We start from the raw sequence: 53,610 nt of genomic DNA on the forward strand, positions 1-53,610 counted from the left end.
CATGCCGGCCGGGGCTGCATACGCAAACAGCGGCCATCACGGACAGTCCGACATCGCGTTTTCACACGACCTCGGTCAAAGACCGTCTTCCAGCCGGCAATAGAATGGTCCGCTCGCCGGGCGAGTGCGGACCTTCGGTCTATGCCGCGCCATCAAGAGACATTCCAGTTCGCAGGTAGTATTTCGCGGAAGGCTGTTCACGAAACATAACCCAAGCGAGTTAGTAGCGAGCAGCGCGAGATCACCAGCCCACGGCAACAGGAACAAAGCGCCGTCGTTTGCAGTTCCCATCGGGACTCCTGATAGCCCCTCTGCCGAGAGCAACCGCATGTCCAGTTCTGCGCCCCGCATGGTGGTCCTCGTTGTCGAAGACGAACCCCTCGTGCGCATGTTTCTGACCGACTTCCTTGACGAGGCCGGGTTCAAGGTCTTCGAGGCTGTCAGTGCCGATGAGGCCTTAGCCCTCCTTCAAGCCCGACCCGACATCCAGGCAGTGGTCACAGATATTGAGATGCCCGGCTCGATGAACGGCTTGGAATTGGCGAAACTGATCCAAGAGCGCTGGCCTGGCGCAGGAGTGGTCCTCTCCTCCGGACGGGAGCGGCCCGGTTCGGATGATCTCTCAGAGAGAGTGGCGTTTGTGTCCAAGCCCTACCTCCCTGAGACGGTGATCCGGGTGGTTCAGCAGATGGCTACTCCTCAAGTGGTCGTGGCCTCCCCGGGTGCGGAATGAGCCAGCGCAGGTGCGAGCGGGAACGTAAGCGTAGCAATGGAGCGATTGGCCAGCTCACAATCGAGAAACAGATCTCACGGCTGCCCCATCAGCAAGACGTCCGCAATCGACGCGGCACAAGATGCCCGTGTAAGGGCCCATGTTCGGGGCATGCTCCTAGAGCCGTTTCCACTTGCGTGGAATCGGCTCTCTTCCTTGTTCTGCCGCATTTTCTGACGGCGAACCGGATCCACTTCGCCGGAAAATGCTCCTAAGGCTGAAACATTGTACTCACCTCCACGAGCAAAAGGCTGTGTAATTCGCAGAAGCCTATTCATTGAAGAGATCGTGGTATGGTGAACCACATCCCATCTCCACATCTGCCAAGATGGTAATCTTCCAAACATGTGGCTCCCACAGGAATTTGGTCCGCTTTCAAATGTGCCAAAAGACAACGTCTGCCAAAACAGCAGGGTTGCGCGACAGCATTATTCGTATCGTTGACCAATTGCCTTCACGTCCATTTCCTCGCGCCATTGCAGGAGGCTTCCCGATTGCGTTTAGGCGCACCACTGGTTACGGAGTCGGATAGAGAAGCTCACACAGGGGGCCAATCCGCCACTGATGGCGTCATTACGCTTCAATGTCTCGGTGTTTGAGGTGCAACAAGCGACGTATTGCCGGCCACGGGAATGGGTCCTGTTCCCGGCGCGGAACACAAGTTGGTCATCTGCACGAGACCGTACCCGAACGTGGAGTCACGCCCAGGAGCACCGAGATCCTGAGTGTTTTCCTGCAATCGTTTCTGCAGGTGCTCAACGTCCGTTTCAGGGTTCGTGGCTCGCAGCATCGCCATGGCGGCGGACACGAAGGGAACGGCATAGGACGTTCCGCTCTTTGCTGCGCTTTTGCCCTTCGGATGGGCCGTGCGGATCTCAACCCCCGGAGCCGCAAAGGCAACGTACGGGCCGCGGGTCGCGCGCTGGTAAGCGTTTCGCTGACGATCCACCGCCGTCACAGCAATGACGCCGGGATAAGCAGCCGGATAAGCCGGCTCGGCTCCTGCTCCATTGTTCCCGACTGCTGCAATCAGGACGATCCCCTGCCTGCGCGCGGCTTCTACCGCTATCCTGAGAACCTCGTTTGGCGGCCCTGACAGGCTGAGGTTGACCACCTTCACGCCACGATCTGCGAGAGCTTCCAGGGCACTGACAAGGGACACGACGTCTGCCCTGTCTGCCGTTCCGGGGCCCTTGGAGAAGGCATCAACAGCAATCAGTCTCGCCTGTGGGATTAGCCCGGGTGCCATACTCCCCGCCCGTCCGACGAGCAGCGCTGCGATAGCCGTGCCATGGTCGAGAGAGGAACTGCTGCCAGTGTCTTTGGAGACGTTCACCAACTCGATTGCCTGACCTTTGAGAGCCTCGTGATCAAGATCAATGCCAGTGTCGACAAGACCGATCAGCGGAGGCTCCCCACATGCCTCAACCACAGGCGGCGTCCAGCCGACGATAACGGAAGCCTCACAGCCAGGATCAGAACATGCAGGCACCTCTCCATCCGTATAATAGTACGAGTCCGTATCAGCCGACGCCTTGAGGTTGATTCTCCGTACGGTCCGCTGAGCCTCCCCGATGGACATGCCCTGGGGAACACTTATCCGAACGACTCGGGGAACGATTACTCCGCGCGTTTGGGATGTGATTTGGAGTCCGAACACCGCCAGTTGTGCCAAGTCCTGTTCAGAGAGGCCGGACGCTACGATCGAGTTTTGCGCTTGCCGGGGCTTGGACGGCGAACCGACCATCTCTACGCGATCTTTCGCAGTCGTGGCATTGGTGGGCTCTCCTGCGGATGACCGAGTTGCCGAGCCAGAGGCAATCTTTCCGTCACCACGGCTTACTCCAGCCTGCCTGGTTCGTCCGCTTCCGGCCATTGTGGGCGCTTTGCTCTTCTTGCCAGCTGCCGTGCTCCGTCCAGAAGCCGGAGGCTTAGCGCCTTTATTAGTACCAACGCGGGTCTTTCTCGCCTTATAGCCGCTCGAGGGCTTCCGCTCAGGCGCTAATCCGGCCTCTTTGCCCAGCCTGGTTGAAGCTCCCAATGCCTGCTCTTGTCTGCTCGAAACGCCCCCTGTGGAACTTCCACCAGTTCCACTATTGGAACCCGCGGAACCCGCACTGGCCTTTCCGGAATTCCCATTTCCGGCATTGCCACGGTTCCCGTTTTCGCTTCCAGCATTTCCCTGGGCGCCACCACCGCTGTTTCCGCCCTTACCACCCCCGTTCCCATTGCCGGAGGTGCCGTTGCCACCAGCGTTCCCATTGCCTCCCTTAGCGAAGGCGAGCGATGGCATAAGGTGAAGATCTGCAGATGAGCCATGGCCGAAGTGTAGTTGAACGGGTGCTGCAACAGCTACACCTCCGACGAGGATTAGAAGATATCGCCACCAACGTGTCATTATCCTTCCTCATGGCTCTTTCCGGCGTGCAGAGCCTTGATGAACTCGCATAAACCGGATGAGTTGAGATACATTGTTTCCCCACCATTCAATCGGATATCAGATGTCTCGCTCGCCGGGCATCCAAAAGGGCACCTCTCACGCGCGGTTACGCCAGTGCAGACCACTAAACCATAACGATACAATCCGATTTTATATCCGGTGTAGCGCCTCAATCAAAGTTGCCTTTCTACAATTGATGTAGATGTCGTCGGGAATAAAACGCTTCGAGATCCGTTCTTATGACCGAGAGGCGACGCGGAGCAGCAATGCCGACAGCCATTGGACAGCAACTTGTGGCACTTCTGCCACGGCTGAGGCGCTTTGCCTTGGTGCTCTGCCGTTCGCCGTCCTTGGCGGATGATCTCGTGCAGAGCGCTTGTGAACGCGCACTCGCCAACGCAGACAGCTGGACACCTGGGACGCGCTTCGATGCATGGGTTTTCCGTATCCTGCGCAACAATTGGATTGATCACCTGAGGCGATCGAGGACCGAGAGCATGAGTGAGGATGTAACGACCCAGACGGAAATCGTCGGCGATGCAGGTGAACAGCCGATCCTTAGCAAGCTGCTGCTGGCCGAGGTTCAGCAGATCATCAGCGCGATGCCGCCGGATCAGAGGGAGGTGCTGCTGCTCGTCTGCGTCGAGGATCTCGCCTACCGGGAAGCGGCCGAGGTTTTGGGTGTTCCGATTGGAACGGTGATGAGCCGCCTTGCGAGAGCGCGCAAGCGGCTTGTCGAAATGACGGCGGCGGCCTGACATTAACGGGAGCGATTGCGGATTAATGCCGATGGCACAACTTCACTTTAGCGATGAGATCCTTATGGCCTTCGCAGACGGAGAGCTTGACGAGCGGGTCTCTGCCACCGTCGAGCAGGCCATGGCGAGCGACCCGGCTATCGCCAAGCGGGTCGCCGAGTTTCTGCGCAGCCGACGGCTCATCAGGTCGGCATTTCCCGAGGAAACAGCCTTCGACGTTCCTCCTGAATTGAAGGCCGCCGTACAGGCTCAGATCGATCGCTTTGAAGAGCATGTCCACCCACAACCTCACCCTGAGTTCCGGGCCTTGCCGAATGCGCCTTTCTCGACAAGATGGCGGCGGCTCGGGATGGCGCTGGCGGCGAGCATCGCCTCGCTTGCACTCGCAACAGCCGGCTATCTGGCTGGGCGACAAAGTCTCCAGCCCCCCTCTCCCGGTCCAATCGCGCACCTTTCTACCCCTGAGATCAGCCATCTCCTCAGTGAGATCCAATCGGGGCAGGAGCAGGAATTATCCTTCGGACGGATACGCGTGATCTCGACATTCCGTATGGCCAATGGCTCCCTGTGCCGGGAGTTCAAGCTCAATGCTCCCTCTGGAACTTCGGATGCAGTCGCGTGTCACGCCAATGGCTGGATGATCACCTTTGCAGTCGCCTCGGCAGCAACGAGCGGTGCCTATCTTCCAAGCGGCGGAGCAGATCTCATGGCAAGCTACCTTCAGAATGCCGGCGCTGGCGAACCGCTTCTTGATGCGGCCGAGATTCAGGCGTTAAGCGAGACTCGGCCCCAGAGATGAGGCACGGCGATCATCCGCAATCGTGAAAATTACCAGAGCTATTGGAATAAGTCGGGCCGCCATCCGTTCTTCATACAGACAGCGAAGGAGGTCCACGATGCGGATACTACTCATCCTGATCATTGTCGCGTTTTCGCTGGGTGCAATGGCGACGTTTGAAGGGGCCAGCACGACTTCGCAAGCCTCCAGCGTCAAGGTGGCCTATGCACAGCCCGGGACTCTTACTGGAGCTGTCGCTGTGGTTCGAAAGATCAAGGCTCACCTGCCCGCCGACCGGAAAGCACAGGCATGGTCGGATCCTCCAGCGAACGGTCAGGGCATCCCACGTCTTGAAGTCGGTAACGTGCTTCCTGAAGGAGCCGAGCTGCACGTGGTCCCAAGGCACGAGTCCTACAGATACGCGATCGTCCAAGGACACCGGGTTATCGTTGACGCAGCTTCGCGCCAGATTGTCTATATCGTCAGATGATGAACCGCGCCGCATTACGCATACAATTGCTCTCTGAGAACTGCGCTATGGCCAGATTACTTGATCACGCCTATCAGGGACATGAGCTTGTTATGTCCACTGCAGAATCATGCATCACCAGAGTTCACATTTACGCCTCCTCCCTTCTTCGTACGGGAGTGGAGCAGATCCTCGATGGCACTCGCTTCATTGTGGTAGATCCTGCACTTCAGAGCCTTTCTCAGCCGTCGGCCTTACACAAACCGGCAGCGGAACTTTTCATCCTGGATGGGACAGATCGACCCAATGAAATCCTGGACCTGATCCCAGAGCTGAAGGCTCAGAATGCGGCGGCGCGGGTGATCGTTCTAGCTGATCACTTTGATATTCACGCCGTGGCGTTGGCTCGACACGCCGGAGCAAACGGCTTCTGTCTGACGACCAGCAGTCGTGACGTTCTGGTCCGTTCGATCGAGCTGGTCATGCTCGGAGAGATAGTTGTTCCGTCAGAGCTGGTCCTGGCGATGATCGAAGACAGCATACGCAGCATTAACTGCCCGCCCTGGCCAAGTCCTGAGAAGCTCATCAACGCTGCTCCGCGCAGCCCCCTTTCCAGTCGGGAACTTGAGGTGCTGGGCTGGCTGAGAGAAGGTGCACCAAACAAAGTTATCGCTCGCAGGCTTGATATGGCCGAAGCGACCGTGAAGGTCCACGTTAAGGCGATCCTCAGGAAGATAGGGGCCCACAATCGGGCCCAAGCGGCTATCTGGGCGGCTTATCACCTGCCGCTCGAGGCGGCCATCGAGTGAGTCGCGACGAGAACCTGACGACCAACTGCTTCAGAGCACTGCGCTGTATCGAGTGACTAAGACAAAAATCAACAAATCAACAGCACAACAGACTTAAGGGGCCCCATGCTTACTTACAACCTGTTCAAACATAAGGATGAAGCGGATTTGTATTGTGCCGTTCCAGAGGACAGGCCGGTACCAACGTTCCTGACAGCGGACAAGTGGGAATATGCAAGCTCGCTGGACATCAAGGCATTGTCTAACTTCGACCCCACCGCCAGCAGATCCGCAAGGGACAGTGACTTCTTCCTTTTCCAGTTAAGGACAGAAGCCGCCGCTTAATGACCGATACCGAGAATCCCTTCACCAGCATGCCGGCATAATACCGGCTCCCTACATGAAAGGGGCGGCCGCACGACCGCCCCCTCTATTCTGCAAAAGGTCGCTTAGCGAATAACCTGCACGATCTTGCGGGTGCCCGGCTCAACCAGAACCGGAGTGTTGTTCACCACGGTGTAGCGATAGCCCTTCACTTTGTACTCGGCAGGCACATCATAGAACGTCACGCCGGTTTCCGGCAGAACTGCACCTACGCGCACCTCTTCCCGATAGGTGTAGGACGGTACTTTTTGCGTCGTCACGTATTGACGAAACTCTGACTGCTGCTGGTCTGCAATACCGCCGGCGATCGCACCTGTGACACCACCCACCGCAGCGCCAACCGGGCCACCGACGATCGCGCCAGCAGCCGCACCTGTTGCGCCACCAGCTGCAGCTCCACCCGACTGTGCGAAAGCGGCTGCGGGAATGAGCGCTGCAAGGACAACACCAGCAAGAACGATCTTCTTAGACATGGATGACTCCAATATTGCATATCCGGGCTTGCTGCCCACCGTTGAATTAACCCCGGCTTATAGAAGTAGTTTCACGAGTCACTTGTATTTCACGGGTAATCTTTCGCATAAATTTCAACGTGAACGCAGTGTTAATACGATATTCATTGCGCGTTCAAATTCTGCAACATCGATTTTATTTCAACCAAGTGGCATTACACTACTAAACATAATCTCCAAGCATCCAAGAAAAACAGTCGGCGAAGCGCCTTTTGAACGCTCCGTCGATTCCTGACGTCGAAGCGGTAGAACTCTGACCCCGGTCGGGAGCAGTCTCGGACCTATCGGGCGCATCGGACGAGGCAACTGGTCGGTTCCGGCCAGGAGCGCTCTCGGACTTTCCTGGCGTCTCGGAAGAGGTTGCGGGCGGCTTGATCTAGCCCGGAGCAGCACCCAAAGAGCCGGGGACGCTGGCAGAGAAAACACTATTCATCCGTACAAATTATAAGGTCCCAAAAGTGCTCGACTTCCAAGCCATTATCGCCGCCCCCAACAGAACATTGTTCATTGCACCGACCTGCTCAACCGGTCGGGATTATCGCACGTTAGCGATTGACGTAGGGTAATCGATCAGTAACGATCAGGCTTCCCTTGGGGCAGGAGACCAATGAAGCAGGTTAAGACCCGATTTCCGCACGAGCGACAGCAGCAGATCTACGATCTCCTCGCTGAGCGGAAGATGTTGGGAACTGCCGAGTTGGCCAAGCTGCTCAACATTTCACTGCCAACAGTCCGGCGTGATCTGGCAACAATGGTACAAGCGGGTCTTCTTGCGCGCACCCATGGTGGCGCCGTTGCCGTTGGGTCGAGTGGATCGATGTCCGAGCCGCTTTTTCTCGAGAAATTGCGGCTCCGCCAAAACCTGAAGCAGCGCGTCGGAGCTGCCGCCGCCGAACTTGTAGAGCTTAACAAGGTTATTGTTATCGACTCCGGCACAACAGGGCTGGCTTTGGCCAGAGCCCTCGCCGGGCGTCCCGTCACCATTGTTGCGCTGGATCTGAAGGTTGCGGAGGCCGCCGCCACTGGTCAGACCGAAGTGTTGATCCCAGGAGGGCGGGTGCGCAACGGCTACTACAGCCTGGTGGGCAGTTGGAGCAGCTCGCTCTTGAAGGACATCAGAGCCGACATCTTCTTCATGGCGGCCGATGCGATCGACGAGACCGGCGTGACCAACTCCACGTTGGACGAGGCCGATGTGAAGCGCGCTGCCATGGCACAGGCAAAACGCACGGTCCTGATCGCCGACCATAGCAAGATCGGCACCCGGAGCTTCGTTCACGTTTGTCCGCTGGACAGGATCGACATGCTCGTCACAGACCGAGGCGCAAAAGCCGCGCTCCAACCCTATCATTCGCTATTTCGTGAAATCCGCCTTGTCTGAAGGCAGCATATACTTTGAGGAGAGACGATCTTGAGTAATTTCAAAAAATTGTTCGGCGACACTAAGCCGGTAATCGCCATGGTTCACCTGAATGCGCTGCCCGGCTCCCCGCTTTATGACCAAGAGGGCGGCGTCGAGGCGATCGTCGAGGCGGCCCGCAAGGATCTGAAAGCCCTTCAGGACGCCGATGTCGACGCCGTCATGTTCGGCAATGAGAACGATCGCCCCTATGAGCTCAAGGTTGATACGGCCTCCACCGCCACAATGGCCTACGTCATCGGATGCCTGCGTTCAGAGATCGAAAAACCCTTCGGCGTTAACGTTCTATGGGATCCCATGAGTTCGGTTGCATTGGCAGCCGCCGTCGGAGCCTCATTCCTGCGTGAGATCCTGACGGGCACCTACGCGTCCGACATGGGACCTTGGACGCCAAATGCCGGCGAAGCGATGCGCTATCGCAACCGGCTGGGACGGCCGGACATCGCCATGCTCAATAACGTCAGTGCGGAATTCGCCTATTCGCTTGATCGGCGCGAGCTGTCGGAGCGAGCCCGCTCGGCTGTGTTCTCAAGCATCCCGGACGCGGTTCTCGTATCGGGCGCCATCACGGGAGAAGCCGCGAACATATCAGATCTTGAGGCGGTAAAACGCGTTCTGCCGACCACACCCGTCCTAGCCAATACCGGAGTCAAGCATGAGACGGTCGCTGACGTCCTCAAGGTCGCTGACGGCTGCATCGTCGGCTCATCGTTCAAGGTCGATGGACATACCTGGAATCCTGTAGACCCGGCGCGCGCAGCCGAATTCATGCAGATCGCCAAGCGCGTACGGAAAGCCTAGTCCATCCGAAGTCCGAAGGGAGAACACGATGACACCGCGCGAGGACACGACACGATCCTATCTTATCGGATTGGGTAGCCTGACAGTCGCGGTGTTCGTGATGCTCAGCATTGCTACACCGAATTTCCTCACATTCGGCAATTTGAACTCTATGGGTTTTCAGTTTCCGGAGTTCGGGCTGCTGGCCCTTGCGGTGCTGCCTACCATGATCTCGGGAGGCATTGACCTCTCGGTCGTCGCCATTGCCAATCTGGCAGCGATCATTGCTGCTGTTGTCATGAAATCAGGTGGCGACTGGGGATGGCTCGCTGTTCCGGCTGCATTGGTCGTCGGAGTCGCGTGTGGGGCACTTAACGGCTTCCTGGTTGCCGTGCTGCGGCTGCCGCCGATCCTGGCAACTCTCGGAACCCTTCAGCTGTTCTCCGGGATTGGCATCGTCATCACGCGCGGCCCCGCAATTACAGGGTTGCCATCATGGTATCCGGAGCTCGGCATTGTATCGGTCTTCGGCATCATTCCCCTCCCCCTCATCGTATTCGCCTTGGTGGCGCTCCTCCTCGGAACTTGGCTCAGGGCAACACCCACGGGCGTTCGCCTCAGGCTTTACGGCAGCAACCCGGTTGCAGCTCGCTTCGCCGGCATCCGCGAGTCCTCGCTGATCTTCAGTATCTATTCCGCGTCCGGAATCATTGCGGCGCTTGCGGGCCTCGTGGTGCTGGCGCGGGTGAATTCCGCCAATGCTGATTACGGTGCGTCGTATCTCCTGCTCGTCATTCTGATTAACATCCTGGCCGGCGTCAGCCCATTCGGGGGATTTGGAACGGTCACGGGCGTGGTCCTGGCCGTCGTCCTCCTTCAGCTTGTTTCCAGTGGCCTCAACTTTCTCGCATTCAGTGCCTTCGCGCGCGATCTCTTCTTCGGTGGAGTGCTCGTTATCGTGATGTCCGTGCGAGTGCTCGCGGAGAGAGGCCGGTTCTCACTGCTTTTCAGAAAGGCCAAGACAATATGAAAGATCGCCTTCGATCCATTCTCGAGGAGCTGATGCTGATCCCTGGCCTGTCCGGTCACGAGGACCGAGTGCGCCGGGTGTTGTCAAAGCGTCTCGGCGAAATCGGGATCTCATCCCGTTCGGACAGGCTCGGCAACCTCATAGCCACCCTGGAGGGCGATCGCGGCGCACCCTCGGTGATGCTGTTCGCCCATACGGATCAGCTCGGCTTCGTGGTACGAAAGATCGAAAGCAACGGACTGGTCCGGATCGAGCGCCTCGGTGGGATCCCGGAAAAAGCTCTGCCGTCCCTGCCGGTCTTGTTCTGTGTTGGTGAGGGTCGAGACGTGAGGGGCATCTTCGCCAACAAGAGCCACCACGCGACTCCGGCCGAGGAGAAGTACAAGGTCGTCCCCTACGCCGATCTCTACATCGATGTCGGCTGCGACACCGCTGAGGAGGTCCGGGCGCTCGGAATCGATATTGGTACCCCTGTCGTCTATGAGCCTCGCGTCCTGCACCTCAACGAGAACCGAATGGCCGGAACCTCGGTGGACGATCGGGCGGGTTGCGCAGCCGTGTTCGAAACCGCCAGGGCTCTCAAGGGCATCGGATCTCGTCCGACCATTCACTTCGTTTTTGCAGTGCTCGAGGAATTTAACCTTCGCGGCGCTATGGTGGCTGCCCAAGCGCTGCGCCCGGATATAGCAATCCAACTCGACCTCGCGCTGACGAGCGACACGCCTGACATGGCTCACCGCGGAGAGGTGCGGCTCGGCGGCGGCCCGGCGATAAGCCTCTACAGTTTTCACGGACGCGGCACGCTGAACGGCACCATTCCGCATCCGGCACTGACTGAGCTCTTCGAAAAGACTGCTGCCGCAGAGAGAATTCCGCTTCAACGCACGGCCCACACTGGCGCTCTGACGGACTCGTCCTATGTCCAGCTTGTTGGTGAAGGCGTTGCATGCATCGATTTGTGTTTCCCGAGCCGTTACACGCACACCTCCCTCGAAGTTTGTGATCTCAGAGATCTTGAAAGTCTCGTCCACCTGCTCGTCGCGGCCATTCGAACGATCGGCCCCGATTACAGCCTTGATAGGGACAAATACACCTGATGCGGTACTATCTTGGCATCGATATTGGGACCTACGAGTCCAAAGGCGCCCTCGTTGACAGCGATGGGCAGATCGTAGCGACAGCGAGTCAATCACATCGCATGCAAGTGCCCCGGCCGGGCTGGGCGGAACATGATGCCGATAGGGACTGGTGGGGAGATTTCGTGACGATCTCCCGCTCGCTCCTCAGCCAGAGCCGTGTCGACCCCGCGCATATTCGCGCTATTGGCCCGAGCGGCATCGGCCCTTGCATGCTCCCGGTCGATGAAGCCGGAACACCGCTGATGAACGCGGTTCTCTACGGTGTCGATACCCGCGCCGTACAGGAAATCGAAGAACTCACCAAGACAATCGGGATCGAGCGTCTTCTGTCGGAGTGCGGGAACTCGCTGACGTCGCAGTCGGTCGGCCCGAAGATCCTGTGGCTGAAGCGGAACAGGCCTGAACTGTTCGCACGCACACACAAGATTCTGAACTCGTCATCGTTCCTTGTTCATAAGCTCACCGGCCGTTTCACGACCGATCACTATACCGCCTGCGGATCGACCCCTCTCTACTCGGCCGAGCGGTTGACGTGGGATGATTCCTACGCCGACCTGATTACCGGCCCGGAACGGTTGCCTGATCTTCTATGGACGACGGACGTTGCGGGAACTGTTACTCCCGCCGCAGCAGAGGCCACCGGCCTCGCGGCAGGCACGCCGGTCATCACCGGCACTGTGGATGCGGCGGCCGAAGCCGTCAGCGTCGGCGTTCTCGGCCCCGGCGAGATGATGATTATGTATGGCTCGACCATCTTCATCATCATGCTCACGGCCGAGCGGGTACGAGATCCTCGTCTTTGGTATTCGCCGTGGCTGTTCGAAGGTCAGCATGCCTGCATGTCGGGCCTCGCGACCAGCGGGACATTGACCCATTGGTTCCGTGAACGCTTTGCTGGTGAGCTCGATCCTGCCTCCGCGGTGGAGACCCTGGCCCGGGAGGCCGCACAATCACCGGCCGGATCTCATGGACTGATCGTTCTGCCGTATTTTTCGGGCGAGCGCACACCAATTCACGACCCACACGCCAAGGGGGTGATCTTCGGTCTCGATCTCACTCACAGTCGGGCGGATATCTATCGTGCCTTCCTTGAGGGCATTGCCTACGGCGTCAATCATATCGTCGAGACTTATGCCGAGGCAGGACAAAAGCCCACTGCGATTGAGGCCGTCGGTGGCGGCACCAAGAACCAGGTCTGGTCGCAAGCCGTGTCGGACATCACGGGCGATGAACAAACAATTCGCTCGCGCACCATCGGTGCCTCCTACGGCAATGCCTTTCTGGCCGCGGTCGCCATCGGCGACGTCCAGCGCGAGGACATTCGTCGATGGAACCCGGTCGAAAGGACGATCGAGCCGGATCGATCACTTGCGTCCGTCTATTCCCGTCAGTTCAACATCTACAAACGCCTTTACGCTCAGACGAAAGATCTCATGGCCGAGATTTCCGGCTGAGCGTGGTCCGGCATCCGTCAGTCCGCAAACCAGTCGGGCGGGAGCCATCATAATGAGGGAGAAGGGAAGATGAGTTCGGTTGTCAAGAAGACTGCCTTGAGTGTCGCGCTTGGCGCGGCAATCATCGGCGGCACCATCATTGGCACGAATGCACAAGGCGCTAAGCACACCATCGTTACAGTGGTGAAGCTCTCAGGCATCGCATGGTTCAATCGGATGGAAGAGGGCGTAAAGCAGTTCGCCCAGGAAACCGGCCACAACGCGACGCAGGTTGGACCAGCGACGGCCGATGCCGCCCTGCAGGTGCAGATGATCGAGGATCTCATCGCCCGCGGCGTGAATGCCGTCACGGTCGTACCGAACTCACCCGAGGCCCTGGAACCGGTTCTGCAGAAGGCCCTGTCGCGAAACATTGTGGTCGTCGGCCACGAGGCATCGAGCCTGAAAAATGTCACCTATGATGTCGAAGCGTTCAACAACGCGGCGTATGGCGAGCATCTCATGGAAGCCCTGGCCAAGGGCATGGGTGGCAAGGGCGAATATGCCGTGTTCGTTGGTCACCTGACAGCCAAGACCCACAATGAATGGGTCGATGCAGCCGTCGCGCTCCAAAAGTCCAAATACCCGGACATGAAGCTCGTCACCACGAAGATCGAGAGCAACGAGAACCAGCAAACCGCATACCAGAAGACGAAGGAACTGCTGCGCACCTATCCCAACCTCAAGGGCATTCAGGGCAGCGCCGGCGAGGATGTCGTCGGTGCGGCCCTCGCGGTTGAGGAAGCAGGCCTGACCGGCAAGGTCACGATCGTGGGCACCAGCCTCGTATCGGTCTCCGGCCCGTATCTGGAGAGCGGAGAAATCAGCATGATCTCGTTCTGGGATCCGGCCAAGGCCGGCATCGTGATGAACAAGGTCGCGGCCATGGCTCTTGAAGGCAAGAAAGTCGAGGATGGCATGGACCTCGGTGTAGAAGGCTACAACAAGGTCAAGCTGGACGGTAAGGTGATCTACGGCCAGGCCTGGGTGGACGTCACCAAGGATAACATGAAGGACTACAAATTCTAAAAGGCGGATTTCTGCCCGCCGGGCACGGGTGCAATCCCGCGCCCGGCCCTTGATACGATGAGATTCGGAAAAGTTCTCGATGCCCGGTTTGACTCTCGAGATGCGCAATATCCGCAAGGCATATGGTCCCGTGCGGGTGCTGGAGGATGTCGGTCTGAGTCTGGTTCCAGGTGAGGTTCGATGCCTGGCAGGCGAGAACGGTTCCGGCAAGTCGACGCTGATCAAGATCCTGTCCGGCGTCGTGGAGGCCGATGCCGGCGAGGTTCGCATAGGGGGTAAACCGCTAGCGTCTCACCCCGATGCCGCCATCGCAGCGGGACTCTCTGTCATCTACCAGGATTTCTCTCTTTTCCCGAACCTGACCGTAAGCGAGAACATCACCTTTCTCCGATCGGTTGCGTCGGGCGAAAGGCTCTTTCATCCTCTCGCCCGACGAAGGCTCGCGGGCGAGATCATCCGGCGCATGGGAGTCGATCTCGATCCGGATCAACCGGTGGAGTTCCTACCGGTCGCATCCAAGCAGCTTGTCGCCATTGCGCGCGCGCTCGCGAACGATGCCCGCGTGATTGTCATGGATGAGCCGACGACGGCCCTCACCCGCTCCGAGGTCGCAAGCCTCGTGCGCATTATCCGCGCACTGAAGCAAAGCGGCGTCGCCTTCATCTTTGTCAGTCACAAGATGGAGGAAGTTTTCGAAATCTGCGACAGTGTCACCGTCCTGCGGGACGGCCGTGTGGTGGCCGAAGGGCCTGCCTCCGAATTCGACCACGACAGGCTGGTGGAGGCAATGACGGGTCGTAACATTGAGAACCAGCGTCTGCACCGCAAGCCGGCACCTCCAGCTCCTGCGTTCCTATCCGTTCGAAACCTCGGGCGGCGAGGTGAGTATGCAGCCATCAATCTCGATCTGTTTCCAGGCGAGATCGTCTCCATCGTCGGTCTGCTTGGCTCAGGCCGCACGGAGCTCGCGCTGACCCTGGCCGGCGGCCTCACGCCGGATTCGGGAGAGATCGCAATTGAAGGCAAGCCGGTCCACTTCACAGCGATCCAAGATGCAATGAAGGCTGGCATTGCGTATCTTCCAGAGGACCGTTTGACCGAAGGATTGTTTCTCAGCCAGCCGATCCGCGAGAACATCGTGGTGGCAAGTCTGAACAAGGACGCGAAAGCCGGATGGTTGAGCCGGATCGGCATGACCAAACGCGCGCGCCATGCCGTCCAGAACCTGCGCATCAAGGCTCCCCGGGTCGAAGCCCCGGTGGCAACGCTCTCGGGTGGCAACCAGCAGCGCGTGGCGCTCGCTCGCTGGATGGAGAGAAATCCTCGCCTGCTGATCCTGAACGGCCCCACCGTTGGCGTGGATGTGGGATCGAAGCGCGAGATCCATGAGTTGCTTGTAGGGCTCAGTCGAGCCGGCATGGCCGTCCTTGTAGTCACCGATGACATCGGCGAGGCTATCACGCTTTCCGACCGGATCGCCGTCATGGTGCGCGGTTCGATCACCGCCACCTTCGAGGGCGAGAGCGTCGATGAAGAAACCCTTTCTGCTGAAGTGATCCGCGAGGACGTCCGATGACCTCTGGCCCAATGCGCGTGTTCTCATCCCCACAAGGGGTGGTGACCATCACGGCGCTCGCCTTCGCCCTCATCCTTTCGCTCTCGAATCCAGCGTTCTTCTCCACGGCAACACTTGTGGATCTGGCTCGCAACAGCCTCGTGACCGGGATCTTCGCTATCGGCGTGGTGATGGTTCTCGCGTCCGGCGGCATCGATGTGTCGTTTACGGCCATTGGCGCATTCGCCATGTACGCGACGATCAAGCTCCTTACGGCCTATGGCATCAACATTCCGATCGTCGGCATTTTCGCCATCGGCGCGCTGATCGGCGCTGCTCTCGGCCTCATCAACGGCCTCCTTATAGGGGGTCTCGGCCTGCCGACACTGATTGTGACACTCGGAACCCTCAGCCTGTTTCGCGGCGCGCTGCTGACTTTTCTCGGTACAGTCTATATCACCACCGTACCACGGGAGATTATCTCGTTTTCGCGAACCGTCCTGGTGCGGGTGGAGAATGCCGCAGGCCAAATGGTGTCCCTGCCCTTCTCGTTTCTGGTTCTCGTCGGCGTGGCCGTCCTGGCGGCTGTCGTCATGAACGGCACCATGTTCGGTCGCAAGATCTACGCAATTGGTGGGTCCGAGGAGGCGGCCACCCGCATCGGCATCAACGTGCCGCACGTGAAGGTGATGATTTATGTGATCAGCGGCGCGATCGCAGGTCTTGCAGGGATCACTCAGGTCACTCTCGCCCGCATGGCCAATCCCTTCGACCTTGTCGGCATGGAGCTCAACGTCATTGCCGCCGTCGTGCTGGGCGGCGCGCGGATCACGGGTGGGCACGGCACCATCACCGGAACGCTCATGGGCGTGTTCGTTATTACGATGATCAACACATCGCTGCTGATGGCTGGTGTGCCATCCTATTGGCAGAAGGTCGTGATTGGCATTCTGATCGTCCTGGGCACCGGACTGCCCATCGCAATTGACCGCTACGTGCGTCATCGTGAGCGCCTCGCGCGCCCACTGTCGGCGTAAGTGCAACCATTTCCAGGGGAGAAGACCGATGAAGAAGATTCTGAACAATCCCGCCGATTACGTCGACGAGATGCTGGATGGCTTATGCGCCGCCCACCCTGAATTCTATGCGCAACCGGAACGGCGGGTCATCGTACGTGCCGGGGAAAAGAAGGCGGGCAAGGTCGGCATCGTCACCGGCGGCGGCTCCGGTCATCTTCCGATCTTCACAGGCTATGTCGGACCAGGTTTTCTTGACGGCGCCGCGATCGGCGATGTGTTTGCGAGCCCCTCGGCCGAGCAGATGGCCGCCTCCATGCGCCATGCCGATGCGGGTGCCGGCGTCCTTCGCCTCTACGGCAACTATGGCGGCGACATCATGAACTTCGACATGGCCGGCGAGATGCTGGAGTTGGAGGACGTCCGCTCCACCACTGTGCTGCTCACAGATGACGTCGCCTCCGCTCCGCCGAACGAAGCTGCGAAGCGTCGGGGCGTGGCTGGCATGGTCTATGCCTTCAAGATCGCCGGCTCCGCCGCCGAGACAATGGCGGATCTCGACGAGGTAACGCGGATTGCTCAGAAGGCTGCAGATTCATGCCGATCCATCGGCATGGCACTCTCGCCCTGCACCGTTCCCCAGGCGGGCAAGCCCACATTCCAGATCGGTGAGGACGAGATGGAAATGGGCATGGGCATCCACGGCGAGCCCGGCATCTGGCGCGACAAGCTCAAGCCTGCAGACGCCATCACCGACGAAATGTTGGACCGGCTCATTGCTGACCGTCCCCTACAGCGCGGCGAGCGGGTTTCAATCCTCGTCAATTCGTTGGGTGCAACCCCACTTGAGGAGCTCTACATCATGTATCGGCGCGCCCGTGCCCGTTTGAACGACATCGGTGTCGAGATCGTCATGCCGCTCGTCGGCCGCTATGCGACCTCCATGGAAATGACGGGCGCAACGATCACTCTCATAGCACTTGATGACGAGCTCGAGCGGCACCTCAAAGCCCCGGCTGCCTGTGCCTATTGGCGGGTTTGAGGAGGCCACGATGTCAATCGACAGCGCCGTGCTCGCCAGAGCAGTTTCCAGTATCGCCGCATCCGTGCAGAACAACGCCGAAGAGTTGAACGCAGCCGACGGCACACTTGGAGACGGAGACCTCGGCATCACTGTCTCACGTGGGTTCCAGGAGGCTGCCGCGGCAGCGACCCCCGCAGATATAGGGCTCGCCATGCTCGAATACGCGAAGGCGTTTCAGCGTGTCTCCTCCTCGTCCTATGGCACCCTTGTGGCAACCGCCTTCATGGCAGCTGCAAAAGCACTGAAAGGACGAGAGGAGTTCGACGCAGAGGAAATCCCCGACCTCCTCGAAGCAGCACTCACAGCGATGATCAACCGAGGGAAAGCGGCCCTTGGCGACAAGACCGTCCTGGACAGCTTGGCAGCCATCGTAGAAGCAACCCGCAATGCGTCGGCCGATACCATGGTCGCTGCGGCAAAAGCCGCAGCAGCAGACACGGTCGAAACCTTCCGGGGAAAACCTAACAAGATCGGACGCGCGCGCATGTTCGGCGACCAGAGCATCGGCTTGCCGGATCCTGGCCAGCTAGCGCTGCAGCGTATCGTGGAAGGTCTGCCAAGTTGAAGTGCTCCCACATGGTGGAGCAGCCATAATATACGCAGGAGATGAGAATGGCCGATCTTGCATTCCTCGGACTCGGGATCATGGGCAGAGGCATGGTTCGCAACCTCCTCAAGGCTGGACACAGGGTCTCCGTGTGGAACAGAACGCAACGGGATCTACCGGCTGATCTCGCCGAAGCAAAGACTGCGGCATCGATCCCAGACGTTGTGAGTGGCAAGCGCCTTGTCATGGCCTGTCTCACGGGTCCGGACGCTCAGCGGGAGACTCTCCTTGCACGAGGCGGAGTAATCGACAGCGCGAAGGCCGGAACCGTGATCGTAGATGCGACGACCACTGACCCGCGAGTAACGCTCGAAGTGGCGGAGGCGGCGGAAAAGCGCGGACTCCAGTATCTCGACACGCCGGTTTTCGGTTCGAAGAACGAAGCTTGGGAAGGACGGCTCGATTTCGTATGCGGCGGGGACCGTGCCGCGTTCGATGCAATCCGCCCCATTCTCGATACTATGGCGGCGACCGTGCACTATCTCGGACCATCGTCGAAGGGAGCCGCCGCGAAGCTCGTCGGCAACCTTCTCGTTGCGGCCCAGATGGTATCACTCGGCGAGGCCCTCTCCCTAGCTCGCAAAAGTGGTCTCGATCCCGAAGCGCTAATGGGCTACTTGGACGTGACCGATTTCTCGTCAGGTCTGATCAGAGGTGTGGGCCGGGCCACGCTTTCGGGCGATTTCACACCCCATTTCTATCTCAAGCACATGCTCAAGGATGCTCGTCTCATCGGCGATTACGCACGATCCGTCGGTGCGAGCCTGCCGAGCACTGCGGTCACAACCGAACTCTACCAAGCTGCGGCCAACAAAGGACTCGGCGATCTGAACGCATCTGCCCTTCACAAATTGCTGTTCGAAATGTCCAGTCTCGATTGAAGCGTTCGCTCGATGAATGGGGGCTGATGCGCTCAGCCCCTCTACCTTATGAAGGTTGGTGAACGTCTTCCCGGGTCAGAAGTGGAAGTCCCCTGTCCTTCACAGAGTCCGCTTACCGCTCGCAAGCTGATCACGGCGCCTGGTCCGAGAGTGCCCGAAGCGGCCATTTGACTTGCGTCATAGCTGGTTTCCAGGGGGTGAAAGGCGGATTGCGGGAGCACGACTCCCGATTGCGATCGCGAGAGCGAAGACGAGCAAGACTGTAGCGACTGCGAACGTGATTTCCATGCCGGTGGCAACGGCCTGAAGATGCGCAGCCGTGACATCGAAAGTCGCCGAGGCAAACGCAAATACCGCCCCCATGACGGACGCGCCCGTGATGAGGCCGAGATTGCGCGCAAGGTTCAGCATGCCCGAAGTAACACCCCGCTGGTCAGGTCGAATATCCTTCATCACGGCGGTGTTGTTGGCGGTCTGGAACAGCGCATAGCCGGCAGTGACGACAACGATGGGAGCGATGTAACCGGCGATGCCGGACGTCGCCGGCATTATGGCTAGCATGAGCGAGCCGGCCGTCATCCCGGCAAGCCCGGCGATGGTCATGGGTTCGGCACCGAACCTGTCGACGATGCGGCCAGCCGGTACGCCAGTGAATGCTGCGACAAGCGGACCAGCCGACATGATCAGTCCGATGAAAGCCGTATCGAGCCCGAGTGAGTCAGAGAGATAGAACGGCCCGACCACCAGCGTCGTCATCATCACCGTCGAGACGAGGGCACTCGTCGCAAGACCCGCGCTCAATGTCGGATTCCGGAATATCGCCAGACGGATCAGGGGTGACGCGGCCCTCGCCTCGGCGCGCACAAAGAGGCCAGCTCCGAAGACGGCGGCTCCCAGCAGAGCCACGTTCAGCAGGCCGAAATGCCCGCGCCCGATCGTCATAGCGAGCGCATAAGTCGCGAGCGTCAAAGCCAGCAGCACCGTGCCCGTTATGTCGAAGCCGGGGCGATCCGCCTTCGGGCGTCGGCCATCGACCGGCAGGGTGCGATGCGCGAGAAGGAATGTGAGAGCCCCAAGCGGCACGGTGACGAGGAAGATCGCCCGCCAGCCGAGGCCGGCGATCAGAACGCCGCCGAGCGAAGGACCAAGTGCGGTGCCAATGGCGGACATGGTTCCGAGCAGCCCCATGGCGCTGCCGGTCTTTGCTTTCGGAACTATTTCGCCGACAAAGGCCATCGTGAGGGCCATCATGATGGCTGCTCCTAATCCCTGCACGACCCTTGCGGCGATCAGCAGCCACAGAGTGGGGGCGGCGCCGCACAGGACCAAGCCGGCCGTGAAGAGGATGATACCGATGAGCAGCAGCCTTCGGCGGCCAGTGATGTCGCCGAGCCGTCCAACGTCCACACTCAGGGTGGTGATGGTGAGGAGGTAGGCGAGAACGACCCACTGGACCTGCTGAAAGGAGCCCGTGAACGCCTGTGCCACGGCCGGCAAGCCGACATTGGAGATGCTGGTGCCGAGCGATGGCAGCAGCATGGAGAGCGACAGGCCGACGAGCGCCACCCCAATCGAAGGTGGCCGTTCCGCATGTCCGAGCCTTGCCCGGTCCTGTTCGGCAACCATCAGCGTCATGATGAACTCCGTTTTCTGGCGGCTCCCGGAACGGAGCCGTCCGAACCGTAGTCCTCTGCCAGACATGGCGGAACGCGCATCGTTTGCACTTCACTCCTGCGCCTGACGCCACATCACGATCAGGCTGTGCTATGGTCGACGCATGCCAATCCCTGACCTCAACCTGCTCGTCACCCTTGATGTATTGCTCGCGGAAGGCAGCGTTGCGCGCGCAGCCGAACGGCTGCGGCTGAGTCCCTCGGCGATGAGCCGGGCGTTGGCGCGATTGCGCGAGACGACTGGCGATCCACTGCTGGTCAGGGCCGGGCGCGGTCTCGTTCCCACACCCCGAGCGCTCGAACTCCGCGAGCGGGTCGGCCAGCTCGTGCAGGACGCAGAAGCGGTTCTACGCCCCGCTGAGAGCCTCAATCTCAAGCAACTCGTCCGAACGTTCACGCTGCGGACCAGCGAAGGCTTCGCAGAGAACTTTGGGCCGGACCTCCTTGCGCGTGTCAGCGAGGAAGCTCCCGGCGTGCGGCTGCGCTTCATGCTGAAGTCAAACAAGGACAGCGCGTCGCTTCGCGACGGGACGGTCGACCTGGAAACGGGCGTCGTGGGGAAGGCGACTGGTCCGGAGGTGCGTGCGCAGGCATTGTTCCGAGACCGTTTCATTGGCGTCGTGCGAATGGGGCACCCACTGAGCCAGGGCGAGATCACTCCCTCCCGTTATGCAGCCGGCAGGCACATCTGCGTCTCGCGGCGGGGGCTCGACAGAGGACCGATTGATAAAGCCTTAGAACCGCTCGGGCTGGAACGGGACATCGTCACGATCGTCGGTGGTTTTTCGACTGCGCTGGCTCTCGCTCGGACCTCCGACCTGATCGCCACTGTTCCCGAACGACACACCGGAAGCTTGCGCGTCGGAATGGATAGTTTTCTCCTTCCTATTCCTATTCCGGAGGTCACGGTTTCGCTGCTCTGGCACCCACGGTTGGATGCTGATCCAGCGCATCGCTGGCTGCGCGCGTGCGTTCGGGACGTTTGCAGCACGCAACAGTTCAGTCCCTAAGGGTTAAATGACCACGCGGGCGATACTCTGATCGCCTACCGCAGGCGGTCCCAGACAAGTGCCGCCAGGGGCATGACGTGGTTGCGCCTCAGAGTAATGATCAGAACGCCGCAGAGCGCGATCCCGGTGCCGAGAGCCATTCGAGTGTCAAAACGATCCCCAGTCACCAAGATCCCCAACGCCACGGTCATCAAGGGATTCATAATCGTTAGAGGCGCGATCAGGTTGGCAGGATACTTGCCAATCAGGCCATAGTAGATGGTGTGGGCGAGCAGGGACACGATCAGGGCCGAAAACAGCAAGGCCGCTAGGAAGCCCCAACCCGCCTCCAGTGACCTCGGGATCTGATCGGTCTCAAAGCCTGCCGTCAGGAAAGCAAGCGGCACCACGGATGCAAGGCCGATCCAAGCCTGGAACCGCAGCGGCTGAACGCCTTCCATCTGCTTCATCATCACGGCTGCCAGAGACCCTGCGGCTGCAGACCCAAGGATCAGGACGAGCCCACTGGAGATTGGAAGCCCGTTATCGGGATTCCACATCACCAGCACGCCGCCCACAAAGGTCATGGCGATCCCGAGCCCTCTTCGCCAGTAGATTTTCTCCCCGAGCATGACGACAGACAGGAGAGTCGTGATCGGGAGTCCGAGTTGGGTTACGACGGCTGCGCTTGAGGGGCTCGCGGTCTTGATACCAAGGAAGAAGAGCGCAAAGCCACCGCCGCCCATGAGGAACCCGACCAGAAGGATGCGCCAGGTCGGCCGTGGAATAGGCAGGAGCCATGGCATGACCAACAGCGCGACGATGCCATATCGGGTCGCCGCATAGAACAAGGGCGGGATCTCCATTCCGGTCACGACGAGCTTGCTCACCACTGTGTGCATCGCCCACAAGAGGCACACCAGAAGCATCAGGGAAAAATCACGGAGATCCATGACCTTTGATAAACCGGCCCTGGAGAGCACCACAACTGCCAAGAGCGTTGAGCTGGCATGCGGAAACGCGGGGCCTGGAGCATCGCATCATTATGCGCGGAAAACCGGGGTCACTTTCAACAATGCGCGCATGAAAGGGAGTGACCATCGGCTAGATCCCAAAATTGAGATCATCCGGTGATCTAGCCGAAGCAAATGAGCGCCGCCCGTCCTGCTGACCCGAGATGCCATCACTGAAACGAGGTGGCGGATTAGACACGCACGCTATGGACGAGGGATGGACCGGAGGTAAGCGATCAGGTCCGCGCGTTCGGCTGGATCGTCGATCCCGTGGAACTGCATGCTGGTCCTCGGCGCCACGGTCTCAGGCTCCGCGGTGAACCTGTCGAGCAGCGCTTCCGACCAGACCCTTTCGCGAGCCGCGAGATCTCGCATCGCCAGTGAATAGTCGAAATCGTCCTGTGCGGCGATAGGCTGGCCGATAATGCCCGCGAGGTTGGGACCTTGCAGGTTCGTCTCGCCCGGCATGACCGAATGGCACGCGTAGCAGTACTGGAAAATCCGTTCGCCCCGTGCCGGATCGCCCGCGTTGGCAGGCGATCCTGCGCCCGGAAAGGCAGCACACGCAACGAGGACCGCGATCCGTGGCCTCACTGCGTGGTTCCGTTGCGGATCACCACGAGCCTGTCCGCACCCGACTCGGGCAGCCAGACCTCCCCTGGGCGGCCGAGGATCTGGCGGACATTCGCCCCCTCCTCTGATTTCGGGATCGTCGTGAAAGCCTCCGTCTTCGGATCGAAGGCATGGATTGCGTTGCCGCCGAAGTCGGACACCCAGACAATGTTGCGCTCATCGACATAGACTGCATAGGCCCGCGGCTGCCCGCCTGGCAGCTTCCAGGCCCTCCATTCACCGCTCCTGGGATCATGCATGGAAAGCTGGCCCGAGTTCCACTCGGAGATCCACAGACGACCCTGGCTGTCTGACCAGACCCGCCGCGCCCCCTGGTTCGGCGTCGGCGGCTCGATCACTTTCGCGTCTCCCGTCTCCAGATCGATCTTCGCCAGGTGACTTCCTGCCAAGGAGACGTAGTAGATCTCCCCGTCCGGGGTCGAGGCGATGCCGTAAGGTCCCCGTCCCTTCGGATCCTTAAACACCTTCATGTCGCCCGTCTTGGGATCGAGGCGGCCGTAGATGCCGTTCTGGCCCGTGAACCAGTGCACGCCGTTCCTGTCGAAGGCGCCGGTATTCAGATTGGTGTAGCCGGTGTCCTCGGGCAGCCGCCAGACCTTCACCCCCTCGGTCTTCGGATCGAAACGCACGATGGCGTTCTGCCCGCCGTCCGTGATCCAGGCAGCCCCGTCCGGTCCCTGGATCACACCGTGAGGCGCCGACCTCGGGCCGAGCGTCACCTCACGGACATTCCCTGTTTGAGGATCGAGAATGCCGAGAGCGCCCTTGCGCTGGGCGGTGTACCAGACCTTCCCGTCTGGAGCCGGTGCGACATCGTGCGGACGGGCACCTTGCGGGAGATGATAGACCTGCCGGTCGAGAGCAGATGCAGATGACACGGCAATGAACGCGGTGGTCGCCGCAAGGGCAAGGCGACGGAAAAGCGCGAGCATAGGGCTCTCCTGTTGTCAGAGCAGAGCATGGAGCCAGATTGTGTCAATCCTCCAAGGCGGCAAGATGGGAGACGTTCACACTGCCGCGAGAGCCCTAAGGGCACACGATCGCCATCAGCGCCCTTTCGATGGCATCTGGAAGGATAACACCGCGGCAGTGTTCGCCACCTAAGCAAGGGCAGGAATGCGCTCACCTGAAGTGGAGACGATGGCGTGCAGGAGGCGACCATTCCACCTGATTGTGGGGTCCGCGACGGGCCAGGAGGCTCAGGGACGAGCGATTTCGATCTGCTCCACCTGATTGAGACAGCCTAAGCAGGGCCCTAAGTGCTGTTCGGCACTGCATTCAGACCAAGGGGTTACCGTGCTGTCGCGCAGAAGATTCGTGCAACTGGTCGGACTTCTTCCCTTCCTTAGTACTGCGTCGCACGCTCGTGCCGCCCAGGGCAGCTTCTACTACAAAGGTCCGCGGAGCGACCACTTTGATGGGCAGCGCTTCTTCAACCCCGGCGGAGAACGCTCCCGCAGCTTTGTCGAGTTCCTCCATTGGCGGCTCACCAAGCGGGCAGTGCCCTGGCCTGAGGTTTACCCGAGCCCGTTCCAGGACACGCCTCCAGCACGCGTTGGGAGGCATGATCTGCGCATCAGCTTCGTCGGGCATGCGACCTTCCTGATCCAGATCGCGGGTCACAACATCCTCACGGATCCGATCTGGTCCGAGCGAGCCAGTCCTGTGCCGTTTGCCGGACCGCGGCGATACAACCGGCCGGGCATTCCGTTCGACCGCTTGCCCCGGATCGATACGGTGCTCATCTCGCACAACCACTACGATCACCTGGACTTGCCCACCCTCGTGCGTCTCTGGGAGCGGGATCGACCGAGGATCGTGGCCCCGCTCGGCAACGACACCATCATCCGGACTCACGATCCGAACCTCGCTGTGACGGCTCTGGATTGGGGGGATCGCATTGCACTCGCGCCTGATCTTCAGGTGTTCGGCGAGCCGGCCCATCACTGGTCCGCTCGGGCCACCAATGACCGCAACCATGCGCTCTGGGCGTCCTTCGTGGTGCGCGGCGGCGGTCATGCAATCTACTTTGCAGGCGATACCGGGTTTGGTGGTGGCCGGCACTTTCGCGCTATTGCGGCCCGACACCCTCGCCTTGATGTCGCTCTTCTGCCCATCGGCGCTTACGAACCCCGCTGGTTCATGGCGCCTCATCACATGAACCCCGAGGAGGCGGTTCACGCTTTCCGCATTCTTAAGGCCAAGTCCGCCTTGGGTTGTCACTGGGGAACCTTCAGGCTCACAGACGAAGGCGTTGACCAACCGCCTCAAGATCTTGCCACCGCTCTTCGGGCAGGAAGGATCTCTGCTCATCGCTTTATCGCGATGCGACCAGGGCAGGTCTGGACAACCTGATGCGGGCGTAATGTCTGCGTCGGGCCAAACTAGGAGGCAGAGCAGAGTTAAACCAACGTCTGCTCACGCCACCAATGCGGAAATCCGGATAAGGTCTGCACGTGTCACAGGCATTCGAAAACAGCTTTCGGAAGAACATTACTTATTCAGGCCGTCTGCCAGGCAGCCCTCCAGATCAACCACCCTTCACCGCACCAGCCGTCAAACCGGCAACGATCTGACGCTGAGCGATCACGGTGAGTACGAGCACCGGCAAGGTTACGATCAGAGCCGCCGCGGCCAAGGGCCCCCAACTCAGCTGCTCGAAGGACAGCATGTTGTAGACGGCCACTGGCAAGGTGCGGGTCTCTCGCCCAGCCAGCACCACCCCGAACACGAAGTTGTTCCAGGAGAAGATCACCGCGAGAATGAAAGCAACCGTGATGCCCGGTTTCGCGATTGGGAGCGCAACGTAGCGGAACACCTCCCAACGGCTGGCGCCATCAATGACAGCCGCTTCCTCAAGTTCGAGCGGGGTCGTCTCGAAATAGCCGATCATGATCCAGATGACGATCGGAACTGTAATGACCAGGTGGGCGATGATCTGCGGCACGAGCGTCCCCATAAGCCCCAGCCATTGAAACAGCAGAAAAAGCGGGATGAGATACGACAGGCCCGGAGTCATGCGGGCGATGAGCACGACGATGGCAGCCTTGGTGGCCCGCATGCGCGCGATGCCGTAACCAGCCGGAACGCCGATCAGGAGAGCAAGCCCGGTCGCGGCGCCGGTCACGATCAAGCTGTTGAGGAAGAACAGCCCGAAACGGTTCGCCTCGAACACACCAGTATAGTTTTTCCAGGCGAAGCGCTCAGGGATCAGGATGGGCGGATAGGCGGCGTTATCAACTTCATACTTGAGAGAGAGTGAGAGCATCCAAAGAAAGAACAGGATGGCTGGCGACACCAGCACTACGCCAGCGAACAACATGCCAAGCGAGTTCAGAAGCCTTCTTGACGTCATGCTCCCCCCTGCACGTCGGTCCACTTCGTCCTCTGACGGAGATGGAGCATCAGAAGCGACAGGGCGATAACGATCACGAAGAATACGACTGCAATGGCAGATCCGTAGCCCACGTCGTAGTAGGCGAATGCGACGCTGTACAGGTAGAGGTTGATCGTTTCCGACGCTGTTCCGGGCCCGCCCTGAGTGATGGCGTAGATGATGTCGAAGCTCTTCAGGGCATCGATGGTCCGGATGATCACGGCAACCATGAGAAACGGCGCGATCATCGGCAAGGTGATATAGCGGAATTTCTGAACCGCGCTGGCTCCGTCGATGGCAGCGCTCTCATACGGTTCCGATGGAATGGCCGCAAGGCCGCCAAGCACGATCAGCATCACGAGCGGTGTCCACTGCCATGTCTCGACGAGAACCAGGGACGGGATCACCGTCAAAGGATTGAAGACCCAAGCCTGAGGCCCGATCCCGACCAGCGACAGGAGATAGTTGAGCACCCCTAGTTGGGGATGGAACATCATCGTCCATACAAGTGCAATGGCCACGGGTGTCGCCATCATCGGCATGATGAACAACCCGCGCAGAATGCCTCTGAACGGCAAACGTGAATTGAAGACCAAGGCGGCCAAGGTTCCAAGGATCAACGGCAGGACGACGGCAAGAAACGTGTAGATGAACGTGTGGACAACCGATGTCAGGAAACGCTCATCCGATACCAGCCGCAGATAGTTGGTCAGGCCGGCAAAGCGGCGAGCCCCGCCAACCGTCCATTCGTGCAGGCTCATCCAGACTGTGAAGACCCAGGGAAAGACGATAACCGAGCCCACCACGGCAACCGCAGGCACGACGAATGGCCAGTACGAGCTTCGCGGGCGAGCGCCCCCAACGGGCGCTGCCTCCTTTATCTCTCCAGGCTGTCGCTCAACGATGGTCGCCATCAACGCGCTCCACCATGGCAGCCCTCCTCATGCAAGCGGTCATCAGGCCTTTTCGCTGCGCTCGAGAATCGGCTTGAATTGCTCCGTTGCTTTCTTCATCTCTGTGGCTGGATCAGCTCCCGCCAAGAGATTGGTGAGGCCAATGCCGATGATGTCGCGGAACTCGGTGACCGGCTGAACGACGGGGAGACCGAGCTTGCTGATCTTGCCGGATTCCACCACCGCGTCGATCCAGGCCGGTGGCATCTTCACGCCCTTGCGGACTTCCGGATCGTTGAGAATCGAGTTGCGGAACGGAACGCCGCCGCCGGCTTGCAGAAGACGAGCGCCCATCAGTTTCGAAACGGCCCATTGGCAGTAGAGATAGGCCGCCTCCTTGTTCTTGCTGGCGGCGGTAACGGCGATGCCATCCCCGAACGTTGCCGAGGCCTGCGCCTTCGGCCCGCGCGGCATGACCCCATAGCCAACCTTTCCGACGACCCGTGACTTGTCCGGGTCCTCAAGGGGCGGCGCAAAGCCGACGCCATCGAGCCACATGCCGATCTTTCCTTGTAGGAAGGCTGACTGACATTCCGACCAGTTAAAGCCGGAAACTCCCTGGGGGGCCGATTTCGAGAGGAGGCGCTGGTAAAGCCGCGCAGCTTCAATGGCCTCCGGCGTATCGGTCATCAGATTACCATTCGCATCGACAGGATCGACGCCATAGCCGAGCAGGAAGCTCGTCCAGACGGGAACGTTGGCGTTCTTCAAGCCACGGGCCACGAACCCGTAGGTCCCCTCCTTCGGGTCGGTCAGAGCTTCCGCCACTTTCACCATCTCGTCGAAGGTCTGAGGATAGGCGAGCCCTTTCTTCGCGAAGAGATCCTTGTTCCAATAAACCATCCAGTAGTCGACGGAGAACGGCAGTGACAGCATCTGGCCCTGCGGGTTCTTCGCATAGAGCAGCCCGGCCTGAGAGAAGTCGCTTTCGGTCAGGCTGGGATCCGTCAGTTCCGGGTTCTTCAGGAAAGCGCTGATGTCGGCCAGCCAGTTGGCTTTTTCGAACTGACGCTTCTGGACATGATAGCTGATGTGGATAACGTCGAAGCTCGGGCTGCCGGAGTTCAGCTCGATCACGGCCTTCTGCCGCTGCTGCTGTTCCGGCGTCTGCTCGGACGAAACCTGAATCCCCGTGAGATCGGTGAACTCCTTCTCATATTTCTGCAGGACCTCGCCGCGCGGACTCTTGACGAGATTCACGCCGATCTTGGTACCGGCATATTTCTTCCAGTTCACATCAGCAAAGGCAGGCCCCGTGCCGCCGAGGCCGTATGCGGTTGCGACCGCGCTGCTTGCCAGGAATGTGCGACGCGTGAGCGAGCCAAAGGTCTTGGCCATTGTCAGTTCCCTCCCTGTTTCACCGTAACGGCCCTTTGGGCTCTTTTCTGTGCTTGCAACAGATTAAGCACCGAGTAACATGTTAGTGTCAACACAACATTTGATCAGGCCTCATTTCAGGCCTCTGGAGGCTCTCTTGTCCCTCAGCTTCGGCATCAGTCCCGCTCTCGTCACCCCTTTTGCGGAGGGTAAAGTAGATGTTCAACGTCTCGCCCATCACGCGAAGGACTGCCTCGCCCGGGGCTGCCGAACAGCGACGATCTTCGGGACGACCGGCGAAGGCCCTTCCGTAGGTGCTGCTGAGCGGGAGCGTGTCGCCAACGACCTCATCAGCCTCGGCGTTCTGCCGGAACAACTGGTCGAGGGCGTCATCGCCTGCTCGCTGGAGGAGGCCGCTTACAGCACAAGCCAAGCCCTGCGCCGTGGCGCTCATGCCGTCCTTCTGGCGCCACCCTTCTATTTCAGGCCAGCTGCCGACGAGGCCGTCTTCGCTTGGTATGCGGCGGTTTTCGAAGCGGTCGGCAGCGATCTTCGGGATGTGATTCTTTATCACATCCCCGGCATGACCGGCGTGCCATTGTCGCACAATGTCATCGCTCGCCTCGTGGAGCGCTATCCTCACGCGATCAGGGGCGTGAAGGACAGCGCATGCGATCCCGAGGCGACATTCGCCTTGATCAAGGCATTTCCTCACCTCGATATTCTCGTTGGCGACGAAACATACTTGGGGCGTGCCTGTGCGGCTGGGGCCGCGGGCTCCATCTGCGGCGTTGCCAATATTCTTCCCGAGGCCGTGATCGCCTTGGCAGAGAATGGACGTGATGACCCTCGCATTGTCAGCCTTGTTCAGGAGATCACACGCCATTCCGTGGTTCCGATGGTGAAGGCGCTCGTGGCATATGCAAGAGGAGACGTCGTCTGGGCGGCAGTCAGACCGCCTCTCTCTACTCTGGACCAGCAGAGTATTGCCCAAGCCGTCGAGCTGCTCGAGCCTTTTGGGCTCTCAGCGAGTGCAATTGAATGACCATGGCCCGCCAAGCGCCTCGCACCGAACTCAAACTACGGGAGCGCGCCTATGACGCATTTACGGAACATCTGCTGCGCAGCGAGATCAAGCCCGGTCAGTTCGTCACCCAACGTGAGCTCGTGGTCCTTACAGGACAGCCGCTAGGAGCAATCCGGGAACTGATCCCGCGCCTTGAGGCCGAAGGGTTGATCATCACGGTCCCACAGCGTGGACTGCAGATCCTGCCTCTCGATATAGGCTTGATCCGCAATGCATTTCAGTTTCGAATGATTCTGGAACGGGAAGCCGTTGCATCCTTCACACAGAGCGCGAGCGACGCAGCAATCGAGCAGATCGAAGCCGCGCATCGCTCGATTGTTGCATCGGCGCAAAAAGGCATGACGGATGCGCTTGTGGCCGAGGCTCAGCGGGTTGACCGCGAATTTCACGAGAAAATCGTGGACGAACTCAACAATGATATCATCTCGAAAGCCTACCGCGTGAACTGGATCAAGGTGCGGCTCATCCGTCAGAGTGAAACGAGTCTCGACGAAGACCTTGTGATACCGGTGATGCATGAACACCTCGCCATCATCGCCGCAATGAAGCGGCGAGATCCTGCTGCTGCCGTGGAGGCTGCCGTCGCGCATATCATGAATGCCCGTTCGCGAGCCCTTAAGCTGGAGTGACGGTCTTCGTGCACTCCCTCACACTGTCGATGCAGTCGCCCTGCCCGACGACAGCTGTTGAAACGACCCGGACGGTATCGATGAACGAAAAGCCTGTAATCTGTCTCGGTTGCGCCTTCTGGGACACCATCTTCAAGGTCGATCATATCCCCGATCATGGCACCAAGATATTACCCGAGAAAGCCGTTCAGGCTGCATCCGGAATGGCGACGGCAGCCGCCATTACAATCGCTCGCCTTGGCGGACATGTCGAACTCTGGGCCCGCATCGGCGACGATCCAGTCGGCGACAGCTTCCTGCTCGACCTGTCACAAGAGGCTGTCCGGACCGATCATATTCGCCGGATCAAGGATGCCCGTACAGCATTCTCCACTATTCTCGTCGACAGTGCCGGCGAAAGGCTGGTCGTACCCTACACCGATTCATCACTGGAGAATGATCCGGGTTGGCTGCCTCTTGGTGAGATCGCGGAAGCGAGCGCCGTTCTTGTCGACATGCGGTGGCTGGAAGGAGCGAGAGCCGTTTTGCTGGAGGCACGCCGTCACGGCATCCCAACCATTCTTGATGCTGATATCGCGCCTCCGGAAGCGCTCCGGGAGATGATCTCGCTTGCAGATCACGTTCTGTTTTCGGAGCCCGCATTGCTTTCCCTCACAAGCAGAGGAACGCCCAGAGAGGCCTTGCTGGAGGTTGCAGGGAATCTTCGGGCGGAAGTCGTGGGTGTAACACTGGGCGCAGCTGGTGCATTGATATGGCAGCGCGAACAATCGGAGGGCACTTTATATGAGCTCCCATCCTTACCAATTCGCGCCATGGATACCTTGAATGCCGGCGACGTCTGGCACGGTGCATACGTCTATGGTCTGGTCAATAATTGGGGGGTCTTGCGGTCTGCGCAGATCGCCAACGTCGCGGCTGCCATCAAATGCGAGTCTTTCGGAGGCCGTCTCGGCTCTCCCCGGCTCCCTGAACTGCTCGAGCGAAGTCAGGCTCTCCAACCACCATTCGCAAATATCCAGGGTTTGCATCCTCAGTTCTAGAGCATCGTGCGGAACCGAAGGTCCGCTCTCAACGATGCTCTCATTGAAGGAGAAAGCATCGGATGGGTCCCAAAAGTGCAAATCCACTTTTCACGTCCGATGCTGTAGAACAGAGTGATACAGCGTCTCCAAACCTGTGAAGCAGCTTCCATAGAGGTCAGGATATCCCCAAACTCGCTGCGCTTTTACCCCACGGCCGCGTGTTAGGAACGATGCGAAGGCGTGACAGATGGGAAATTAGCAATGTCGCTGCTGTTGCGCTGTAAAGACAGCGACCACGTAAGATCGCTACAGCGGAAGCACACCATGAAATCGCAGGCGGTGTTACGCCGGTGTTATCCTGGATGAACAAGCCAAACTCGCGGGAACAAGCTAGCTTTATAAGATCCTGATTTTGCAAGGAGATAAATGGCGCGCCCGAAAGGATTCGAACCTCTGACCCCCAGATTCGTAGTCTGGTGCTCTATCCAGCTGAGCTACGGGCGCTTGGTCGGCCGGTCGTTGCGAGAAGCAACATCAGCCGAGGCGGGTGACTTAAAGGGTTCTGACGCGCTTGGCAAGCCTCCTTTGAAGAGATTTTGCACAAAGCTCATTTTGTCTCCTGGACGGAGGCTCGATCCGGGATCGTGATCCGGAAACAGGTGTGGCCCTCGCCCTCGTCGAGACTGATCGTGCCGCCATGAAGCTGGATCAGCTCCGCCGCAATCGTCAGGCCTAAGCCTGTGCCACCCTTGTGGGCGGAACTCTGGAAGGGTTTGAAGAGATCGGCCTTCACCCGCTCCGGGATTCCAGGGCCGTTATCCTCAACGAGAATGGTAACTGTATTCCTCTCTCGGCTGGCTTTGATGTCGATGCAGGGCTGGCCCTGGCTGGGTCCGGTCTGGCTCAGGGCATGCACCGCGTTGCGCACGAGATTGACGAGCACTCGTGAGAGCTGGTCCTTGTCCGCATCGACCATCAAACCCTCCGGCACATGGGCTTTGAAGGCGATGCCGACTTCCGGTGCAAGATCCGTCAGATTCGAGAGGTCCTCAATCAACGGCGCGAGGGGAATCAGGCGGCGCTGCGGCAGGGGCTCGGTGGCGCGGCCATAGGCAAGCGTCGTTTCGCAAAAGGCAATGGCGCGGTCGAGGGTGGCCACGAGCCGGGGCGCGACCCGCTGCGCGGTCTCGTCGTTCACCCGCTCGAGACGATCCGTCAGAAGCTGCGCCGTGGTCAGCATGTTACGCAGCTCGTGATTGATCTTGCTGACGGCAAGGCCCAGCTGCGCGAGACGCCGCTTCTGGCGAAGCTCATCGGCCAAGGCCGTTTCCATGCGCGCCAGGGCCTGCTCGGCAAGGCCGATCTCATCCGCCCGGTCCGTCGGCTGGATGACGCGGGAGGCGTCCTCGGGATTGCCGGAAAATTCCGCGATGTTGCCGGTCAATCTCCGCACAGGCCGCACGATGACCCACTGCAGCGTGAGATAGACGAGACTCGCCGTGATGAGGGAAATGAAGAGCGACAGAACCAGGATGTTGCGGGAAAAATCGAGCATGGCGGCGCGCAAGGGGCGCTGATCGAGAATGATCTCGACGAAATCGACCCCCATGCCGTGGCCGATCACCCGGATCGGCTTGTCTGCCGGATTGAACAGGACATCGAAAGCATCACTCACGAGATCGATCCATTTCGCATCCCGCAAATCGATGCTCTTGCTCACCTCGGGCGGCACATCGCTGATGGCCAGAAGGCTCCTGCGCCCTCCGCCGCGAAGGGCGATGGCCTGGGCCCCGACGCCTTGCAGGAGGCGCAGTTCGAGATCTTCCGGCAGGCTCTCTTCGGGCGCCGCATCGAGGACCATGGCGGCGATCTGCGCCGCCGCGATGCGGTCGTTCAGCCAGGTCTGGCGGAAATTGGCGATCGAAGGCACATAGATCAGCACCTCCGCGATCATCACGAAAAGGATGGTCAACAGCAGCAGGCGCGCGGAAAGCCCGAACTGGCTCAGGATCCGCCATGCCAACGATTGCGGCCGCTCGACGCTCATGTCCCCTATCCCAAGCGGCGAAGCAATCCGATCGCCCGCCGCACCCAAGGATTCTGAGCCGAAGGCTTCAGAAACTCCACCGCCGTGCTCTTCGTCACCTCGGAGAAGGTGGGGTACGGATAGACCAAGCCGGCAAGATCGGAAACCTTCAATCCTTCCGTCAAGGCGAGGACCCACGGCATGATCAGTTCGCCGGCATGAGCCCCGGCGATAGTGCATCCCAGGATTTTCCCGCGCGGCGTCACAACGGCCTTCACATGGCCCACTGTTGTCCCCTCGGTCCGAGCCCTGTCGTTCTCCGAAAAGCTCCAGCGCAGGGTCCGGATGGTCCCATGCCTCTCCCGGGCCTCGGTGGCCGCCACCGACAGGCCGGCCGATCCGGCCCCGATCATGCAGAGGCCGGGCCTTAACGTCTCATAGGGCTTCTCTTTCCTTGTCTTCATGGTTGCCCCCTGTCCGTCGATATCTGACCACAATGGGAGCCAATGCCAAAATTCCTAGGACCGCCAGGGCGATAATCAGCTCGAGCGTCAGCAGGCTCTTGGCGTCGAAGTCGATCGTGCAATCTGCCCCGCTGGCAGCGAGGCATTGCTGGCGGGCCCTTTCATGCTTGGCAATGACCTCGTCGAGCCCGGATCCGGCAAAGGCAAAGGCGAAGGAGACCGGAAGCATCCCGACATAGGTCGCCAAGATATAGCTTTTCAGCCGCATGCCGAAGAAAGCGGCTGCCAGGTTGGTCAGCCAGAAGGGCATGACCGGCATCAGTCTTAAGAACAGAAGATAGGAAAAGGCCCGCCTGTGGAAGCCTTCCGCCAGGCTCTGGATCCTGGAGCCCGCCCGCTTCAGGAGAGGCCTCCCGAGGGAGGTCCGAGCAATCAGGAAGATGCTCGTCGCCCCCAGGGTTGCCGCCATGGAAGCGACCGTGCCGCCCAGGAGCCAGCCGAAAAGATAGCCTCCGATGGTCGTGAGAAAGGCAGAAGCCGGCAGGGACAGGGTCACGGCGGACACATAGACGAGCACATAAAGCCCCAGCATCGGCAGGCGATGCTCTGCCACCATCTGCCGGAGCTGAACCTGGTAATGGACGAAGGTTTCGAAGCTCAGCGATCGGTGGAGGCCCGTGGCGAAGACCGTCCCGACGGCGATCAGGAGGATCGCAAGGGGCAGACATCTCCAGAGTTTAAGGCTCGTCACCTCCCCTTCGGGTATATCATGCTTGTCTGCCACGCTTCCTCCCGACCAGGAGCTTCTATATAGCGCCTCATCTTCTCAGGCCTACCGGGCTCTCTTTCAGGAAGAAGTGAGGGGCTTAGGCAGCCTGATTGCCGCATAAAGGCCAGAGCGGCGTTGACTTTGCCCCTCCGTTCCGTCATAAGCCCGCAAGCTGACAGCGCTCTTCTTGGGGCGCTGATCGTTTTTTCGAGACAGTTTCGGGGGCGACCCCTTATCTAACCAGACGGGCGCGAGCCTTCGAGCACCGCTGCCCCTTTCGACCGGAGATGTACCGTGAAGAGGACGTATCAACCGAGCAAGCTGGTTCGCAAGCGCCGCCACGGCTTCCGTGCGCGCATGGCGACCAAGGGCGGCCGTAAGGTCATTGCTGCTCGCCGCGCCCATGGCCGCAAGCGCCTGTCGGCGTAAGCAGCCTTAAGGACCCCCGATGCGCGAGCCTCGCGCACATGTGACCATCGGGCGTCTGACGAAAAGACCTGACTTCGTCGCGGCGGCCTCCGGCCGCCGCTTTCATACGGAGCGGATGACGGTGCAGGCGCGCCTGCGCGAGACTTCTGATCCCGACACCTCGGAAACAGGCCTTCGGGTCGGCCTGACCGTCACGAAACGGGTTGGCCACGCCACCGAGCGCAACCGGATCAAGCGTCGGCTCCGAGCTGCCGTTCCCGCGGCAGGACAGGACTACGCAACCATCAATGCGGATGTCGTCATCATCGGCCGGCGCGATATTCTGACCGCAGATTACGACGTGCTCATCGACGATCTTCGGCGTGCGCTGCGGGTTGTAACCAAGCCGAAAAGCGCCCACCTCTCTGATCGCCCCCTCCCCTCCTCACCTCCCCTTAAAGGCGAGCGTCGCGGACATTCCCATGCGTGAAGACAACAAAAACCTGATCCTCGCCATCGCCCTGTCGCTGGCGGTTCTGCTGGGCTGGCAATATTTCTTTGCAGCTCCCGAGGCTGAAAGGCAGCGCCAGGCTGCGCAGCAGCAGCAATCCACGCAGGTGAACCCCGCCGCACCGAACCCGCCTCCGAGCCCGAGCCAGGCCGGCGGCGTTTCGCCGACGGTGCCGGGAACGGTGCCGAGCACGCCGGCAGCCCCCACCATCGTGTCCCGCGAGGCTGCTCTTGCCAATTCGAAGCGCGTCACCATCGACACGCCCGCCATCGCAGGCTCGATCAATCTGCGCGGCGGCCGCATCGACGACGTGTCGCTGAAGAATTATCGCGAGACGGTCGATCCCAAGAGCCCCAACATCGTGCTCCTGTCTCCGGAAGGCACGCAGAACCCTTATTATGCGGAATTCGGCTGGCTCGGCGCTCAGGCAGGCAACCTGCCCAACGCCAGCACCGAGTGGACTGCCGACCGCGACCGGCTCACCCCCTCCACGCCCGTGACCCTGACCTGGGACAACGGCCAGGGTCTCGTCTTCCGCCGCACGATCTCGGTGGACGACAAGTTCATGTTCACGTTCAAGAGCACGGTCGAGAACCGTGGCTCCGCGGCCGTGGCTTTGCAGCCCTACGGCCTCGTGTCCCGTCACGGTAGGCCGACGACGCTGGGCTATTACGTGCTGCACGAGGGCATGATCGGCGTTCTGGGTGACAGCGGTCTCCAGGAGATCACATACGACACCCTGGACAAGGAAACGCCAGTTGCAGGCTCCAACGTGTCCCAGAAGACATGGGACGGCGTGCAGGGCGGCTTCCTCGGCATCACCGACAAGTATTGGGCTGCCACCGTCATTCCGGATCAGGCGATGACCTATCAGGGCGCCTTCACGTCCCAGCAGAGCCAGGTGGGCCGCACCTATAATGCGTTCCTGCAGGGCGCAGCGCAGACCATCCAGCCGGGCAGCACGGTCGAGTCCACGCAGCGTTTCTTCGCCGGCGCGAAGGAAGTGGGGACCGTCGATGCCTATCAGAGTTCGCTCGGCATCAAGAACTTCGACCTCATGATCGACTGGGGCTGGTTCTACTTCATCACGAAGCCCCTCTTTAAGGTGCTGGACTTCTTCTACCGACTGTTCGGCAATTTCGGCATTGCGATCCTTCTCGTGACCGTGATCCTGAAGATCCTGTTCTTCCCGCTCGCCAACAAGTCCTACGCCTCCATGGCGAAGATGAAGGCGGTGCAGCCGGAGATGGTCTCGATCCGCGAGCGCTATGCCGACGACAAGATGAAGCAGCAGCAGGCGCTGATGGAGCTTTACCGCAAGGAGAAGATCAATCCGGTCGCGGGCTGCTGGCCCGTGCTGATCCAGATCCCGGTGTTCTTCGCGCTCTATAAGGTGCTCTTCGTCACCATCGAAATGCGCCACGCGCCGTTCTTCGGCTGGATCCGCGACCTCGCGGCGCCCGACCCGACCTCCATCTTCAACCTGTTCGGTCTCATTCCCTACAACCCGGGCGCGGTGCCTGTGCTGGGGCCGTTCCTCATGCTCGGCGTGTGGCCGATCCTCATGGGCATCACCATGTGGCTGCAGATGAAGATGAACCCGGAGCCGCCGGACCCGGTGCAGAAGCAGGTCTTCGCCTGGATGCCGGTGATCTTCACCTTCATGCTCGGCTCGTTCCCGGCCGGCCTCGTGATCTACTGGGCTTGGAACAACCTGCTCTCGGTCACTCAGCAGGCCTTCATCATGAAGCGCAACGGCGTGAAGATCGAGCTGTGGGACAACCTGCGCAAGACTTTCTCGCGCAGAAGCGCGACCCAGAGCTGAGATCCAGCCATCCAGAAACGATCATCCCCGGGCCAGTCCCGGGGATTTTCTTTTGGGCATAGCAGTGAAGATGTTTGACAGGCCCGTTGTGCCTTTGTGGCATTGCACTATATCGGGGCAAGGACATTGCGACGGCTTTGACGCATGGACACTCTTCCACGCCACCAGCATGCGCGCGAGATCGAGCTGAAGCTTGAACTCACCTCAGGTGCTGCGGATGCCGTTCTCAGGCATCCCCTGCTGGCCAGGGCCAAGCCCTTGCCCGAGCAGAGCGGGCAATTGTACGCCACTTACTACGACACCACCGATCATGCCTTGCGCCGTACAGGCCTGACGTTGCGTGTGCGTCGCCGGAATGGACACTCCATCCAGACCATCAAGGCTGAAGGCGATACGCGCGGTCTTGCCCTTGATCGCGGGGAGTGGGAATGCCCAGTCGAGAATGGCATCGACTTTGCGGCGGCATCGGGCACACCTCTCGCTGCGATCATTTCCGACGAGGCAATTCGTTCGCGGATTGCCCCCGCCTTCATCATCGAGACGGAACGACAAGCTTTCCTGATCGAGCACGATAATGCCGTGATCGAGCTGTCCCTGGACCGCGCGAAGGCTTCGGCAGGATCTCAGAATGCGGGCTTCTGCGAAGTGGAACTCGAATTGAAGAAAGGTGACGCTTCAGCCCTCTTCTCCTTCGCATGCACTCTCGCAGAAAGTGCTCCTCTCAGGTTGTCGCCGATCACGAAATCAGAGCGTGGATACGACTTGATCGATGGCATGGCTGCACGCCCTGTCCTGGCAGGCAAAATCGACCTATCGCCGCGAACATCCTGCGCCGAGGCTTTTCAGATCATTGCCCGGTCGTGCCTGTCCCAAGTCGTTCGCAACGAAGAGATCTTTCGCCGGACCCACGATGCAGAGGCCCTTCACCAGATGCGTGTGGGATTTCGCCGGCTCAATGCGGCAATCTCCCTTTTCAAGCCCATGCTGACGAACCGGGAGAGCAGGGATGTCAGGGACGAATTGCGGTGGGCGGGAAAACAGCTCGGCCCCGCGCGCGACCTCGATGTGCTGATTGCCAGCGTGCACAAGCCCGCCGATGTGGGCGCACACGCAGCTGAGCTGAAGAGGGCCGAGCGGAAACGCGCAAAGGCTTATGACAAACTATTTGAGACACTGTCATCCCGGCGCTTTATGCGCATTGTCTTAAGAGCGGCTGCCTGGATCGAAGCGGGCCGCTGGCTGAAGCGCAAAAATCAATCTATCGCGGAGATGCGGCAGCACCCCATCGAGGGTCAAGCGGTGGAAGAGCTGACGCGCCGCTGGAAACCGATCCGCAAGCGCGTGAAGTGCATCGCCGAGATCGAGCCGCAGGACCTCCATGTACTTCGACTCCGCATCAAGAAGCTGCGCTATAGCTCCGAGTTCCTTGAAGGCGTCTTCCGGGATCGTGCGCAAAAGCCTGGCCGATCCTGGCTTGCCACCCTCAGGCGCCTTCAGGACATTCTGGGTGAGCTGAACGACATCTCCGTCGGCTCGAGCATCATGCCTGCCCTGGCAAAGTCGGATCCGGAGCGGGCCGAGCGCCGTGAGAAAAAGCTCCTCTCACAGGCCGAGAGAGCTGCTCGGAACTTGCGCAAATCTGATCCATTCTGGATCTGAAGAAGCCTGTCAGGCCTTGGACGGCGAAGTTTCACGCCTTGAAGAATATCCTCCGAGCGCCGATAAGAGATCCCATGACTGATACGGTACCTGACACCGACCCCTTTGTCGAAATTGGCCGCAAGCTCTTTGCGGGCGAGGCCGATTTCATCTGGGCTGCGAATTCCCTGAAGAGCCTGCCGCCCCAAAGCAAGGTCGAGATCGCCTTCGCCGGACGCTCCAACGTGGGCAAGTCGAGCCTCGTGAATGCGCTCACCGGGCGCAATACGCTCGCGCGCACCTCGCACACGCCGGGGCGCACGCAGCAGCTTAATTTCTTCAACATCAATGACCGCCTCCACCTCGTGGACATGCCCGGCTATGGCTATGCGGCCGTGGACAAGGAGAAGGTCCATGCCTGGACGCAGCTGATCCACGATTACCTGCGTGGCCGCGCCAGCCTCGCCCGCGTCTATGTGCTGATCGACGCCCGCCATGGCATCAAGCCGGTCGACGAAGGGGTTCTGGAAACGCTCGGCACTGCCGCCGTCTCATACCAGATCGTGCTGACGAAGGCGGATGAGCTGAAGAAAGGCGAACTCGAGAAGCGAATCGCCGACACCGCGGAGAAGATCTCGAAACGTGCGGCCGCCTACCCTGAGGTTTTGCCGACATCAAGCCGAACCGGCTTCGGCATCCCCGAGCTGCGCGCCGGGATTGCACGGCTGCTCAGTGAGAGAGGCGCTCTGTGACCTTGGCGACTCGCCTCCTCATCTCTCTGGCCGGCCTCTCCGGCGCCCTGGGCGTAGGCCTTTCCGCAGCGGCGGCGCACATGACGGGCGGCAATCTCACGACGGCGGCCCAGTTCCTCCTCTTCCATGCCCCCGGTCTTCTCGCCCTGGCGGCCCTGATCTCGGCGGGGGCCGTTCACCCGACCCTGGCTCAGGTCGCCGGCTATATCCTGGTCCTGGGCCTTGCCCTCTTCTGTGGCGACCTCGCTCGTCGTGCTTTCGCTGGGATCGCCCTCTTCCCCAGAGCCGCCCCCACGGGCGGCGTCCTGTTGATGCTCGGCTGGGTTCTGGTGGCGGCTTCCGCTCTTCTTCGCCTGCGAGGCTGAAGCCCTTGTTTGCATGAGGCTGCGCTTCAGCGCATCGTGCGGACCCGAAGGGCCGCGCCAGCGAAAAGTGGTCCCGGTTTTCCGCAAAGAACGATGCGCCACTCAAGAAATGAGCATCGGATGGATCCCAAAAGTGCATTCCACTTTTGGGTCCGATGCTCTAGAAGGCAGGCCGTTTCGTCCTCTTTCCACCCGCTGGAGCCGCCTATGTCCGATTCCAAACAGCTCCCCGACGTCCATGTGCAGGCCGAGGTGCTTGTCCAGGCCCTGCCGCACATGCAGCGCTATGACCAGCAGGTCGTGGTGATCAAGTACGGCGGCCATGCCATGGGTGACCGTGCGGCGGCCGAGGATTTCGCCGAGGACGTGGTGCTCCTCGAACAATCCGGCATCAAGCCCATCGTCGTTCATGGCGGCGGGCCGCAGATCGGCAAGATGCTCGACAAGCTCGGCATCAAATCCGAGTTCAAGGGCGGCCTGCGGGTGACTGACCAGGCAACGGTCGAAGTGGTCGAGATGGTCCTCGCGGGCTCCATCAACAAGCAGATCGTGGGCTGGATCGGCACCGAGGGCGGCAAGGCTGTCGGCCTTTCGGGCAAGGACGGCAACATGGTGGTCGCCCGCAAGGCGACCCGCACCGCTGTCGATCCCGATTCCAACATCGAGAAGGTGGTGGATCTCGGCTTTGTCGGCGAGCCGGAAAAGGTGAACCGCGAGGTTCTGGACCAGGTTCTGAGCGCCGAACTCATCCCGGTTCTCGCCCCCGTGGCCATCGGCCAGGACGGTCAGACCTACAACGTCAATGCCGATACCTTTGCAGGTGCCATCGCCGGTGCCATGACCGCCAAGCGCCTGCTCCTCCTCACGGACGTCCCGGGCGTTCTGGACAAGAACAAGAACCTGATCCCGGAGATGACCATCGAGGATTGCCGCCGCCTCATCGCCGACGGCACCATCACCGATGGCATGATCCCGAAGATCGAGACCTGCATCTACGCCCTGGAGCGGGGCGTGGAGGCCGTTGTCATCCTGGACGGGAAGGTGCCGCATGCGGTGCTGCTGGAGCTCTTCACCGATCACGGCGCAGGCACGCTGATCCGGCGTGGCTGAGCTGCCCCCTTTTCGGGCACTCCCAACATCCCTATATTGAAAGCAGTGGGGCCGCACGGCCCCATTGCCGTCTTTGGGATCCATGAACGCTAAACCGCCGGTCGAAAACCACCTGTCGTCTCCCGATTCCCGCGCCTTCTCGCACGTGGACACCTGGGTCTTCGACCTCGACAATACGCTCTATCCGCACACCTCGCGGGTCTGGCCGCAGATCGACGAGCGCATCACCCTCTATATTGCGGAGCTCTTCGGGTTGGACGGCATGTCGTCCCGAGCACTGCAGAAATATTTCTATCATAAGCACGGCACGACCCTGCGGGCTCTGATCAACGAATACGACATCGACCCGCACGACTTCCTCGATTTCGCGCATGATATCGACCACACGGATATCGAGCTGAATGCCAGCCTCGGCGAGGCGATCGAGAAACTGCCGGGCCGCAAGCTCATTCTGACCAATGGCTCGCGCAAGCACGCGGAGAACGTGGCGAAGAAGATCGGCATCCTCGATCATTTCGAGGACGTGTTCGACATCGCCGCATCGAACTTCGTGCCCAAGCCCGAAAGGCGTGCGTATGAGCGCTTTCTCGATAAGCACGGGGTCGAGCCTTCGCGCTCGGCCATGTTCGAGGATATCGCCAAGAATCTCACCGTGCCGCATGAGCTCGGCATGACGACGACATTGATCGTTCCGAAGACGATTGATCCCTTCCGGGAGAGCTTCGAGCAGGAGGCGGTGAAAACGCCGGAGATCGACTACATCACCAACGATCTCGCGGATTTTCTGCGTCAATACGCACTGCCGGTGAAGTAAACGTCTCCAAATGAGAATGGCCTCCCGAAGGAGGCCATTCCGCTTTCCGTCAGAAAACTCATGCAGCCTGCGTATTGATCTTGCTCTCGGCAATGCGATTGAGCTTCTGATCCGTCGCTTTTTCCTGATCCAGGATCTGATGCAGGACGCCTGCGCAGTCCTGACGGCCAAGCTGCTTGGCCCAGGCCACGAGCGTGCCGTAGCGGGTGATTTCATAGTGCTCCACGGCTTGAGCGGCGGCAAGCAAAGCGGCATCGAGAACCTGCGGATCATCGATGTCGCCGGCGATCTCCTGCGCTTCGTCGATGATGCCGTCGATGGCCGGGCAGGTCACGCCTTTCGGATCATGGCCGTGCATGCGGAAGACCTGTTCGACCATCTGAATCTGCTGCTGGGTTTCGCCCAAATGCGTCTGAAATGCCTGTTTCAGTTGCGGATCGGAAACCTGCTCGATCATCTGCGGCAGCGCCTTCGTGATCTGCTGTTCGGCGTAGTAGATGTCCTGCAGGGTGTGAACGAAGAGATCGTCCAGCGACTTGATGTCCTTCGACAAGAGACCCATAGCGCTTAATCCTTCCCGATGTGTGACGTCGTCCAACATGCAAGCGCCCGCATTCGCGTGGCGCCTCGGCTAGAGTTGGGAGAACGTCGCGATGGAAAGGCGGTTCCGGTCTATTCGACGATACGCAGGTCGCGTCCTTGAAGCCTCAACATCTCGGCGCGAGCTTGAGCATCCCCATCCTCGAATTCGAGCGTCTCGATCCTCTCGCCACGCTTGACGATCTTTTCCGTCGAGACGCGGATTTGCACTACATCGTCCTGCGCCTGCCGGAAGTGAGCATCGAGCTTGGCCACGCGGCTGTCGAGACGGCTCACATCTTCGAGAAGTTTTTGCACCTCGATCTGGATCACACGCGCTTCCTCGCGGATGCGCGCATCGCGCACGAGGGCCTGCATCACCTGAATGGCGAGCGTGAGAAGTGATGGCGAAACGATGACGATGCGAGAGCGGTGCGCCTTCTGCACCACATCGTCGAAATGCTCGGCGAGATCCGCATAGATCGACTCTGCCGGCACGAAGAGCATGGCGATATCCTGCGTCTCACCGGGAATGAGATATTTTTCCGCAATGTCCTTCACGTGCACGAGCATGTCGCTGCGCACCTTCGCGGCGGCACGGGCACGCGCCTCTTCCCCTCTTGCCGCACGGAAGGAAGTGAAGCCTTCCAGTGGAAATTTGGCATCAATGACGAGACCGCGCGTATCGCCCGGCAGACGCACGAGGCAATCGGGCCGCGTTCTATTGGAGAGGGTTGCTTGGAACTCGAAAGCATTTGGGGGCAGCCCATCGCGAATGATCGCCTCCATGCGCCCTTGGCCATAAGCGCCTCGGCTTTGCTTGTTGGCGAGGATGTCCTTCAGCCCGACAAGCTCGCCGGTGAGGCTGCTGAGGTTCTGCTGAGCCGCATCGATCACGGCGAGCCGCTCGTTGAGCTTCGACAGGTTCTCGCTCTGATGGCGCGTCGAAGCCTCCAATCCCTGCCCTACCCGATGTTGGAGCCCGTCAATCCGCTCCGAGATCATGCGTATGAAGTCGCTCTGGCGGGAGCCGAAAACCTCGGCCATGGTCTGCATGCGCCCCGTCATCTCCGCCTGGATGCGCGTGAGCTCGGCCACCTTGTCGTCCATTTCACGAGCGCGCTCCTCCGCAAGCGCTGCTTCCAGAGCCTTCTCCCGGCGCGTCTTCAGGAGCAGCACTGTCACGAGGGTGAGGAGCAGCAGGCTCAAAGCCGCCATTCCGATGACGATATGCCCCCAGGTCAGGGCGTGATTGCCGAGGATCAGGACAATATCGTTCATGGCCACCCTTCCCGTTGACGGCGGCATCCGAACATATCACGAACGATTTGACCATCCTTCTATAAGCCCTTATCTCCCGCGATCATGACCATCAGAGCCCTCGTTATCATCCCCGATCCCAAGCTCCGCCTGGTTTCCGAGCCCATTAAGGAAATCACGCAAGAGATCCGCCAGCTGGCAGACGACATGCTGGAAACCATGTACGACGCCCCCGGCGTGGGCCTTGCCGCGATCCAGATCGGTGTGCCCCTGCGCATGGTGACTATGGACGTGTCGAAATCCGAGGACGAGCGCCAGCCGATGGTGCTGATCAACCCGGAGATCACCTGGGCCTCGGAGGAAAAGCGGGTCTACGAGGAGGGCTGCCTGTCGATCCCCGAATACTACGAGGAGGTCGAGCGGCCTGACCGGGTGCGCTTCCGCTACATGAACCTCAATGGCGAGACAGTCGAGCAGGAGGCAGATGGCCTCCTCGCCACTTGCGTGCAGCATGAGATCGACCATCTGAACGGCGTTCTGTTCATCGACTATCTGTCCAAGCTCAAGCGGGACCGGGTCATGACCAAGTTCAAGAAGGCTGCAAGGCGCGAGGCCGGAGCATGAGTCTGCGCGTCGTCTTCATGGGCACGCCGGACTTCGCGGTGCCCACGCTTGCGGAGATCGTCGGCCAGGGTCACGAGGTCGTCGCCGTCTATACCCGCGAGCCGGCTGCCGCCGGGCGAGGCATGGAACTGAAGCCCTCTCCTGTCCACAAGATGGCAGACCGGTTCGGCCTTCCCGTCTTCACGCCCAAGACCCTGCGCAGCGAAGAGGCTGCTGAAGCGTTTCGCAGCCTCGATGCCGATGTGGCGGTCGTGGTGGCCTATGGCATGATCCTGCCGAAGACCATTCTGGAGGTGCCGGAACTCGGCTGCCTCAATCTCCACGCCTCCCTTCTTCCCCGCTGGCGCGGCGCAGCGCCGATCCAGCGCGCCATCATGGCGGGCGATAAGGAAACGGGCGTTGCCGTGATGAAGATGGAGGAAGGGCTCGATACCGGGCCTGTCGCCATGGTCGAGAAGGTGGCGATCGCTCCCGACATGAATGCAGGCGAGCTCCACGACAGACTGATGGTGCTGGGTGCCGACCTGATGGTCCGCGCACTCGCGGCCCTCTCCCGCGGCGGCTTGAGTTTTACACCACAGCCGGAAGAGGGCGTCACTTACGCCCACAAGATCAAGAACGAGGAAGCCAGGATCGACTGGTCCAGGCCTGCACAGGCCGTACATGACCATATCCGCGGTCTGTCCCCCTTCCCCGGTGCCTTCTTCACCGCTGATTTCGGTAAGGGTGAGGAGCGGGTGAAAGTTCTGAAAGCTGCGTTGGGGAAAGGCTCGGGTGACGTAGGGACACTTCTCGACAGCGAGGGTACGGTATCTTGTAGCGATGGGGCTGTTCGCCTGATTCAGGTTCAGCGCGCCGGCAAGGGCCCCGTTGCCTTCGATGAGTTCCTTCGTGGCGTGAGAATCAGTCCGAGCGCCCGCTTCTTATGAGGTTCGTCCATGGGTATCCGCGTAGAGGAAGCCGCCGATTGGTCCGCGGTTAATGCCGTCTACGAGGCTGCCTTTGGACAGCTGATCGAAGCCGACCTCGTCCGCCGCCTGCATCATGACGGCGATCTCATCCTCTCCCTTATGGCGTATGCGGATAAGCCTGTCGGCCACATCGCCTTCTCGCACTTGGCTCTTCATGAAACACCTTCCGTCAAAGGCTGCGTGCTGGCACCGCTGGCGGTTACGCCCGAGTTTCAGCAACAGGGCATCGGTTCGACCCTCGTCCGGAAAGGCCTTGAGAGGCTCACGGCCGCTGGATATGACTTGGCCGTCGTTCTCGGCGATCCGAATTATTACAGCCGTTTCGGGTTCACGCCCCAACTGGCAAGGCCATTGAAAACCCCTTATGACGGGCCTTATCTCCAGGCCCTTGCTCTTTCCGAGAAGGGAAAAGAGGCCCATGGCCCGGTGTCCTACGCCCGGGCCTTTGCAGAATTGAAGTGACATGCCCCGCTACAAGCTCGTCGTGGAATACGACGGCACGCCATTCACAGGCTGGCAGCATCAGACGAATGGACTCTCCGTCCAGCAGGCGGTGGAGGATGCGATTGCGCGCTTCGCCGGTGAGACGGTCCGCATCCATTGCGCCGGGCGCACGGATTCCGGTGTTCATGCGACCCATCAGGTCGTGCATGTGGATCTAACGAGGGAATGGCGGCCCGATACGGTGAGGGACGCCACCAACGCTCATTTGAGGCCCGCGCCCGTGGCAATCATCTCGGCGCAGATGGTCCCTGAGACCTTCAACGCACGCCTCTCGGCGATCAAGCGGCATTACGTCTACCGCATTCTCAATCGCCGCGCTCCGCCGACACTCGACGCCTCCCGCGTCTGGCATGTGGCCTGGCATCTCGATGCAGCCGTCATGCACGAAGCAGCCCAGATGCTCATTGGGCGGCATGATTTCACAACTTTCCGTGCCGCGGAGTGCCAGGCAAACAGCCCGATCCGCACTCTCGACCGGCTGGATGTGGAGCGCATCGGCGACGAGATCCGGATTTACGCCTCCGCCCGCTCGTTCCTGCACCATCAGGTGCGCTCGATGACCGGAACGCTGGAGCGTGCCGGAGCCGGACGCTGGCCGGTGGACGATGTGCGCGCGGCGCTCGAAGCGCGAGACCGCAGCCGCTGCGGTCCCATGGCACCTCCGACAGGACTTTATCTGATCGGCGTCGATTATCCGGTTTAACCGAGCAGGCTGCGGGTGATGCTGCCCACGCAGGAGTTGAGCACGATCCCGAGCAGCACGATGCCAATCGCCGGAAGGTTCGACAGCCCCAGTGTCGCCTTGGTGGCAAACCATTGCATCCGCACGATAATCACCGCGAAGGCAAGGCTGAAGACGCTAGCGAGCGCCGGCGTGGCCCATCCGAGCAGCAGGAGCATGGCGGGCACCGACAGCACGAGCAGGCCCATGGCCGTGATCCAGTTCGTCACGATGACGAAAGGCACATAGGCCTTCGTCAGGTTGAAGCGGCGAGCGATCCAGATCATGGCGAGGGGCAGCACCATGAAGCTCGCCACATGGCCGAGCGCCACCACGAGATCGATCCAGACATTGTCGAGCAGGGAGCGGTCTGGCTGCAGGAGGCCGAGGCGCAGGCGCTCAAATGCCAATGAGACGACGTAAGCGGGGAGCGTCAGCCAGATCGCGGTAAACGAGCGCCAGAATCCTCGCTCGCTCATGTCGAAGGATTTCAGTCCCTCGGCCCTGCTGTGGAGCAGGTCGAGCGTTCCCCTGAACGAGCGGTTGACCTCATCTGCCGTGACGATCATGAGCAGCCTCACATGGATTGGGATGCTCACGGGAAACCGGCTGGAGTCGCAAAACGTTCCGGCAGAACTCCGACTTTAGTACAATAAAGCCGCGCTTATCCCTAGGGATTAGGCGCGAAATAGGCGTTCAACACTTTGCGATAGATCGCAGCGAGCCGGTTGAGATCCTCCACTGCTACGCGCTCGTCGACCTGATGCATGGTCTGTCCGACGAGGCCGAACTCGACCACCGGGCACTCCTTCACGATGAAACGCGCATCCGATGTCCCGCCCGTGGTGGAGAGTTTCGGGCGGAAACCCGTCTCCGTTTCGATCGCATCGGCGATGAAGCCCACGAACTCGTTCGGTGGCGTGAGGAAGGCAATGGCATTCGTCGGCGCCATGTGCAGCCTGTATCGAACACTGTTACCGGCCGCTTCGCTCAGGCGGCTGGAGATTTCTGCTTCCAGGCTCTCGGGCGTCCAGAGATCATTGAAGCGAATGTTGAAGGTGGCTCTCGCCTCGGCAGGGATCACGTTGGAGGCGGGATTGCCCACATCCACCGTCGTCACCTCGAGGTTCGAAGCATCGAAATGATCCGTGCCATGATCGAGCGGCTCGCGCAGGAGCCCCTCCAGCAGGCGCAGCATGCCGGGGATCGGATTGTCCGCGAGGTGAGGATAGGCGACGTGCCCCTGCTTGCCCTCCACCACGATCTTGCCGGTGAGCGAACCACGCCGCCCGATCTTGATCATGTCCCCGAGCTGGTTGGGATTGGTCGGCTCGCCAAGGATACAATGATCGAACCGCTCGCCTCGCCCCTTCGCCCATTCGAGGAGCTTGACCGTGCCGTTGATGGCGGGTCCCTCTTCGTCGCCCGTGATGAGAAAGCCGATGGAGCCGCCGAAATCCGGATTGTCGCGGATGAAGCCGAGCGCCGCCGCCATCATGCACGCGATGCCGCCCTTCATGTCGACCGCGCCGCGCCCGTAAAGCTCGCCATCCTCGATCTCGGCGCTGAACGGATCATGCCGCCAGCGGCTGACCTCGCCCGGCGGCACCACGTCCGTATGACCAGCGAAGAGCAGGTAAGGCTCGCCCATGCCGTAGCGAGCGTAGAGGTTCTCCACGTCCGGCGTGCCCGGCTCGGAGAAGACCGGGCGATGCACCTCAAACCCCGCCTCCTTCAGCACGCGCTCGATGAAAGAGAGCGCACCGCCTTCCTCCGGTGTCACCGACGGGCAGCGAAGGAGCGATTGAGCGAGGGAGAGAGGCGAGGTGTCCATTAATCAATCCCGCAGCAACTCGTTGATGCCCGTCTTGGCGCGGGTCTGCGCGTCGACGCGCTTGACGATGACGGCGCAATAGAGCGAGGGGCCGGGGGTGCCGTCCGGCAGAGACTTGCCAGGAAGAGACCCAGGAACGACCACGGAATAGGGCGGCACACGACCAACAAAGACTTCGCCCGTGTTGCGGTCGATGATCTTGGTGGAGGCGGAGAGGAACACGCCCATGGAGAGCACCGAGCCTTCACCCACGATTACGCCTTCCACCACCTCGGAGCGGGCGCCGATGAAGCAGTTGTCCTCTATGATGGTGGGGTTGGCCTGAAGCGGCTCGAGCACACCACCGATGCCGACGCCGCCGGAAAGATGCACGTTCTTGCCGATCTGTGCGCAGGAGCCGACGGTCGCCCAGGTATCCACCATGGTGCCCTCGCCCACATAGGCACCGAGATTGACGAAGGAAGGCATCAGCACCACGCCAGGCGCAATATAGGCACCGCGCCTCACAGTGCAGTTCGGCACCGCGCGGAAACCTGCAGCCTTGAAACGGTTCTCGCCCCAGCCGTTGAACTTGGAGGGAACCTTGTCCCACCAGGTCGCCTCGTCCGGGCCGCCCTTAATGATTTCCATGTCGTTGAGGCGGAAGGACAGGAGCACGGCCTTCTTCAGCCATTGATGCACCTGCCATTCGCCGCCCTCGGCCTTTTCCGCCACGCGGGCCTTGCCGGAATCGAGCAGTTCCATGGCCTGCTCCACGGCATCGCGCACGGCGCCCGTGGTGGAGGGGCTGACATTGGCGCGGTCTTCCCAGGCAGCGTCGATGGTACGGGCGAGGTCGGTCATGGACATGGGTTCACTCGGAGCAAAAGGGTTGTTCGAGCCTTGCTTAGCAACGAGATCGGCCCCTGTCACCTGCACAAGAGAACAACAGCCTAAAGCATCGGACCCAAAAGTGGACGCCACTTTTGGGGCCAATCCGATGCTTTCTCCCATTAATGAGCGCATCGTTGATGCGGAAAACTGGGTCCACTTTTCGCTGGCGCGGCCCTTCGGGTCCGGACGATGCGCTAGCAGAGCGTTTTCACTGCCCGACCTTCCGAACGCGATACCGGAACCGAGCCATCTCCTGTCATGGTACCAGTGCGTGACATTCGGAGCGTTCTCTACGCCACGGCGTTCCTGTTCGCTGTTGCGGTGCTGGTGCTGCGTGGTGGGTTTCTATATCGAGTACCGGCCTGAGATCATCGATGCAGGTCAGAACGACGTGCGCTGACGAATGGCGGCGGAGAGCGTTCCTTCATCGAGGTAATCCAACTCACCGCCGACCGGCACGCCATGGGCGAGCTTCGTCACTTTTACCGGCAGGTGCCCGAGCAACTCGGTGATGTAATGCGCGGTGGTCTGTCCATCGACCGTGGCGTTGAGCGCGAGGATCACTTCCGTCACGCCGGGCTCGGAGGCGCGGGCGATGAGGCGATCGAGGTTCAGGTGTTCGGGGCGAACGCCATCGAGCGGCGAGAGCACGCCGCCGAGCACATGATATCTCGCGTTGATCGCACCGGAGCGCTCGAGCGCCCAGAGATCGGACACATCCTCTACCACGACAAGGATCGATGGATCGCGCTTGGGATCGCGGCAGACGGTGCAGGGATCGGACGTATCCACGTTGCCGCAGGACGAGCACACGACGATCCGTTCGTTGGCGATGCGCATGGCATCGCTCAACGGATTGAGCAGCGTGTCCCGCTTCTTGATGAGATGAAGCGCAGCGCGACGCGCCGAGCGCGGGCCGAGGCCCGGGAGACGCGCGAGAAGCTGGATCAGACGCTCGATCTCGGGACCGGCAACGTGCTGGGCCATCGATGCCTCAGAACAGCTTCAGGCCGGGCGGCAGGGGCAGGCCCTTGGTCAGGCTTTCCATGCGCTCCTGCGCCGCACGATCGGCTTTACCGCGCGCGTCGTTCATGGCGGCGACGATGAGATCTTCGAGGATCTCCTTCTCGTCCGGGTTCATGAGCGACGGATCGATGCTGATCGCCTTGAGGTTACCTTTTCCTGAGATCTTCACGGTGACAACACCGCCGCCGGCGCTGCCCTCGACTTCGAGGTTGTCCAGCTCGGCCTGGGCATCCTGCAGCTTCTGCTGCATTGCCTGAGCCTGCTTCATCAGTCCCATGATGTCCTTCATGACCGCGCTCCTCGATTAGAACATTTCGTCGTCGGCGTCCGCCTCATGCGCCGCCAGCACCTCGGCTTCGCTCATCTCAGTCTCAGTGTCTTCGCCCACCTTCTCCGCGCGCTCGATCACGTTGACGATCTGCGCACCAGGGAACTTGGACAGAACCGCCTGCACGAGAGGATGACTGGCCGCGCCTTCCTTGCGCTCGCGATCCGCAGCGATCGCCTGATCGCGCAATGTGGGCGCACCTTCCTCGGATGAAAGCGAGACCATCCAGCGCTGCCCGGTCCATTGCTGAAGCGCGCGCGCCAGATCGTTGGCGATGGTGCGGTTACCGGACTCGGCGAGGCTGAGTTCGATGTGGCCTTCCTCGAACCGCACGAGGCGCACGTCTCGCTCCAATGCGGCCTTCAGCACGATCTCGCGCTTCTCGCCCGCGAGCGCCACCACGTCCTCGAAGCGGCGCAACCGCATCGTCGGCTCGGCAGGTGCCGGTTGAGGGCGAGGCTGCGGCTGAGGCTGCGACGTCGCAAGTGCCATGCTGCCGGAAGTGGACGGACCACCCGATGGCCTTGACGGTGCAGGCGCAGGACCGCCGGACGGCAGCGGCGCGCCGTCCTTCAGCGCGCGCAAGGCTTCATCCGGCGTCGGCAGATCGGCGGCGTAAGCCAAGCGCACGAGCACCATCTCGGCCGCCGAGATCGGACGGTTGGAGGATTGCACTTCGGGAATGCCCTTCAAAAGCATCTGCCAAGCGCGCGAGAGCGTGCGCACCGAGAGCTTCTGCGCATAATCGAGACCGCGCGTGCGCTCGATCTCCGAAAGAGCCGGATCTCTCGCGGCTTCGGGGATCAGCTTCAGGCGCGTGACCACATGCGAGAACGCGGCGAGATCGGAGAGGATCACCGCCGGATCGGCACCGGCATCGTACTGCGAGCGAAGACCGGCAAAAGCGGCCGGCACATCGCCGCGCATCACGGCCTCGAAGAGATCGATGACCTGCGTGCGATCGGCCAATCCCAGCATGTCGCGCACCGTGTCGGGCGTCACCGCGCCCGCGCCATGGGCAATCGCCTGATCGAGCAGCGAGAGCGCGTCGCGGGCCGAGCCTTCCGCCGCACGGGCGATGGCTGCAAGCGCCTCCTGCTCCGCCTGCACGCCCTCGGCCGCGCAGATGCGGGCGAGATGCGCCACGAGCTTGTCCGCCTCGATGCGGCGCAGGTCGAAGCGCTGGCAGCGCGACAGGATCGTGACGGGGACTTTGCGGATTTCGGTGGTGGCGAAGATGAACTTCGCGTGGGGTGGCGGTTCCTCAAGCGTCTTCAGGAAGGCGTTGAACGCCTTCTCCGAGAGCATGTGGACCTCGTCGATGATATAGACCTTGTAGCGGGCCGAAACCGGCGAATAGCGGATGCCGTCGATGATCTGGCGCACATCGTCGATGCCGGTATGGGACGCGGCGTCCATCTCCAGCACGTCCACGTGCCGCGATTCCATGATCGCCTGGCAGTGCACGCCGAGTTCCGGCATGTGGATGGTGGGTGCGCCGGCGCCGTCGGTTTTCTGGTAGTTGAGGCCGCGGGCGAGAATGCGGGCCGTGGTGGTCTTGCCCACGCCGCGGACGCCGGTGAGCATCCATGCCTGGGGAATGCGCCCGGTCTCGAAGGCGTTCGAAAGGGTGCGGACCATCGCCTCCTGGCCGATCAGATCGTCGAAGGTGCGGGGGCGGTATTTGCGGGCAAGGACGCGATAGGGCGAAGACTGCGCCTCGGATACGGGCGCGGCCGGGAAACCCGGCAAGGCCGGCTCGTCGTTCAGGGGCGTGCCGGCTGTGGTGTCGTCCATCGGCTGCAAGGCTTTGGGAAACTCGAAGGTGGGAGGCTGGACGAAGACCCGTTCGGTCTCGTTAGGGCTGCTTCCTTCCGGACCTGACCCGGTTGGCGAGCGAGACGTCCCTCGCCAACCTCCCAATGGCTATATGGGCGTTTCGGGTCAGGAACGCAAGTTGGAAACTTTTTTCCTGTGAGTCATCCCAGGGCTACACAGCGGAACCCGGGATCGTTCTCACGCCCAGGGCCCCACCATCACCCGCCCTGTCCCGGTGATCCCGATCATGAGAAGCGCAGGGCCCATCGGATCGGGGGAATCCTGAGCGCAGCGCATGAAAATGATCCCCTTCCCTCGCTGCGCTCGCCTGGGAAGACGCGGGCGAGCGATGTCAAAGAGCCAAACGGAAGCGGCCTCGGCTGGCGAGCCTGCCGAGGGTGAATGGGTCGAGGGGGGCGCGAGGAGCGGTCCGGCTCGATCTGTGATGATGATGCTTGGAACCGAACGGCTCCTCGCGCACGGCTTCTTTAGGCGGACACCGCAGCGGTCGCTCGGGACCTGCGGGCGGCCTCCTGCCGGTGGGCTGGCGTTCAGCCTCCTCCGCAGGACCGTGCCCCGGCTCCACAACCTGCGACGCCTCGCGAGCGCGCCCCTCGGTGAGCCGGGACAAGACACGATATAGCCGAGCTTAGGACAGAAGTCAAGAACGAACAGAGAACATTCTGCGGCTGTCCAATCCAGTTCTCCGTCATCCCCGGGCTTGTGCCGGGGATCCCGCTTCGGTGAGGCGCGGCGTTCCTCC

Annotated in this window: 54 protein-coding genes, 1 tRNA gene and 1 other RNA gene; 34 read left to right on the top strand and 22 right to left on the bottom strand. The window is 60.6% G+C overall.

The genetic code is table 11. The features are described from left to right. Window positions 1–328 precede the first annotated feature (328 nt). A complete protein-coding gene (locus DC522_RS21155; RefSeq protein ID WP_245444400.1) occupies window positions 329–733 on the top strand; it encodes a response regulator in 405 nt (134 codons plus the stop codon). A gap of 619 nt (window positions 734–1,352) precedes the next feature. Here the strand turns inward: DC522_RS21155 and DC522_RS21160 are convergent. Further along, complete coding sequence (locus DC522_RS21160; protein WP_165820238.1) at window positions 1,353–2,204, bottom strand: S8 family serine peptidase; 852 nt, start codon at window positions 2,202–2,204, stop codon at window positions 1,353–1,355. A gap of 1,274 nt (window positions 2,205–3,478) precedes the next feature. On the opposite strand from DC522_RS21160, the gene DC522_RS21165 reads away from it, so the two are divergent. The 5 genes from DC522_RS21165 to DC522_RS21185 all read left to right on the top strand — a co-directional run bounded on the left by DC522_RS21165 (window position 3,479) and on the right by DC522_RS21185 (window position 6,350). Continuing rightward, window positions 3,479–3,970, top strand: coding sequence for an RNA polymerase sigma factor (locus DC522_RS21165; RefSeq protein ID WP_116530612.1), 492 nt, complete (start codon window positions 3,479–3,481; stop codon window positions 3,968–3,970). Window positions 3,971–4,034: 64 nt separating this feature from the next. Next, window positions 4,035–4,769 carry an anti-sigma factor gene (locus tag DC522_RS21170; RefSeq protein ID WP_116530613.1) on the top strand — a complete coding sequence of 245 codons (735 nt, stop codon included), beginning with the start codon at window positions 4,035–4,037 and terminating at the stop codon, window positions 4,767–4,769. A gap of 145 nt (window positions 4,770–4,914) precedes the next feature. Then, window positions 4,915–5,238: a DUF1236 domain-containing protein gene (locus tag DC522_RS37350; RefSeq protein WP_371680161.1), complete on the top strand. Its 324-nt coding sequence runs from the start codon at window positions 4,915–4,917 to the stop codon at window positions 5,236–5,238. Between the two features lie 92 nt (window positions 5,239–5,330). Next, window positions 5,331–6,026, top strand: coding sequence for a response regulator transcription factor (locus DC522_RS36145; RefSeq protein ID WP_165820239.1), 696 nt, complete (start codon window positions 5,331–5,333; stop codon window positions 6,024–6,026). A 105-nt stretch (window positions 6,027–6,131) separates the two neighbouring features. After that, on the top strand, window positions 6,132–6,350 hold the full coding sequence (locus DC522_RS21185) for a hypothetical protein (RefSeq protein ID WP_116530616.1): 219 nt from the start codon (window positions 6,132–6,134) through the stop codon (window positions 6,348–6,350). Between the two features lie 104 nt (window positions 6,351–6,454). Here DC522_RS21185 and DC522_RS21190 read toward each other — a convergent pair whose 3' ends face one another. Continuing rightward, entirely contained in the window at window positions 6,455–6,862 is a 408-nt protein-coding gene (locus DC522_RS21190; RefSeq protein WP_116530617.1) for a DUF1236 domain-containing protein, read from the bottom strand. Window positions 6,863–7,508: 646 nt separating this feature from the next. On the opposite strand from DC522_RS21190, the gene DC522_RS21195 reads away from it, so the two are divergent. The 11 genes from DC522_RS21195 (at window position 7,509) to DC522_RS21245 (ending at window position 18,935) form a co-directional block, all read left to right on the top strand. Next, the gene (locus DC522_RS21195; RefSeq protein WP_116530618.1) at window positions 7,509–8,282 is read left to right on the top strand and encodes a DeoR/GlpR family DNA-binding transcription regulator; all 774 of its coding nucleotides are present in this window, start codon (window positions 7,509–7,511) and stop codon (window positions 8,280–8,282) included. Window positions 8,283–8,312: 30 nt separating this feature from the next. Beyond that, complete coding sequence (locus tag DC522_RS21200; protein WP_116530619.1) at window positions 8,313–9,122, top strand: BtpA/SgcQ family protein; 810 nt, start codon at window positions 8,313–8,315, stop codon at window positions 9,120–9,122. 28 nt (window positions 9,123–9,150) lie between these two features. Beyond that, window positions 9,151–10,131: an ABC transporter permease gene (locus DC522_RS21205; RefSeq protein ID WP_116530620.1), complete on the top strand. Its 981-nt coding sequence runs from the start codon at window positions 9,151–9,153 to the stop codon at window positions 10,129–10,131. Continuing rightward, window positions 10,128–11,228, top strand: coding sequence for a M42 family metallopeptidase (locus DC522_RS21210; protein ID WP_116530621.1), 1,101 nt, complete (start codon window positions 10,128–10,130; stop codon window positions 11,226–11,228). The genes DC522_RS21205 and DC522_RS21210 overlap by 4 nt, the downstream gene beginning before the upstream one ends. Then, a complete protein-coding gene (locus DC522_RS21215; protein ID WP_116530622.1) occupies window positions 11,228–12,724 on the top strand; it encodes an FGGY-family carbohydrate kinase in 1,497 nt (498 codons plus the stop codon). The genes DC522_RS21210 and DC522_RS21215 overlap by 1 nt, the downstream gene beginning before the upstream one ends. A 69-nt stretch (window positions 12,725–12,793) precedes the next feature. Continuing rightward, entirely contained in the window at window positions 12,794–13,792 is a 999-nt protein-coding gene (locus tag DC522_RS21220; RefSeq protein WP_116530623.1) for an autoinducer 2 ABC transporter substrate-binding protein, read from the top strand. Between the two features lie 79 nt (window positions 13,793–13,871). Beyond that, window positions 13,872–15,368: a sugar ABC transporter ATP-binding protein gene (locus DC522_RS21225; RefSeq protein ID WP_116530624.1), complete on the top strand. Its 1,497-nt coding sequence runs from the start codon at window positions 13,872–13,874 to the stop codon at window positions 15,366–15,368. After that, window positions 15,365–16,384, top strand: coding sequence for an ABC transporter permease (locus tag DC522_RS21230; protein ID WP_245444402.1), 1,020 nt, complete (start codon window positions 15,365–15,367; stop codon window positions 16,382–16,384). The genes DC522_RS21225 and DC522_RS21230 overlap by 4 nt, the downstream gene beginning before the upstream one ends. A 28-nt stretch (window positions 16,385–16,412) precedes the next feature. Then, window positions 16,413–17,405, top strand: a complete 993-nt coding sequence (locus tag DC522_RS21235; protein ID WP_116530626.1) for a dihydroxyacetone kinase subunit DhaK — start codon at window positions 16,413–16,415, stop codon at window positions 17,403–17,405. Between the two features lie 10 nt (window positions 17,406–17,415). Continuing rightward, the gene (locus DC522_RS21240; RefSeq protein WP_116530627.1) at window positions 17,416–18,012 is read left to right on the top strand and encodes a DAK2 domain-containing protein; all 597 of its coding nucleotides are present in this window, start codon (window positions 17,416–17,418) and stop codon (window positions 18,010–18,012) included. Between the two features lie 47 nt (window positions 18,013–18,059). After that, window positions 18,060–18,935: an NAD(P)-dependent oxidoreductase gene (locus DC522_RS21245; RefSeq protein WP_165820240.1), complete on the top strand. Its 876-nt coding sequence runs from the start codon at window positions 18,060–18,062 to the stop codon at window positions 18,933–18,935. Between the two features lie 177 nt (window positions 18,936–19,112). On the opposite strand, the gene DC522_RS21250 is transcribed toward DC522_RS21245, so the two are convergent. Then, a complete protein-coding gene (locus tag DC522_RS21250; protein WP_116530629.1) occupies window positions 19,113–20,570 on the bottom strand; it encodes an MFS transporter in 1,458 nt (485 codons plus the stop codon). 142 nt (window positions 20,571–20,712) lie between these two features. Here DC522_RS21250 and DC522_RS21255 point away from each other — a divergent pair, with 142 nt between their 5' ends. Further along, a complete protein-coding gene (locus tag DC522_RS21255) occupies window positions 20,713–21,618 on the top strand; it encodes a LysR family transcriptional regulator (RefSeq protein WP_116530630.1) in 906 nt (301 codons plus the stop codon). A 35-nt stretch (window positions 21,619–21,653) separates the two neighbouring features. On the opposite strand, the gene DC522_RS21260 is transcribed toward DC522_RS21255, so the two are convergent. The 3 genes from DC522_RS21260 to DC522_RS21270 form a co-directional block, all read right to left on the bottom strand. Next, on the bottom strand, window positions 21,654–22,550 hold the full coding sequence (locus tag DC522_RS21260) for a DMT family transporter (RefSeq protein WP_116530631.1): 897 nt from the start codon (window positions 22,548–22,550) through the stop codon (window positions 21,654–21,656). 264 nt (window positions 22,551–22,814) lie between these two features. Further along, a complete protein-coding gene (locus tag DC522_RS21265; RefSeq protein WP_116530632.1) occupies window positions 22,815–23,204 on the bottom strand; it encodes a cytochrome c family protein in 390 nt (129 codons plus the stop codon). Continuing rightward, the gene (locus DC522_RS21270) at window positions 23,201–24,175 is read right to left on the bottom strand and encodes a DUF5074 domain-containing protein (protein WP_116530633.1); all 975 of its coding nucleotides are present in this window, start codon (window positions 24,173–24,175) and stop codon (window positions 23,201–23,203) included. The genes DC522_RS21265 and DC522_RS21270 overlap by 4 nt, the downstream gene beginning before the upstream one ends. 385 nt (window positions 24,176–24,560) lie before the next feature. On the opposite strand from DC522_RS21270, the gene DC522_RS21275 reads away from it, so the two are divergent. After that, window positions 24,561–25,598 carry an MBL fold metallo-hydrolase gene (locus tag DC522_RS21275; RefSeq protein ID WP_371680149.1) on the top strand — a complete coding sequence of 346 codons (1,038 nt, stop codon included), beginning with the start codon at window positions 24,561–24,563 and terminating at the stop codon, window positions 25,596–25,598. Window positions 25,599–25,773: 175 nt separating this feature from the next. Here the strand turns inward: DC522_RS21275 and DC522_RS21280 are convergent, their stop codons facing one another. From DC522_RS21280 to DC522_RS21290, 3 genes are read right to left on the bottom strand one after another with little or no spacing between them, the layout of a single operon-like run. After that, on the bottom strand, window positions 25,774–26,598 hold the full coding sequence (locus DC522_RS21280; protein ID WP_116530634.1) for a carbohydrate ABC transporter permease: 825 nt from the start codon (window positions 26,596–26,598) through the stop codon (window positions 25,774–25,776). After that, complete coding sequence (locus tag DC522_RS21285; protein WP_116530635.1) at window positions 26,595–27,533, bottom strand: carbohydrate ABC transporter permease; 939 nt, start codon at window positions 27,531–27,533, stop codon at window positions 26,595–26,597. Before DC522_RS21285 ends, DC522_RS21280 begins: the two co-directional genes overlap by 4 nt. A 42-nt stretch (window positions 27,534–27,575) precedes the next feature. Then, entirely contained in the window at window positions 27,576–28,910 is a 1,335-nt protein-coding gene (locus DC522_RS21290) for an ABC transporter substrate-binding protein (protein ID WP_116530636.1), read from the bottom strand. Window positions 28,911–29,046: 136 nt separating this feature from the next. Between DC522_RS21290 and DC522_RS21295 the strand changes: the two genes are divergently transcribed. The 3 genes from DC522_RS21295 (at window position 29,047) to DC522_RS21305 (ending at window position 31,645) form a co-directional block, all read left to right on the top strand. Next, window positions 29,047–29,934 carry a dihydrodipicolinate synthase family protein gene (locus DC522_RS21295; RefSeq protein ID WP_165820241.1) on the top strand — a complete coding sequence of 296 codons (888 nt, stop codon included), beginning with the start codon at window positions 29,047–29,049 and terminating at the stop codon, window positions 29,932–29,934. Then, entirely contained in the window at window positions 29,931–30,605 is a 675-nt protein-coding gene (locus tag DC522_RS21300) for a GntR family transcriptional regulator (RefSeq protein ID WP_116530638.1), read from the top strand. Before DC522_RS21295 ends, DC522_RS21300 begins: the two co-directional genes overlap by 4 nt. A gap of 80 nt (window positions 30,606–30,685) precedes the next feature. Further along, the gene (locus tag DC522_RS21305) at window positions 30,686–31,645 is read left to right on the top strand and encodes a PfkB family carbohydrate kinase (RefSeq protein ID WP_116530639.1); all 960 of its coding nucleotides are present in this window, start codon (window positions 30,686–30,688) and stop codon (window positions 31,643–31,645) included. Between the two features lie 409 nt (window positions 31,646–32,054). Here the strand turns inward: DC522_RS21305 and DC522_RS21310 are convergent. The 4 genes from DC522_RS21310 to DC522_RS21325 form a co-directional block, all read right to left on the bottom strand. Continuing rightward, window positions 32,055–32,131 (bottom strand) — tRNA-Arg (locus DC522_RS21310). Between the two features lie 103 nt (window positions 32,132–32,234). After that, the gene (locus DC522_RS21315; protein WP_116530640.1) at window positions 32,235–33,674 is read right to left on the bottom strand and encodes a HAMP domain-containing sensor histidine kinase; all 1,440 of its coding nucleotides are present in this window, start codon (window positions 33,672–33,674) and stop codon (window positions 32,235–32,237) included. A 5-nt stretch (window positions 33,675–33,679) separates the two neighbouring features. Continuing rightward, on the bottom strand, window positions 33,680–34,117 hold the full coding sequence (locus tag DC522_RS21320; RefSeq protein WP_116530641.1) for a hypothetical protein: 438 nt from the start codon (window positions 34,115–34,117) through the stop codon (window positions 33,680–33,682). After that, entirely contained in the window at window positions 34,089–34,901 is an 813-nt protein-coding gene (locus DC522_RS21325; RefSeq protein ID WP_116530642.1) for a TVP38/TMEM64 family protein, read from the bottom strand. The genes DC522_RS21320 and DC522_RS21325 overlap by 29 nt, the downstream gene beginning before the upstream one ends. 279 nt (window positions 34,902–35,180) lie before the next feature. On the opposite strand from DC522_RS21325, the gene rpmH reads away from it, so the two are divergent. The 8 genes from rpmH (at window position 35,181) to DC522_RS21365 (ending at window position 42,309) form a co-directional block, all read left to right on the top strand. After that, window positions 35,181–35,315 carry a 50S ribosomal protein L34 gene (gene rpmH / locus DC522_RS21330; RefSeq protein WP_027314822.1) on the top strand — a complete coding sequence of 45 codons (135 nt, stop codon included), beginning with the start codon at window positions 35,181–35,183 and terminating at the stop codon, window positions 35,313–35,315. A 19-nt stretch (window positions 35,316–35,334) separates the two neighbouring features. Beyond that, entirely contained in the window at window positions 35,335–35,784 is a 450-nt protein-coding gene (gene rnpA / locus DC522_RS21335) for a ribonuclease P protein component (RefSeq protein WP_116530643.1), read from the top strand. Next, a complete protein-coding gene (yidC, locus tag DC522_RS21340; RefSeq protein ID WP_116530644.1) occupies window positions 35,777–37,630 on the top strand; it encodes a membrane protein insertase YidC in 1,854 nt (617 codons plus the stop codon). Before rnpA ends, yidC begins: the two co-directional genes overlap by 8 nt. A 144-nt stretch (window positions 37,631–37,774) precedes the next feature. Beyond that, window positions 37,775–39,289: a CYTH and CHAD domain-containing protein gene (locus DC522_RS21345; RefSeq protein ID WP_116530645.1), complete on the top strand. Its 1,515-nt coding sequence runs from the start codon at window positions 37,775–37,777 to the stop codon at window positions 39,287–39,289. 74 nt (window positions 39,290–39,363) lie between these two features. After that, a complete protein-coding gene (gene yihA / locus DC522_RS21350; RefSeq protein ID WP_116530646.1) occupies window positions 39,364–40,020 on the top strand; it encodes a ribosome biogenesis GTP-binding protein YihA/YsxC in 657 nt (218 codons plus the stop codon). Further along, window positions 40,017–40,385 (top strand): DUF423 domain-containing protein, encoded by a 369-nt coding sequence (locus tag DC522_RS21355; RefSeq protein WP_116530647.1) that lies wholly within the window; start codon window positions 40,017–40,019, stop codon window positions 40,383–40,385. Before yihA ends, DC522_RS21355 begins: the two co-directional genes overlap by 4 nt. A 207-nt stretch (window positions 40,386–40,592) precedes the next feature. After that, window positions 40,593–41,495: an acetylglutamate kinase gene (gene argB / locus DC522_RS21360; RefSeq protein WP_116530648.1), complete on the top strand. Its 903-nt coding sequence runs from the start codon at window positions 40,593–40,595 to the stop codon at window positions 41,493–41,495. A gap of 82 nt (window positions 41,496–41,577) precedes the next feature. Continuing rightward, entirely contained in the window at window positions 41,578–42,309 is a 732-nt protein-coding gene (locus DC522_RS21365; protein WP_116530662.1) for a pyrimidine 5'-nucleotidase, read from the top strand. 58 nt (window positions 42,310–42,367) lie between these two features. Here the strand turns inward: DC522_RS21365 and DC522_RS21370 are convergent, their stop codons facing one another. Together DC522_RS21370 and DC522_RS21375 are read right to left on the bottom strand one after the other, a co-directional pair. Then, window positions 42,368–42,871: a ferritin-like domain-containing protein gene (locus DC522_RS21370; RefSeq protein WP_116530649.1), complete on the bottom strand. Its 504-nt coding sequence runs from the start codon at window positions 42,869–42,871 to the stop codon at window positions 42,368–42,370. Window positions 42,872–42,981: 110 nt separating this feature from the next. After that, window positions 42,982–44,169, bottom strand: coding sequence for a DNA recombination protein RmuC (locus tag DC522_RS21375; RefSeq protein WP_116530650.1), 1,188 nt, complete (start codon window positions 44,167–44,169; stop codon window positions 42,982–42,984). 84 nt (window positions 44,170–44,253) lie between these two features. Between DC522_RS21375 and def the strand changes: the two genes are divergently transcribed. Genes def through truA form a run of 4 tightly spaced genes read left to right on the top strand, consistent with a single transcriptional unit; the run spans window position 44,254 to window position 46,950 of the window. Next, window positions 44,254–44,772 carry a peptide deformylase gene (gene def, locus DC522_RS21380; RefSeq protein WP_116530651.1) on the top strand — a complete coding sequence of 173 codons (519 nt, stop codon included), beginning with the start codon at window positions 44,254–44,256 and terminating at the stop codon, window positions 44,770–44,772. Then, the gene (gene fmt, locus DC522_RS21385) at window positions 44,769–45,701 is read left to right on the top strand and encodes a methionyl-tRNA formyltransferase (RefSeq protein WP_116530652.1); all 933 of its coding nucleotides are present in this window, start codon (window positions 44,769–44,771) and stop codon (window positions 45,699–45,701) included. Before def ends, fmt begins: the two co-directional genes overlap by 4 nt. A gap of 9 nt (window positions 45,702–45,710) precedes the next feature. Beyond that, a complete protein-coding gene (locus DC522_RS21390) occupies window positions 45,711–46,205 on the top strand; it encodes a GNAT family N-acetyltransferase (RefSeq protein ID WP_116530653.1) in 495 nt (164 codons plus the stop codon). A gap of 1 nt (window position 46,206) precedes the next feature. Beyond that, window positions 46,207–46,950: a tRNA pseudouridine(38-40) synthase TruA gene (gene truA, locus DC522_RS21395; protein ID WP_116530654.1), complete on the top strand. Its 744-nt coding sequence runs from the start codon at window positions 46,207–46,209 to the stop codon at window positions 46,948–46,950. Here the strand turns inward: truA and DC522_RS21400 are convergent. The 7 genes from DC522_RS21400 to ffs all read right to left on the bottom strand — a co-directional run bounded on the left by DC522_RS21400 (window position 46,947) and on the right by ffs (window position 52,951). Continuing rightward, the gene (locus DC522_RS21400) at window positions 46,947–47,537 is read right to left on the bottom strand and encodes a hypothetical protein (RefSeq protein WP_116530655.1); all 591 of its coding nucleotides are present in this window, start codon (window positions 47,535–47,537) and stop codon (window positions 46,947–46,949) included. The two genes, truA and DC522_RS21400, sit on opposite strands and share 4 nt — an antisense overlap. A gap of 101 nt (window positions 47,538–47,638) precedes the next feature. Next, on the bottom strand, window positions 47,639–48,802 hold the full coding sequence (dapE, locus tag DC522_RS21405) for a succinyl-diaminopimelate desuccinylase (RefSeq protein WP_116530656.1): 1,164 nt from the start codon (window positions 48,800–48,802) through the stop codon (window positions 47,639–47,641). A 3-nt stretch (window positions 48,803–48,805) separates the two neighbouring features. After that, entirely contained in the window at window positions 48,806–49,651 is an 846-nt protein-coding gene (dapD, locus tag DC522_RS21410) for a 2,3,4,5-tetrahydropyridine-2,6-dicarboxylate N-succinyltransferase (protein ID WP_116530657.1), read from the bottom strand. Window positions 49,652–50,056: 405 nt separating this feature from the next. Then, window positions 50,057–50,662 (bottom strand): recombination mediator RecR, encoded by a 606-nt coding sequence (gene recR / locus DC522_RS21415; RefSeq protein WP_116530658.1) that lies wholly within the window; start codon window positions 50,660–50,662, stop codon window positions 50,057–50,059. A gap of 7 nt (window positions 50,663–50,669) precedes the next feature. Beyond that, the gene (locus tag DC522_RS21420) at window positions 50,670–50,990 is read right to left on the bottom strand and encodes a YbaB/EbfC family nucleoid-associated protein (RefSeq protein ID WP_116530659.1); all 321 of its coding nucleotides are present in this window, start codon (window positions 50,988–50,990) and stop codon (window positions 50,670–50,672) included. A gap of 15 nt (window positions 50,991–51,005) precedes the next feature. Continuing rightward, on the bottom strand, window positions 51,006–52,826 hold the full coding sequence (locus DC522_RS21425; protein WP_116530663.1) for a DNA polymerase III subunit gamma/tau: 1,821 nt from the start codon (window positions 52,824–52,826) through the stop codon (window positions 51,006–51,008). Between the two features lie 26 nt (window positions 52,827–52,852). Further along, window positions 52,853–52,951, bottom strand: an RNA gene (gene ffs / locus DC522_RS21430) — signal recognition particle sRNA small type. Window positions 52,952–53,610 lie beyond the last annotated feature (659 nt).

Source organism: Microvirga sp. KLBC 81, from assembly GCF_003075415.1.
GTDB lineage: Bacteria > Pseudomonadota > Alphaproteobacteria > Rhizobiales > Beijerinckiaceae > Microvirga.

Excerpts from the sequence above, each read along its gene's own strand:
- fmt (WP_116530652.1), top strand. The coding sequence starts at position 44,769 with ATGAGTCTGCGCGTCGTCTTCATGGGCACGCCGGACTTCGCGGTGCCC.
- recR (WP_116530658.1), bottom strand. The coding sequence starts at position 50,662 with ATGGCCCAGCACGTTGCCGGTCCCGAGATCGAGCGTCTGATCCAGCTT.
- DC522_RS21195 (WP_116530618.1), top strand. The coding sequence starts at position 7,509 with ATGAAGCAGGTTAAGACCCGATTTCCGCACGAGCGACAGCAGCAGATC.
- yidC (WP_116530644.1), top strand. The coding sequence starts at position 35,777 with ATGCGTGAAGACAACAAAAACCTGATCCTCGCCATCGCCCTGTCGCTG.
- DC522_RS21170 (WP_116530613.1), top strand. The coding sequence starts at position 4,035 with ATGGCCTTCGCAGACGGAGAGCTTGACGAGCGGGTCTCTGCCACCGTC.
- DC522_RS21205 (WP_116530620.1), top strand. The coding sequence starts at position 9,151 with ATGACACCGCGCGAGGACACGACACGATCCTATCTTATCGGATTGGGT.
- DC522_RS21165 (WP_116530612.1), top strand. The coding sequence starts at position 3,479 with ATGCCGACAGCCATTGGACAGCAACTTGTGGCACTTCTGCCACGGCTG.
- truA (WP_116530654.1), top strand. The coding sequence starts at position 46,207 with ATGCCCCGCTACAAGCTCGTCGTGGAATACGACGGCACGCCATTCACA.
- def (WP_116530651.1), top strand. The coding sequence starts at position 44,254 with ATGACCATCAGAGCCCTCGTTATCATCCCCGATCCCAAGCTCCGCCTG.
- DC522_RS21400 (WP_116530655.1), bottom strand. The coding sequence starts at position 47,537 with ATGATCGTCACGGCAGATGAGGTCAACCGCTCGTTCAGGGGAACGCTC.
- DC522_RS21260 (WP_116530631.1), bottom strand. The coding sequence starts at position 22,550 with ATGGATCTCCGTGATTTTTCCCTGATGCTTCTGGTGTGCCTCTTGTGG.
- DC522_RS21225 (WP_116530624.1), top strand. The coding sequence starts at position 13,872 with ATGCCCGGTTTGACTCTCGAGATGCGCAATATCCGCAAGGCATATGGT.
- rnpA (WP_116530643.1), top strand. The coding sequence starts at position 35,335 with ATGCGCGAGCCTCGCGCACATGTGACCATCGGGCGTCTGACGAAAAGA.
- DC522_RS21215 (WP_116530622.1), top strand. The coding sequence starts at position 11,228 with ATGCGGTACTATCTTGGCATCGATATTGGGACCTACGAGTCCAAAGGC.
- DC522_RS21375 (WP_116530650.1), bottom strand. The coding sequence starts at position 44,169 with ATGAACGATATTGTCCTGATCCTCGGCAATCACGCCCTGACCTGGGGG.
- DC522_RS21365 (WP_116530662.1), top strand. The coding sequence starts at position 41,578 with ATGAACGCTAAACCGCCGGTCGAAAACCACCTGTCGTCTCCCGATTCC.
- DC522_RS21300 (WP_116530638.1), top strand. The coding sequence starts at position 29,931 with ATGACCATGGCCCGCCAAGCGCCTCGCACCGAACTCAAACTACGGGAG.
- DC522_RS21305 (WP_116530639.1), top strand. The coding sequence starts at position 30,686 with ATGAACGAAAAGCCTGTAATCTGTCTCGGTTGCGCCTTCTGGGACACC.
- DC522_RS21370 (WP_116530649.1), bottom strand. The coding sequence starts at position 42,871 with ATGGGTCTCTTGTCGAAGGACATCAAGTCGCTGGACGATCTCTTCGTT.
- dapD (WP_116530657.1), bottom strand. The coding sequence starts at position 49,651 with ATGTCCATGACCGACCTCGCCCGTACCATCGACGCTGCCTGGGAAGAC.
- DC522_RS21190 (WP_116530617.1), bottom strand. The coding sequence starts at position 6,862 with ATGTCTAAGAAGATCGTTCTTGCTGGTGTTGTCCTTGCAGCGCTCATT.
- DC522_RS21420 (WP_116530659.1), bottom strand. The coding sequence starts at position 50,990 with ATGAAGGACATCATGGGACTGATGAAGCAGGCTCAGGCAATGCAGCAG.
- DC522_RS21390 (WP_116530653.1), top strand. The coding sequence starts at position 45,711 with ATGGGTATCCGCGTAGAGGAAGCCGCCGATTGGTCCGCGGTTAATGCC.
- DC522_RS37350 (WP_371680161.1), top strand. The coding sequence starts at position 4,915 with ATGGCGACGTTTGAAGGGGCCAGCACGACTTCGCAAGCCTCCAGCGTC.
- DC522_RS21315 (WP_116530640.1), bottom strand. The coding sequence starts at position 33,674 with ATGAGCGTCGAGCGGCCGCAATCGTTGGCATGGCGGATCCTGAGCCAG.
- DC522_RS21210 (WP_116530621.1), top strand. The coding sequence starts at position 10,128 with ATGAAAGATCGCCTTCGATCCATTCTCGAGGAGCTGATGCTGATCCCT.
- DC522_RS21290 (WP_116530636.1), bottom strand. The coding sequence starts at position 28,910 with ATGGCCAAGACCTTTGGCTCGCTCACGCGTCGCACATTCCTGGCAAGC.
- DC522_RS21185 (WP_116530616.1), top strand. The coding sequence starts at position 6,132 with ATGCTTACTTACAACCTGTTCAAACATAAGGATGAAGCGGATTTGTAT.
- DC522_RS21425 (WP_116530663.1), bottom strand. The coding sequence starts at position 52,826 with ATGGACGACACCACAGCCGGCACGCCCCTGAACGACGAGCCGGCCTTG.
- DC522_RS21245 (WP_165820240.1), top strand. The coding sequence starts at position 18,060 with ATGGCCGATCTTGCATTCCTCGGACTCGGGATCATGGGCAGAGGCATG.
- dapE (WP_116530656.1), bottom strand. The coding sequence starts at position 48,802 with ATGGACACCTCGCCTCTCTCCCTCGCTCAATCGCTCCTTCGCTGCCCG.
- DC522_RS21270 (WP_116530633.1), bottom strand. The coding sequence starts at position 24,175 with ATGCTCGCGCTTTTCCGTCGCCTTGCCCTTGCGGCGACCACCGCGTTC.
- argB (WP_116530648.1), top strand. The coding sequence starts at position 40,593 with ATGTCCGATTCCAAACAGCTCCCCGACGTCCATGTGCAGGCCGAGGTG.
- DC522_RS21285 (WP_116530635.1), bottom strand. The coding sequence starts at position 27,533 with ATGGCGACCATCGTTGAGCGACAGCCTGGAGAGATAAAGGAGGCAGCG.
- yihA (WP_116530646.1), top strand. The coding sequence starts at position 39,364 with ATGACTGATACGGTACCTGACACCGACCCCTTTGTCGAAATTGGCCGC.
- DC522_RS21230 (WP_245444402.1), top strand. The coding sequence starts at position 15,365 with ATGACCTCTGGCCCAATGCGCGTGTTCTCATCCCCACAAGGGGTGGTG.
- DC522_RS21240 (WP_116530627.1), top strand. The coding sequence starts at position 17,416 with ATGTCAATCGACAGCGCCGTGCTCGCCAGAGCAGTTTCCAGTATCGCC.
- DC522_RS21220 (WP_116530623.1), top strand. The coding sequence starts at position 12,794 with ATGAGTTCGGTTGTCAAGAAGACTGCCTTGAGTGTCGCGCTTGGCGCG.
- DC522_RS21320 (WP_116530641.1), bottom strand. The coding sequence starts at position 34,117 with ATGAAGACAAGGAAAGAGAAGCCCTATGAGACGTTAAGGCCCGGCCTC.
- DC522_RS36145 (WP_165820239.1), top strand. The coding sequence starts at position 5,331 with ATGTCCACTGCAGAATCATGCATCACCAGAGTTCACATTTACGCCTCC.
- DC522_RS21250 (WP_116530629.1), bottom strand. The coding sequence starts at position 20,570 with ATGACGCTGATGGTTGCCGAACAGGACCGGGCAAGGCTCGGACATGCG.
- DC522_RS21255 (WP_116530630.1), top strand. The coding sequence starts at position 20,713 with ATGCCAATCCCTGACCTCAACCTGCTCGTCACCCTTGATGTATTGCTC.
- DC522_RS21345 (WP_116530645.1), top strand. The coding sequence starts at position 37,775 with ATGGACACTCTTCCACGCCACCAGCATGCGCGCGAGATCGAGCTGAAG.
- DC522_RS21280 (WP_116530634.1), bottom strand. The coding sequence starts at position 26,598 with ATGACGTCAAGAAGGCTTCTGAACTCGCTTGGCATGTTGTTCGCTGGC.
- DC522_RS21235 (WP_116530626.1), top strand. The coding sequence starts at position 16,413 with ATGAAGAAGATTCTGAACAATCCCGCCGATTACGTCGACGAGATGCTG.
- DC522_RS21155 (WP_245444400.1), top strand. The coding sequence starts at position 329 with ATGTCCAGTTCTGCGCCCCGCATGGTGGTCCTCGTTGTCGAAGACGAA.